General features: G+C 65.1%; 53 protein-coding genes and 1 pseudogene (2 of these 54 cut by a window edge). 33 read left to right on the top strand and 21 right to left on the bottom strand.

Annotated elements, in window-relative coordinates:
- The 3 genes from JF52_RS0105930 to JF52_RS0105920 form a co-directional block, all read left to right on the top strand.
- A protein-coding gene (locus JF52_RS0105930; protein ID WP_052166793.1) for an ArsR/SmtB family transcription factor crosses the window boundary here: on the top strand, positions 1–354 show its 3' portion. 54 nt of this gene lie to the left of the window's left edge; the window shows 354 of its 408 coding nt (coding positions 55–408); its start codon lies off the left edge, out of view; the stop codon is at positions 352–354.
- Entirely contained in the window at positions 351–2,249 is a 1,899-nt protein-coding gene (locus JF52_RS0105925; RefSeq protein WP_052166792.1) for a heavy metal translocating P-type ATPase, read from the top strand. The genes JF52_RS0105930 and JF52_RS0105925 overlap by 4 nt, the downstream gene beginning before the upstream one ends.
- Before the next feature lie 61 nt (positions 2,250–2,310).
- A complete protein-coding gene (locus JF52_RS0105920) occupies positions 2,311–2,754 on the top strand; it encodes a hypothetical protein (RefSeq protein WP_052166791.1) in 444 nt (147 codons plus the stop codon).
- Positions 2,755–2,905: 151 nt separating this feature from the next.
- Here the strand turns inward: JF52_RS0105920 and JF52_RS0105915 are convergent, their stop codons facing one another.
- The 3 genes from JF52_RS0105915 to lgt (JF52_RS0105905) all read right to left on the bottom strand — a co-directional run bounded on the left by JF52_RS0105915 (position 2,906) and on the right by lgt (JF52_RS0105905) (position 5,251).
- Positions 2,906–3,433, bottom strand: coding sequence for a DUF305 domain-containing protein (locus JF52_RS0105915; RefSeq protein WP_033106365.1), 528 nt, complete (start codon positions 3,431–3,433; stop codon positions 2,906–2,908).
- Between the two features lie 378 nt (positions 3,434–3,811).
- Positions 3,812–4,228, bottom strand: coding sequence for a YkvA family protein (locus tag JF52_RS0105910; RefSeq protein WP_033105416.1), 417 nt, complete (start codon positions 4,226–4,228; stop codon positions 3,812–3,814).
- A gap of 9 nt (positions 4,229–4,237) precedes the next feature.
- The gene (gene lgt, locus JF52_RS0105905) at positions 4,238–5,251 is read right to left on the bottom strand and encodes a prolipoprotein diacylglyceryl transferase (RefSeq protein WP_200880953.1); all 1,014 of its coding nucleotides are present in this window, start codon (positions 5,249–5,251) and stop codon (positions 4,238–4,240) included.
- 139 nt (positions 5,252–5,390) lie between these two features.
- Here lgt (JF52_RS0105905) and JF52_RS0105900 point away from each other — a divergent pair, with 139 nt between their 5' ends.
- A complete protein-coding gene (locus JF52_RS0105900; RefSeq protein ID WP_033105415.1) occupies positions 5,391–5,735 on the top strand; it encodes an ArsR/SmtB family transcription factor in 345 nt (114 codons plus the stop codon).
- A complete protein-coding gene (locus tag JF52_RS0105895) occupies positions 5,732–6,940 on the top strand; it encodes an MFS transporter (RefSeq protein ID WP_033105414.1) in 1,209 nt (402 codons plus the stop codon). Before JF52_RS0105900 ends, JF52_RS0105895 begins: the two co-directional genes overlap by 4 nt.
- Before the next feature lie 295 nt (positions 6,941–7,235).
- Here the strand turns inward: JF52_RS0105895 and JF52_RS0105890 are convergent, their stop codons facing one another.
- The 3 genes from JF52_RS0105890 to JF52_RS16475 form a co-directional block, all read right to left on the bottom strand.
- Positions 7,236–8,039: a hypothetical protein gene (locus JF52_RS0105890; protein ID WP_033105413.1), complete on the bottom strand. Its 804-nt coding sequence runs from the start codon at positions 8,037–8,039 to the stop codon at positions 7,236–7,238.
- 74 nt (positions 8,040–8,113) lie between these two features.
- Positions 8,114–8,833, bottom strand: coding sequence for an RES domain-containing protein (locus JF52_RS16845; protein WP_084595612.1), 720 nt, complete (start codon positions 8,831–8,833; stop codon positions 8,114–8,116).
- Positions 8,749–9,522 (bottom strand): hypothetical protein, encoded by a 774-nt coding sequence (locus JF52_RS16475; RefSeq protein WP_052166788.1) that lies wholly within the window; start codon positions 9,520–9,522, stop codon positions 8,749–8,751. Before JF52_RS16475 ends, JF52_RS16845 begins: the two co-directional genes overlap by 85 nt.
- A 612-nt stretch (positions 9,523–10,134) precedes the next feature.
- On the opposite strand from JF52_RS16475, the gene JF52_RS0105875 reads away from it, so the two are divergent.
- The 4 genes from JF52_RS0105875 to JF52_RS0105855 all read left to right on the top strand — a co-directional run bounded on the left by JF52_RS0105875 (position 10,135) and on the right by JF52_RS0105855 (position 16,867).
- Positions 10,135–11,382 carry an IS256 family transposase gene (locus tag JF52_RS0105875; RefSeq protein WP_033105412.1) on the top strand — a complete coding sequence of 416 codons (1,248 nt, stop codon included), beginning with the start codon at positions 10,135–10,137 and terminating at the stop codon, positions 11,380–11,382.
- 204 nt (positions 11,383–11,586) lie between these two features.
- Positions 11,587–14,526, top strand: a complete 2,940-nt coding sequence (locus JF52_RS0105865) for a hypothetical protein (RefSeq protein ID WP_152594827.1) — start codon at positions 11,587–11,589, stop codon at positions 14,524–14,526.
- A gap of 143 nt (positions 14,527–14,669) precedes the next feature.
- Positions 14,670–16,055: a Mu transposase C-terminal domain-containing protein gene (locus JF52_RS0105860; RefSeq protein WP_033105409.1), complete on the top strand. Its 1,386-nt coding sequence runs from the start codon at positions 14,670–14,672 to the stop codon at positions 16,053–16,055.
- Positions 16,055–16,867 carry an AAA family ATPase gene (locus tag JF52_RS0105855; RefSeq protein WP_033105408.1) on the top strand — a complete coding sequence of 271 codons (813 nt, stop codon included), beginning with the start codon at positions 16,055–16,057 and terminating at the stop codon, positions 16,865–16,867. The genes JF52_RS0105860 and JF52_RS0105855 overlap by 1 nt, the downstream gene beginning before the upstream one ends.
- A 180-nt stretch (positions 16,868–17,047) precedes the next feature.
- On the opposite strand, the gene lgt (JF52_RS0105850) is transcribed toward JF52_RS0105855, so the two are convergent.
- Together lgt (JF52_RS0105850) and JF52_RS0105845 are read right to left on the bottom strand one after the other, a co-directional pair.
- Positions 17,048–17,935: a prolipoprotein diacylglyceryl transferase gene (gene lgt, locus JF52_RS0105850; RefSeq protein WP_033106361.1), complete on the bottom strand. Its 888-nt coding sequence runs from the start codon at positions 17,933–17,935 to the stop codon at positions 17,048–17,050.
- Between the two features lie 168 nt (positions 17,936–18,103).
- Positions 18,104–18,397 (bottom strand): metal-sensitive transcriptional regulator, encoded by a 294-nt coding sequence (locus tag JF52_RS0105845; protein ID WP_033105407.1) that lies wholly within the window; start codon positions 18,395–18,397, stop codon positions 18,104–18,106.
- Positions 18,398–18,691: 294 nt separating this feature from the next.
- On the opposite strand from JF52_RS0105845, the gene JF52_RS0105840 reads away from it, so the two are divergent.
- The 7 genes from JF52_RS0105840 (at position 18,692) to JF52_RS0105805 (ending at position 24,342) form a co-directional block, all read left to right on the top strand.
- Positions 18,692–19,057, top strand: a complete 366-nt coding sequence (locus JF52_RS0105840) for a thioredoxin family protein (protein ID WP_033105406.1) — start codon at positions 18,692–18,694, stop codon at positions 19,055–19,057.
- 160 nt (positions 19,058–19,217) lie between these two features.
- Entirely contained in the window at positions 19,218–20,627 is a 1,410-nt protein-coding gene (locus JF52_RS0105830) for an MBL fold metallo-hydrolase (RefSeq protein WP_033105404.1), read from the top strand.
- Positions 20,628–20,644: 17 nt separating this feature from the next.
- The gene (locus JF52_RS0105825; RefSeq protein ID WP_033105403.1) at positions 20,645–21,415 is read left to right on the top strand and encodes a sulfite exporter TauE/SafE family protein; all 771 of its coding nucleotides are present in this window, start codon (positions 20,645–20,647) and stop codon (positions 21,413–21,415) included.
- 20 nt (positions 21,416–21,435) lie between these two features.
- Positions 21,436–21,954: a DUF4395 domain-containing protein gene (locus JF52_RS0105820; protein ID WP_033105402.1), complete on the top strand. Its 519-nt coding sequence runs from the start codon at positions 21,436–21,438 to the stop codon at positions 21,952–21,954.
- 32 nt (positions 21,955–21,986) lie between these two features.
- Entirely contained in the window at positions 21,987–22,352 is a 366-nt protein-coding gene (locus JF52_RS0105815) for a rhodanese-like domain-containing protein (protein ID WP_033105401.1), read from the top strand.
- A gap of 609 nt (positions 22,353–22,961) precedes the next feature.
- The gene (locus tag JF52_RS0105810) at positions 22,962–23,354 is read left to right on the top strand and encodes an ArsR/SmtB family transcription factor (protein WP_033105400.1); all 393 of its coding nucleotides are present in this window, start codon (positions 22,962–22,964) and stop codon (positions 23,352–23,354) included.
- 1 nt (position 23,355) lies between these two features.
- Positions 23,356–24,342, top strand: a complete 987-nt coding sequence (locus tag JF52_RS0105805) for an SRPBCC family protein (protein ID WP_033105399.1) — start codon at positions 23,356–23,358, stop codon at positions 24,340–24,342.
- A gap of 184 nt (positions 24,343–24,526) precedes the next feature.
- Here the strand turns inward: JF52_RS0105805 and JF52_RS0105800 are convergent, their stop codons facing one another.
- Positions 24,527–26,308 (bottom strand): sugar phosphate isomerase/epimerase and 4-hydroxyphenylpyruvate domain-containing protein, encoded by a 1,782-nt coding sequence (locus JF52_RS0105800; RefSeq protein ID WP_033105398.1) that lies wholly within the window; start codon positions 26,306–26,308, stop codon positions 24,527–24,529.
- Positions 26,309–26,419: 111 nt separating this feature from the next.
- Between JF52_RS0105800 and JF52_RS0105795 the strand changes: the two genes are divergently transcribed.
- Genes JF52_RS0105795 through JF52_RS0105770 form a run of 6 tightly spaced genes read left to right on the top strand, consistent with a single transcriptional unit; the run spans position 26,420 to position 31,859 of the window.
- Entirely contained in the window at positions 26,420–26,968 is a 549-nt protein-coding gene (locus JF52_RS0105795; protein WP_052166786.1) for a TRAP transporter small permease, read from the top strand.
- Positions 26,965–28,239: a TRAP transporter large permease gene (locus JF52_RS0105790; protein WP_033105397.1), complete on the top strand. Its 1,275-nt coding sequence runs from the start codon at positions 26,965–26,967 to the stop codon at positions 28,237–28,239. Before JF52_RS0105795 ends, JF52_RS0105790 begins: the two co-directional genes overlap by 4 nt.
- Complete coding sequence (locus JF52_RS0105785) at positions 28,236–29,189, top strand: shikimate dehydrogenase (RefSeq protein ID WP_084595611.1); 954 nt, start codon at positions 28,236–28,238, stop codon at positions 29,187–29,189. Before JF52_RS0105790 ends, JF52_RS0105785 begins: the two co-directional genes overlap by 4 nt.
- Positions 29,186–30,220, top strand: coding sequence for a DctP family TRAP transporter solute-binding subunit (locus JF52_RS0105780; protein WP_033105396.1), 1,035 nt, complete (start codon positions 29,186–29,188; stop codon positions 30,218–30,220). Before JF52_RS0105785 ends, JF52_RS0105780 begins: the two co-directional genes overlap by 4 nt.
- Before the next feature lie 9 nt (positions 30,221–30,229).
- Positions 30,230–31,204, top strand: a complete 975-nt coding sequence (locus tag JF52_RS0105775) for a phosphotriesterase family protein (protein ID WP_033105395.1) — start codon at positions 30,230–30,232, stop codon at positions 31,202–31,204.
- A 7-nt stretch (positions 31,205–31,211) separates the two neighbouring features.
- A complete protein-coding gene (locus tag JF52_RS0105770) occupies positions 31,212–31,859 on the top strand; it encodes a TetR/AcrR family transcriptional regulator (protein ID WP_200880952.1) in 648 nt (215 codons plus the stop codon).
- A 25-nt stretch (positions 31,860–31,884) separates the two neighbouring features.
- On the opposite strand, the gene JF52_RS0105765 is transcribed toward JF52_RS0105770, so the two are convergent.
- The gene (locus tag JF52_RS0105765) at positions 31,885–32,715 is read right to left on the bottom strand and encodes a ribonuclease H family protein (RefSeq protein ID WP_033105394.1); all 831 of its coding nucleotides are present in this window, start codon (positions 32,713–32,715) and stop codon (positions 31,885–31,887) included.
- Between the two features lie 123 nt (positions 32,716–32,838).
- Between JF52_RS0105765 and JF52_RS0105760 the strand changes: the two genes are divergently transcribed.
- Complete coding sequence (locus tag JF52_RS0105760) at positions 32,839–34,023, top strand: FAD-dependent oxidoreductase (protein WP_033105393.1); 1,185 nt, start codon at positions 32,839–32,841, stop codon at positions 34,021–34,023.
- 100 nt (positions 34,024–34,123) lie between these two features.
- Here the strand turns inward: JF52_RS0105760 and JF52_RS0105755 are convergent, their stop codons facing one another.
- Both JF52_RS0105755 and JF52_RS0105750 read right to left on the bottom strand, forming a co-directional pair.
- Positions 34,124–34,339: a hypothetical protein gene (locus JF52_RS0105755; protein ID WP_033105392.1), complete on the bottom strand. Its 216-nt coding sequence runs from the start codon at positions 34,337–34,339 to the stop codon at positions 34,124–34,126.
- A 7-nt stretch (positions 34,340–34,346) separates the two neighbouring features.
- A complete protein-coding gene (locus JF52_RS0105750; protein WP_033105391.1) occupies positions 34,347–35,249 on the bottom strand; it encodes a VOC family protein in 903 nt (300 codons plus the stop codon).
- A gap of 165 nt (positions 35,250–35,414) precedes the next feature.
- On the opposite strand from JF52_RS0105750, the gene JF52_RS0105745 reads away from it, so the two are divergent.
- Positions 35,415–36,500 (top strand): mechanosensitive ion channel family protein, encoded by a 1,086-nt coding sequence (locus JF52_RS0105745; RefSeq protein ID WP_084595610.1) that lies wholly within the window; start codon positions 35,415–35,417, stop codon positions 36,498–36,500.
- A gap of 9 nt (positions 36,501–36,509) precedes the next feature.
- Here the strand turns inward: JF52_RS0105745 and JF52_RS0105740 are convergent, their stop codons facing one another.
- The 4 genes and pseudogenes from JF52_RS0105740 to JF52_RS0105725 form a co-directional block, all read right to left on the bottom strand.
- Positions 36,510–36,848, bottom strand: coding sequence for a protealysin inhibitor emfourin (locus JF52_RS0105740; protein ID WP_052166784.1), 339 nt, complete (start codon positions 36,846–36,848; stop codon positions 36,510–36,512).
- Positions 36,823–37,875 carry a M4 family metallopeptidase gene (locus tag JF52_RS0105735; protein WP_033105390.1) on the bottom strand — a complete coding sequence of 351 codons (1,053 nt, stop codon included), beginning with the start codon at positions 37,873–37,875 and terminating at the stop codon, positions 36,823–36,825. Before JF52_RS0105735 ends, JF52_RS0105740 begins: the two co-directional genes overlap by 26 nt.
- 48 nt (positions 37,876–37,923) lie before the next feature.
- A pseudogene (locus JF52_RS0105730) lies at positions 37,924–38,592 on the bottom strand (IS30 family transposase); the annotation flags it as partial.
- 15 nt (positions 38,593–38,607) lie between these two features.
- Positions 38,608–39,834, bottom strand: a complete 1,227-nt coding sequence (locus tag JF52_RS0105725; RefSeq protein ID WP_033105389.1) for an IS110 family RNA-guided transposase — start codon at positions 39,832–39,834, stop codon at positions 38,608–38,610.
- Between the two features lie 282 nt (positions 39,835–40,116).
- Between JF52_RS0105725 and JF52_RS0105720 the strand changes: the two genes are divergently transcribed.
- The 3 genes from JF52_RS0105720 to JF52_RS0105700 all read left to right on the top strand — a co-directional run bounded on the left by JF52_RS0105720 (position 40,117) and on the right by JF52_RS0105700 (position 44,556).
- Positions 40,117–41,466, top strand: coding sequence for an IS256 family transposase (locus JF52_RS0105720; RefSeq protein WP_033105388.1), 1,350 nt, complete (start codon positions 40,117–40,119; stop codon positions 41,464–41,466).
- Positions 41,467–41,617: 151 nt separating this feature from the next.
- Entirely contained in the window at positions 41,618–41,947 is a 330-nt protein-coding gene (locus JF52_RS0105715) for a helix-turn-helix domain-containing protein (protein ID WP_033105387.1), read from the top strand.
- A gap of 1,158 nt (positions 41,948–43,105) precedes the next feature.
- Positions 43,106–44,556 (top strand): IS3 family transposase gene (locus JF52_RS0105700; RefSeq protein ID WP_235272326.1). Its coding sequence is split into 2 segments (ribosomal slippage): positions 43,106–43,481 and positions 43,481–44,556, totalling 1,452 coding nucleotides; the frame shifts between segments, so codons are not numbered across the junction.
- A gap of 189 nt (positions 44,557–44,745) precedes the next feature.
- Here JF52_RS0105700 and JF52_RS0105695 read toward each other — a convergent pair.
- The 5 genes from JF52_RS0105695 to JF52_RS0105675 all read right to left on the bottom strand — a co-directional run bounded on the left by JF52_RS0105695 (position 44,746) and on the right by JF52_RS0105675 (position 50,747).
- Positions 44,746–46,713, bottom strand: coding sequence for an AMP-binding protein (locus JF52_RS0105695; protein ID WP_052166782.1), 1,968 nt, complete (start codon positions 46,711–46,713; stop codon positions 44,746–44,748).
- Between the two features lie 66 nt (positions 46,714–46,779).
- On the bottom strand, positions 46,780–48,177 hold the full coding sequence (locus JF52_RS0105690) for a VWA domain-containing protein (protein WP_033105385.1): 1,398 nt from the start codon (positions 48,175–48,177) through the stop codon (positions 46,780–46,782).
- The gene (locus tag JF52_RS0105685; RefSeq protein ID WP_033105384.1) at positions 48,174–49,055 is read right to left on the bottom strand and encodes an AAA family ATPase; all 882 of its coding nucleotides are present in this window, start codon (positions 49,053–49,055) and stop codon (positions 48,174–48,176) included. Before JF52_RS0105685 ends, JF52_RS0105690 begins: the two co-directional genes overlap by 4 nt.
- A 112-nt stretch (positions 49,056–49,167) precedes the next feature.
- A complete protein-coding gene (locus tag JF52_RS0105680) occupies positions 49,168–49,587 on the bottom strand; it encodes a Zn-ribbon domain-containing OB-fold protein (RefSeq protein ID WP_033105383.1) in 420 nt (139 codons plus the stop codon).
- Entirely contained in the window at positions 49,584–50,747 is a 1,164-nt protein-coding gene (locus tag JF52_RS0105675) for a thiolase domain-containing protein (RefSeq protein WP_033105382.1), read from the bottom strand. The genes JF52_RS0105680 and JF52_RS0105675 overlap by 4 nt, the downstream gene beginning before the upstream one ends.
- A gap of 400 nt (positions 50,748–51,147) precedes the next feature.
- Between JF52_RS0105675 and JF52_RS0105670 the strand changes: the two genes are divergently transcribed.
- The 6 genes from JF52_RS0105670 to JF52_RS0105645 all read left to right on the top strand — a co-directional run.
- Positions 51,148–51,924, top strand: a complete 777-nt coding sequence (locus JF52_RS0105670; RefSeq protein ID WP_033105381.1) for an electron transfer flavoprotein subunit beta/FixA family protein — start codon at positions 51,148–51,150, stop codon at positions 51,922–51,924.
- A 9-nt stretch (positions 51,925–51,933) separates the two neighbouring features.
- Positions 51,934–52,914: an electron transfer flavoprotein subunit alpha/FixB family protein gene (locus tag JF52_RS0105665; RefSeq protein ID WP_033105380.1), complete on the top strand. Its 981-nt coding sequence runs from the start codon at positions 51,934–51,936 to the stop codon at positions 52,912–52,914.
- A 478-nt stretch (positions 52,915–53,392) separates the two neighbouring features.
- On the top strand, positions 53,393–54,238 hold the full coding sequence (locus JF52_RS0105660) for a cytochrome b/b6 domain-containing protein (protein WP_235272325.1): 846 nt from the start codon (positions 53,393–53,395) through the stop codon (positions 54,236–54,238).
- 152 nt (positions 54,239–54,390) lie between these two features.
- Entirely contained in the window at positions 54,391–55,086 is a 696-nt protein-coding gene (locus tag JF52_RS0105655; RefSeq protein WP_160175034.1) for an enoyl-CoA hydratase/isomerase family protein, read from the top strand.
- 170 nt (positions 55,087–55,256) lie between these two features.
- Positions 55,257–56,498, top strand: coding sequence for a CoA transferase (locus JF52_RS16830; protein ID WP_160175033.1), 1,242 nt, complete (start codon positions 55,257–55,259; stop codon positions 56,496–56,498).
- Positions 56,499–56,522: 24 nt separating this feature from the next.
- Positions 56,523–56,995, top strand: the 5' portion of a protein-coding gene (locus JF52_RS0105645; RefSeq protein WP_052166779.1) for an enoyl-CoA hydratase/isomerase family protein. The gene runs 265 nt beyond the window's last position; 473 of the gene's 738 nt are visible here — the first part of the coding sequence; the start codon lies at positions 56,523–56,525; its stop codon lies off the right edge, out of view.

Genomic DNA, 56,995 nt, shown 5'->3' with positions numbered 1-56,995 from the left:
CTGGCGGTTGAGATCTTCGGGATGCTCGCCGATGCGACCCGCGTGCGCCTCATTCTGGCGTTGCGCGAGGCCGGTGAGCTCTCCGTGAACGAGCTGGCGGAGATCGTGGACAAGGCCCCGCCGTCAGTGTCGCAGCATCTTGCCAAGCTCCGGCTGGCTCGTATCGTCTCAACCCGCCAGAACGGGACCCGGGTGTTCTACCGGCTGGAGAATGAGCACGCGTCGCAGTTGGTGCGGGATGCGATCTTCCAGGCCGAGCACTCCCTGGGCGGCACCCCACGCCACCACCACGCGGAGCCGGCCGCGGTAGAAACGGCGACTGCGGAGGCGCGCCTTCAGAGTGCCGACGTATGAGCATCCTCACAGACCCGGGACTGCGCCCTGGGGGCCGGGCACTGCCGAAGCCGCCATCGATCTTCGTCACCGGGACACGTTTGCCCGAAGTGCGCTGGGCGGCACTCGCTCTGCTGCTGTTCCTGATCGCGTGGCCTCTGCAGATGGCCGGCGCCCCGGAGCCGGTGTGGTGGACACTGTACCTTCTCGGATATGTTGCGGGCGGGTGGGAGCCGGCGTGGGCGGGCCTGACCGCGTTGCGGAACAAGGTTCTCGACGTGGATCTGCTGATGATCGTCGCCGCAATCGCCGCCGCCTCGATCGGGCAGGTGTTCGACGGCGCCCTCCTGATCGTCATCTTCGCGACCAGCGGCGCCCTTGAAGCCCTCGTCACTCAGCGCACCGCAGACTCCGTGAGCAGCCTTCTGTCGCTCACGCCGGAGCAGGCCACTCGTCTGATCCGCGTCGGGGCTCGTGAGGAGCTCGAGGATGTTCCGACATCCGCTCTGCAGGTCGGGGACCTGATCCTGGTGCGCCCCGGTGAACGCATCGGCGCGGACGGCGTCGTGGTCGACGGGATCAGCGAAGTCGACCAGGCGGCGATGACCGGGGAGTCCATGCCAGTCCGCCGCGGGGAGGGTCAGGATGTGCTCTCCGGGACCGTGAACGGCACCGGCGCTCTCACCGTCCGGGTCACCCGCCCCGCCAGCGAGTCCGTCATCGCCCGGGTCGTGGCGATGGTGTCCGAGGCCTCGGAGACGAAGTCGCAACGGCAGATGTTCATCGAGAAGGTCGAGCAACGGTACTCCCTCGGCGTGGTCGCCGCGACCCTGCTGGTGTTCTTCGTCCCTCTGGGGTTCGGTACCGACTTCCGCGAGGCGCTACTGCGCGCGATCACCTTCATGATCGTGGCGTCCCCGTGTGCGGTGGTCCTCTCCACGATGCCGCCGCTGCTCGCCTCGATCGCGAACGCGGGACGACACGGCGTGCTGGTCAAATCCGCGACCGTGATGGAACGCCTCGGCCGCACCTCCCTGGTCGCATTCGATAAGACCGGAACGCTCACCCACGGCGCCCCCGTCGTGAGAGACGTCACCGCACGGCCCGGGCAGACCCGCCAGTCGGTGCTGGCGTTGGCGGCCGCTGTCGAGCAGCACAGCGAGCATCCGATCGGGCGAGCCATCGTCCGCGCCGTCCCGGAGGGCAGCGCCCCTGCCGCGAACTTCCGGGCGATCCCTGGCCACGGGGTCGAAGGGGTCGTCGACGGGCGCTTGGTCCGAGTCGTGCAGACGGCTGATGAATCGGGCACGGTCGGCACGATCGTGGACGTCCTGGTCGATGGTGAACCTGTCGGAACGCTCACCCTCGATGACGCACTCCGCCCGGACGCGGCCTCCTCGGTCGCGCGAACCGAGACCCTCACAGCGTCGCCGGTGCACCTGCTCACCGGGGACAACGACCGCACCGCCGCCGACATCGCCGCACGTACCGGGATTCGTGTCGTCCACGCCCGCCTGCTCCCCGCTGATAAGGCCGAGGCGGTGAAACGACTCGAGGATGACGGCGCCACCGTGATGGTCGTCGGCGACGGGGTCAACGACGCCCCCGCATTGGCCGCGGCCAGTATCGGTGTCGCGATGGGTCGGCACGGCTCCGACCTCGCCCTGGACACCGCGGACGCGGTCATCATCCGCGACGAACTGTCCGCGGTGCCCGCGGTGATCAACCTGTCCCGCAAAGCACACCGGTATGTCGTGGCGAACCTGATCATCGCCGCGACCTTCATCACCGTGCTGGTGACATGGGACCTGGTCGCCACATTGCCGTTGCCGCTCGCGGTGGCCGGCCATGAAGGGTCTACCGTCATCGTCGCCCTCAACGGGCTGCGCCTGCTCCGCAAAAGCGCCTGGACATGAGATCTCGCATGCGGGTGGAACTAGACCTCGGGGGCCGGCCATGACACCGAAACGTCCCGCCATGGCCGCCTCGGTGCTGGAGTCCGAGAACGCGCTGGTCATCGTCTGCCGCGGCGGCGATTGCGGGAGCCGGCGAAAGCACCCCACCCTCGATCACGCCGCGCAACTCGCTGCCATCCGTTCCGGCGTGAGCGGTGCGGCCGAGGTGCTGGTCAGCAAGTGCCTCGACGCGTGCGAGCACTCCAACGTCATCGTCGTCGTTCTCGGCCAGAAAGATCGCTCCCGCGGCGCCGAGCCGGTCTGGCTGGGCGAGGTCAACGACGCTGACGTCACCGCCGACCTGATCGACTGGGTCACCGGCGCTGACCATTGGTCGGTGCAGCCACCCACGCTCGTCGACATCCACACCTTCACCCCCACCCGCCGCAGCCGCCACGAACTGGAGGACCCGGACACCGTGCCTGCAGCGCGGTCCGCACGCCAGAAGCGGAAGAGCAATACCTGATTGTCGTGCCCCAGCCCGACTTCCCAGGCGTCACATCGTGGAGGGCAACGGGGGAGGTCTCGGCCGAGGCGAGCAGCTGCAGTGCCCAACGTTGCTGCTGTCGGCGGTCCGCTGCAGCAATCGGCACAAGTACCCGTCACCATGGTGAACGCTATTCAGCGGGGCATGCACGCTCCGCTGATTCCTCGAAGACCGGAACGGGTCGGGTCTGTGCTTGCTCAGGCGTTGTCGCGACGCCATTGCGTTCGATGTCTCGGATGAGCCAGTCCATTTCGAGGATCTCGCGGCGCTGCGCTTCGCTGATCTCGACCGCGAGCTCGCAGACGCGGACGTCCTGGATCTGGGCGCGTTCGGCACGGGTGATCGCCAGAGAATGGTGCGGGATCATGGCGCGCATGAAGGCCGCGTCGTCAACAGTGATTTGACTGCGGTCAAGGAAGACGCCGCCTCCGATTAGCAGGACACCCACCGTGATGATCGCGATATTGGCTTTGGTGTTCTTATACATGCTCAACATCCAGCCGAGCATGATGAGCACCATCGTGCCCCCCATGGTGAGCGTCATGAACACGCGGCTTTCACTGAAGCGGACGTGACCCCATTCCCATGAGCCCACGAACATTACCCAGTACATCACCACCATCGCGGTGAGGATCATCGCCGCAAATCGGATGTACATGTTCACCTGCTTGCTGCGGGGTCCGTGCTGCTCCTGGTCGGTGCGGGTTTTCTTGTGTGTCTCCATAGGGCACTTCCCTTCGTTTCGGTGTTCGGCGCGTGCCGAGGTGTCGAAGCGCCGTCAGAGCACCTGGAGCAGTTCCGCACACGCCCGCTCACAGTGTCGGCACGCTTGGCCACCGATGCGCCAGCGTTCGTGCATGCCTTCGTGCAGCTCGCATTTGTAGTTGATCGTTCGACGACTACTACGCTTCGCGCGCCTCAGCACAGCCGCAAGGGGGTTGAATGCTGTACCCCCTTGGGGTAGCCGGACAATGCTGACAGCGACGCCGCATCCGCGAAAGGTGTGGGCTTTGGTGCTGAACGCGCCCCTGTGGCGCTACTCGCGCGTTCTGGTGATCGCGACGAGAGCGGCAAGCCCGTCGGCTGTTCCTGGCCAGTTTCGTTCGAGGGCGTCCATGCCGGCGTGCGTGATGGCGAAGCGCAACCCGATCGCGACGAGGATCGCGTCGTCGAGGTATCCGAGTATCGGGATGAAGTCTGGGACCAGGTCGATCGGCAGCAACAGGTAGGCGAGGAGGCCACCCAGCCACCAACGTGTGAGGCGCGGCACCGCCGTGTCGAAGGCCAGACGTGTGATGAGCCTTACTGCGTCGGGTGCGAGCCGGGCGATTTCCCGCCAATCGATGGAGCGGTCAGCTCGTCGGTAGTGAACAATCAGCACAATCATCAGCGCGCCCCACAGGAGCGCGATACTCCCGAGGACGCTGAGAAGAATCTGCAACCAGTACGGCATGCGCGATCCTCAACCGGCCTCGTGTCGCGCGTGACCCGTGGCTCCCGGACCGGGCGCCCCTCCGCGAGGCGAAACCGCACCCGTGTCGTCCGTGTGCTCGTGCGACTGCTCGCGTACGTGATTTTCGCCTCTGGAGTCCTCCCCGGCGGCGGAATCAGCAGGAGGGGGAGTCCTCCCGGGGCGGTAGGGCGAGAGTTCCGGATCGGAGTGGCGGATGCTCTGGATGACGAGCAGGCCGATGCCGACGAGGACGACGGCGAAGGATGCCCAGATGTTGGCGGGGATGCCGAGGGGCGCATCACTGGTGGGATCGATGCGGATCGCTTCCAGCCCGCTGCGACCGAGGCCGTACCAGACCAGGTAGAGCGCGAGGCTGCGCCCCCAGCCCCGAACGAAACGCCGCTCCAGCGCAACGATGAGGGCCGCACCGAGCAGGTTCCAGATCATCTCGTACAAGAACAGTGGATGAAACAGGGTGCCCGCCGGTACACCGTCGGGGAACATCGGTGCGGTCGGCAGGATCTCCAATCCCCAGGGCAGCGTGGTGGGGAGGCCGAAGAGTTCCTGGTTGAAATAGTTCCCGAGCCGGCCGATGGCCTGGGCGACGAGGAGAGCGGGAGCGAGCGCGTCGGCGAAGACCCAGAACCGGAGCCCGGTGCGACGGCACCCGATGTAGACGCCGAGCGCGCCGCCGAGAAGGGCCCCGTAGATCGCGTTGCCGCCGTCCCAGATCGCGAACACGTTCCACAAGTTCGCGCCGGGATAGAAGTAGTCCGTGACATGGGTGAACACATGATAGAAACGCGCGACGATGATCCCCAGCGGCACCGCCCACAACGCGACGTCGATGGCGGTCCACGGAGCAACTCCGCGCGCGCGGAGCCGACGATCGGTGATCAGCACCGCAGCGGTGATCCCGGCGATGATGCACAGCGCATACACATGCACGGTGAGCGGGCCGATCTGGAAGCTCGCCCACGAGGGATCCGGACTTGGGATACTCAGCGGTACGACGGCGATCATGGCGCCTCCTCTAACTCGACTCCGACTAGGAACCCTAGGCGACAGCGTTGCGCCATGGGCGGCCAGCACCGAGCCGATCCGGCATCGGCCTACCGCGACCACGGCACGTGCGAACCATGATCTACCTTAGTCTGTAAGCATGCATGCAGATACTAATATGGATCGACTGCAGCCGGACGGTCCGTTCGTTGAGGTGGCGGTGGAGGTGTTCCGGCTGCTCGCAGATGCGACACGGATTCGCATCATCCTCGCCCTCCAAGAGGGGGAACTGTCGGTGAGTGCTCTCGCCGAACTCGTGGATCGCAGCCCGGCGGCTGTGTCGCAGCATCTGGCGAAGTTGCGGTGGGGGAAGGTCGTGCGGGTTCGCCAGGACGGCAACCGGATGTTCTACCGGCTCACGGACGAGCACGCGCAGCGCCTGGTCACTGAAGCGATCCTGCAAGCGGAGCACGCTGTCGAAGACACTCCCCACCACCACACATGATCCAGGTCCTTCGCAACCGCACATACCGGTCGTTGTTTTCCGCGCAGGTGATCGCACTAGTCGGCACCGGGCTGCTCACCGTCGCACTCGGACTACTGGCGTTCGATCTGGCTGGCGCCGCGGCAGGGTCAGTGCTGGGGACCGCGTTGACGATCAAGATGGTCGCGTACGTCGGAGTCGCACCCCTGATCGCCGCGACCGTGGACCGGCTCCCGAAAAAGGCCGTCCTCGTCAGTTCCGACGTGATCCGGCTGCTGATCGCGATGATGCTGCCGTTCGTGACTGAGACCTGGCAGATCTATGCGCTGGTGTTCGTGCTGCAGTCCGCATCCGCGACATTCACGCCCGCGTTTCAGTCGCTGATCCCCTCCGTGCTCCCTGAGCCACGCGACTACACACGGGCACTGGCACTCTCCCGCCTGGCTTACGACCTTGAAGCGTTGCTGAGTCCTCTCGTTGCCGCGGCTCTTTTGGCCGTGATCAGCTACAACAACCTGTTCCTGGGCACCGTCGTCGGCTTCGCAGCATCAGCCGTGCTCGTGTTGACCACCAGATTCCCGTCGTTGCTGCACGATCAGCCGGCATCCTCGTTCTGGCAGCGGCTGTCGATCGGAATGCGTGTGTTCGCCCGCTCGCCCAGCCTGCGGTTTCTGATGCTCACTAATATCGTCGTCGCCGCCGGCACCGCGCTCGTTCTGGTGAACTCCGTCGTCTATGCCAAGGGCGTGTTCGGCTTCGACGACGCAGCCCTCGCCGTCACGCTCGGCGCTTATGGTGTCGGCTCGCTGGTGGTGGCGTTGAACATTCCCTGGATCGTCGAGCGCATCGGGGTAACCCGCACCATGCTTGCCGGCACGGCCGTGGTCGTCAGCGGACTCATCGCAGCGGTCGGTATCACGATCATCGCGGTGGACACTGGTGCCGGGTGGTGGGCTCTGCTGACCGTTTGGTCGGTACTCGGCGCCGGGACCTCCCTGATCAACACACCCTCCTCGAGGCTGCTCGCGGAAGCCTCCACGCCAGCAAACCGCAACCTTGTCTACACCACCCAATTCGCTCTCTCCCACGCCTGCTTCCTCGTCACCTACCCGCTCGCCGGATGGCTGGGTGCCACGAGCCTTCCCGCCGCCGCCGGAGCCCTCGCCGGCGTCGGCGTCCTCGGAACAACCGCTGCGCTCCTTCTCCGCCGCCGGACAACGACCTGAAGACCTATCGAAACATTGAGTGGCATCGGCGTCGCTCTGACACTCAATTGCACGGCAGCTCTCGCCTGTGTCACCTAAAGCTGGTTTGTGTCACCTCAACGCGGCTCCGACAAAGAATGTCAGAATCGCGATGAAATCGGACTAAGTCCGATGTAAAGCGCTAAGTTCACTGCCTCGCGACGGGGCTGATCCGATCATACGGATCGGGTCAGACATTTCGCCTCAGAGAGTTCTGAATCCCCATGGCACGCATCTCGGCGACCCAGCGTTCCCCGATCGGCGAAGCAGGACAACGCTAGCGTCGAAGCTCGTAACCCTGTTCGTTTAGTAGGTTGATTGCGATCTCGAGCAGCTTCCCAATGAACTTGATGAGGTCTGCAATCAGCTCCTCGTCTGGTTCGTACAGAGCCCCGCCCATCTGAGGCGTAGATGGGGGCGTCTCGATCGCGTGGCGCAGAGTGGTGATGAACTGCCCGTGCGCGTGGGCCGAGGTTATCGCCCAATAGTTGAAGGTCTGCAATGTGGGGCCTGGAACGCGATTCGCTATCTTCCTTGTGATCGAGGAGGGATCGATCAATGGTGCGCTGAGAACGTCCTCCGGATCGTATCCGAGGTTGCTCGCCGTGGTCCTGAGAAAACGTCCGAGTGCTGCTATTCCCTGTTCGGTCTTGTCATCCGGCGTTCGCGCTTTGCGCAGAGCGTTGGTCAGCTTCAGCCCGTGCTTGTACTCGATCCGAGCAATCTCAAGTGCCCTGCGGGCTCTAGAAAGGGAATCGGTGCCGTCCAGAATCCAGATGACCTCCACGAGCCCCTCCAAGACAGGACGGAACAACGTGTAGTCAGCCTGCATATGAAGGAGCAACACGTCCTTCTCGGGGCTAGCGGCAAGCTCCGCCCAGGCGGATACGTGGTCTGCAACGGTGAGGACGAGCCCGGAGACTATGGCATGAGGGATGACGATGTTTGCGGAGAGGGCTTGATCTTCCTCCGCCATCGACCCCTTTCGAACGGTGGGCACTCCACTCTTGATCGCCGCCGCGAAGTCCCGGAATCCTTCGACAGCACCGCCGAGAGTCTGCAAGGTGGAACGCTGTGTCATAGTACTGAGCGTACGGGTGGATCGAGCGTCATCTGATGATGCGAGCAATCGCAGATTGCTGTCCTGGGGTGGTTCTACTTCTTGACGCGGTAGCCGAGTCTTTTCACGGCTTTCGCGAGGTACACGTTCGCACTGGAGGCGTCCAGTCGGGTGTGCACCAACGGCAGCTGCGGGAACGAGTCCTCGGCGGGCGAGAACAGCGTCACCATCGGGCCGAAGTCGATCGATGACACGTGGTAGAGCCCGTCGATGCTCGACCCAAGTTGGTCATGGATCGCATTCGCCCAGTTCCGTGTGTATCGCTTCGGCCCCATCTGGATCGAAGAGGTCGTGCCGTTGATCACGGGCCAGTTGCTGGTGAGGTCCAGCAACTGAAGCTCACGCGTCGGCCGCCAAGCCGCGAGGGTGTTTCCACGAACGCGCCGATTGATTAATCGGCTCTTCTGAAAAACCTCGCCGAGAGCTGTCGTAGATCCAGCAGCTGCGTACATCACGCCATAATCGGCATGATGCTGCTGGGGCTCGGGATGCGGGTCAAAGCGCATGGTTCTGATCGGCCCGAAGTGCCGCAGCTCATCCCACGCCTGTGGGTGAGCACCTCTTGTAGCGAAGACCCTCCAGAGGATCCCATCGAATGATCTCAGGTGCTCGCTAGCGTCGAGTGTGAGCGGCGCCGGGGGTGTTGCGGGGACTTTCGCGTTCGACGGGCTCACGTGATGTCGGCGTCTTCGAGGATGTCCACTACGGGTGCAGGATCCTTCGCGGCAGCCAGCCACTCGATCGGCGTCATCCATTCCTGGGGGTCGACAGACTCATCGCTCGACCGCAAGTCGTCTTGAGGTGTTGTCATGAAGCCTTCGACGTCGGCCGGATCCCAGTCGGACGGGATCGCTCGGACGAGTAGGGGGAGGTGGGGGATCGTCGAGACCTTTTCGCCGGGAATGAACTGCCATCGAGGGTAGAGGCGGATCCTTCCCGCCCGGAAGCCGTACAGGGTGTTCTTGCTCTGGCGGTGACGCACACTGGAGGCATCGATGCCGAGGAGCGCTGCGACTTCGGATGCGGTGTAGGTGTTGGTCAGGGCGCGCACGTGAGTCTCGCGTTCGAGCTTGGCGAGCCCGCCGCTGGTGACGAATGCGGCTGCCTCGGCGAACTCCTCCGGAGTGAAATCGCCGGACTCGATCAGGAAGTTGGCTTCCTGCTCTGTGAGGCCCAGCTCGGTCGATTGACGGTCGGTCATGGCATCGGCGAGCTCGTCGATGAGTGCGTTGAACACGGATACGTCGACGTTTGACGTCTTCGCCACCTGTGCAAGGCGCTCGACACCGGCTTGCACGTCGGTCTTTTCTGGGGCCTTGGTCGCCACGACGAGCTTCGGTTTCCCGTCGAGGAATCGACCTGTCGCGGTGCCGCGGCCCACAGTCGTCTCGCGAGCGGCGACGTGAGCGGAGGCGGCGCGGGCGCGACTTTTCTTCACAGCCATCTTGCCTCCTCGTGTCGGCATCTGGTTAGTGCGTACACGCATTATCTTACGCGAGCTTTTGCGTGTATGCATCCCCGCGTGGTGCCGAAGGTGAGAGCGGTCAAGCGCTCCCTGGGCCGGGAGCAGCGGCGTTGTGGGAGGCATGTCGTGCGCGCGTTCAAGGCGGCTCCCAACTCTTGGCCACCTTCCTGCCCGGCGCGACGTATTCATCGCGTAGCAATCAACGAGGATGTCGTTGGCCTACGCTTGAATGCTTGCGTGGGGAAGAGCAAGAAAACTCGGAGAAGCAAGCGGTCTCGATCTCAACGGCCGGCGGTGAGCGCCGCGCGACGGGAGCCAGACGCACTCGAACTGGCCTTGTCAGCGTACGATCCGGATGAGCTCTGGACGTTGATTTTCGCCGCCGCCACGTCCCCGGGCAACAGGCATCGGTCGGTGACATTGGGAAGCAGTTTCGCGGCTGCGCTACGAGCCTCCGCCGCTCCGGCGAGTTGAGTCCCGCATAGTGGTGTAGCGCACGGTGGTCTGGCACGTCGTTCACGACGTAAACGCGGTCACCGTGTGATCCTTCGAGAAAGCTCTCTACTTCTCACTCGAAAAGGAATCATCACGATGACCGCTCCTCATATTGTCGACCCTGCCGGCGTTCTTTCCGAAGCGCTCTCTGACGCGTCGCCGGATTTGATGCGCAACCTGTTGCAGACCATGATCAACGCACTGCTGTCCGCGGATGCCGATGCTGTTGTCGGCGCGGAATGGGGCACGTCGAGCCCCGAACGCATCGCACAGCGCAACGGTTACCGACACCGAGACCTGGACACCCGCGTCGGGACGATCGATGTCGCTGTCCCGAAGCTGCGCCAGGGCACCTACTTCCCCGAATGGCTCATGGAACGCCGCAAGAGGTCCGAGGCCGCGATGATCACCGTGATCGCGGACTGCTACCTCGCCGGAGTCTCCACCCGCCGGATGGACAAGCTCGTCAAGACACTCGGGATCCACTCCCTGTCGAAGTCGCAGGTCTCCAGGATGGCCGCGGACTTGGATGAGAACGTCGACCAGTTCCGCCACCGCCCCCTCGGCGATGCGGGCCCGTTCACGTTCGTCGCCGCCGACGCTCTCACGATGAAGGTCCGCGAAGGCGGCCGCGTCATCAACGCGGTCGTCCTCGTCGCGACGGGCGTGAACGCCGACGGGCGCCGTGAGGTTCTCGGCGTCCGCGTCGCAACGAGCGAGACAGGGGCGGCCTGGTCCAGCTTCTTCGCCGACCTCGTCGCCCGCGGACTCACTGGCGTCCGCCTCGTCACTAGTGACGCCCACGCAGGGCTGGTCGAAGCGATCGCTGCGAACCTGCCAGGCGCGTCCTGGCAACGCTGCCGCACCCACTACGCCGCGAACCTGATGTCCGTCTGCCCGAAGAGCATGTGGCCGGCGGTGAAAGCGATGCTGCACTCCGTTTACGACCAACCCGACGCGGCCAGCGTGAACGCGCAGTTCGACCGGCTCCTGGACTACGTCGAAGACAAACTCCCCGCCGCACACGCCCACCTCGACGCCGCCAGAGCCGACATCCTCGCGTTCCCCGAGTTCCCGGACGGGCTCTGGGCACAGATCTGGTCCAACAACCCGAACGAGCGGTTGAACCGGGAGATTCGTCGCCGCACCGACAGCGTCGGCATCTTCCCCAACCGCGACGCGATCATCCGCCTCGTCGGCGCAGTCCTCGCCGAGCAAACCGACGAATGGGCCGAAGGACGCCGCTACCTCGGCCTCGATATCCTCGCCAAAAGCCGCCTCACCCTCGTCCCCGACAGCGGAGCGGAGGAGGTCACCGACACCGTTCTCGAGCTCAGCGCCTAACCCTCACACCGAAGGACAGCGCTACACCACTACCCGGGACTTGACCCTCCGGCGCCGGACGGGTACCAACCGCTGCCATCGATCCAAGCACTATCCGATCTAGCGGCTACCACCTATGGGATCGGCCTGGAGCGTGAAGATTTCATCGCCACAGACCCCACCCGACCAGCCTTCCTCGCCGTCGGCTCGGAGCCGCTGCGCGCGGTGCCTGGCCTCACCGAACGGCCGGTCGCCGACCTCACGCGTGCGCTCAGAATGGCGGAAGCGGTAGACGGTCGCCTCCACCGGCGATTTCGATTCGGTATCGCGAACGTGGTGAACGTGGCGATGAGGTACGGCGATTTCTGCGTGCGCCACCTTGCGGACGCATGGGTGCCAGCCCCGGACCTGGAGCTCAACGATGAGGTCTCATTGCCGGACGTTGAGGTCGAAGCGACGCGGGCCTTCCTCAACCTGGACCCCCTCGACCACATCGAACTCGGTGAGGCTGACAAGAGGGCGTTGGAATGGATGACGAACTCCGCAGGTAGGGCCGCGTTCGACGTGGAGAGTCTCTCCAGTCCGTTCGAAAGGTTCCTTCGCTTTGCTGACTCGGCGGGTGGACACCGATGGGTGCCGCCACTCTTCATTCCGGAGATTATGGCTCATGCCGCCCGAGAGCTGGTGTCTGCGCTCGACCGAGACGGCCAAGCACGAAAGGCCCTCCGGAGCTCTTGCCTGAACCAGATCCGTCAGGCCCTGTGGCGTTTTTCCCACCGTTTGATCGAACCCCCGCCCTCCAGCGAAGGCGCCGCCAGCCCGCTTCGAGGGATTGACGTTCAGTGGTTGGTACCGGTGAATCCGTCTACTTTCATCGCCGTCTCGGTCATCTACGTCCCCGACCTGGGGGCCGCGCCGCCGCCATACATCGGCTCAGTGGAGCTGGCGAAACAGGTGAGGTCGCAATCAGGCCCTGTGCCGGTGCGGATGGCGGGCGGGCGACGAGGAACCATCAAGTCGGGCGCGGAGGTCATCCCGTTGACGGTGTTCGCTGCGCCCGGTCACATCGCTGTGCCGCAGGCGGTCGGCGAGGCAAGACTCGCGCTCGAAGACCTGACCTGGATCGCGGAAACGGCCACGTCCGACGATGATCTCTACGCATTCGCGCGGGATCTGAGCGCTCCCGATTTCCCTGAGAGTTTCGGGTGGGAGGCGATCAACTACTGGGAGCCATGGAAAGCCAATGGCAAGTCGTTTTTCAAGGGTGGCGTGGTACCCAATGGCGTCTACTTTGAAGCGCACGCGGGCGAGGCCGAGTGGGATCGAGCGGTAGAGCTATCGGATCTCGAAGTGGCGCTCCTCAGGGTTGGGCTTCCCCCGATTCGAGACCTCCGAGCGGCAGAAGTCGCCCCGGGGCCCGTCGCAAACGTCGCGATGATCGCAGGTGACCCCAGGTACGACGCCATCCGCGGTGTCAACATCGCGCCGGGTGTTGACGGGTGGTCCCTCGCTCTCACCGAACCTCCCGTTGCCGTGGCGCGGGCGGGCCTGGAGGAAGCATCTGCCGACCACCGACGGTTCGTCTTCGACTTATGCGGCGGGCTAATCTACGGCTTCGCTGCGCTTGGTGGCCGATGGCGTTTCGCGCACCAGGGGATCGATGTGCCCGGATATGTCCTCTACCTCCACGCGTCGGAAACGGTCTCGGGTGAACCGTCCGGTGTGGTCACGCCGTATCTCGACCCGCACGTGCGTGCCATCGACGAACCGGTCAACTTCTTGTGGCGCATCGATGTCGAGGGCTTCGCCGACTCAGCGAATGGAGATCCGCAGGCGGCGAATCTCCTAACAGCGGACGCAGTGTTCGATCTGCTCCGCGCGGGAGGCATGGATGTCGACACCGCAGCGGCGCTCCGCGACCAGTGGCGCACAGCGAAACCCTTTCTCGTCTTGGAGATGAAGCAGGCCCGGACCACTCTCAATCACCTGCCTGATCCGTGGCGTCTACGACCCTCTGACGAAAGCCGTATGGTTGCGGCGTTGGGGCGACGACTCCACGATGCCGGCGTTCAACCTGGCGAGTACCGAGCGGATGATGCGAATCGACTTATCCGCGAACATCTTGCGCCCCTTGCTCTCGAAACCCTGACTGAAGGAATCAAGAGCCACGATGGGAGCGAGGTGGTGCTGACGGGTATGGAGCAACTGGCGAGGGTGATGGACAGCGCCATTCATCAGCAAGACGATCTATCCCGAGTCGCAGCGAATCTCTCGACCGAATGGGATCCGCTCACCCGCACGGCCGAACTCTCGGCGGAGACACTTCAGCTTCGTCAATGTAACGAGATCGTGGTGGAAGCCGCCCTGCGCATCCTGGACAAGCCGGCGGCGACGAAGCCGATCACTCCTCAGGCATGGAGCGGTCTCCTTGCCGCCGCAGATGCGTACCTCACCGCGACCACATTGAGCGAGCGGATGTATCACCAAGTCGCGCCCGCAGTCATCACCCTCAGCCCGATGTACGAGCTGACCGTGGACGACGATCCGCATCCCGACGCGTCGGCGTGGGGCCTACGAAACGACGAACTAACCCGTGCAGCTGCGGGCATTCGGCTGCACGGCACGCAAGACGACGACTCGCTGCAACAGGCGAACGAAGAAGACGACGTCGAAGATGCGTTCCAGCAGGCATGGGGAGCGACGTCGCAGGACATGTTCTCCACCCTCGCCGCGCTCGCGAAGTGGGAGACGTTTGAGCCAGGCAGGACGACTGCCCACGTCACCGTGGCCGAGGCCACCGTGTGGGTCTGTGATGCGCTGGGCCCGGGCGCGGATGAGTCGCAAAGAACGCGTGTCGAAGCTGCAATCGAGATGCTCACGAGCACGGCCGTCCAGATGCAAGCCGTGGAGTGGAAGCCCTGGCAAACGCGCACTCGGCGTCATCGGCTCCTCGTGCAACCGCTGGCGCAAGACTCGGATGGACGACTCATTGTCAGCCCGCAGTACTTATTGACATCCTTTCAGGTCTACTACCGCCACCTCCTTCAAGGAGTTCTTCCCTGGGCAGGAGATGTTCCTCAGCCTGTCAGCAACGCGCTTGCGAACCGCCGTGCGCGCCGCAACATTCGGTTCGAACGACTCCTTCAAGACCGGCTAGAGCGCTGACAAACTCAAGCTCGTCACCGAGGCCAGGGCCAAGGGCCGGACCGCGGCAGATGCCGCGAAACTCGTCGGCTGGAGCCGAGCCACCCTCTACCGCCACCAGCAGGCCTTCGCGGCCCGCGAGAGCACCACCGTGTAAGTGACTCATGGACGCGGCCGAACGGTGGCGTGTTCTTCGGCTTCATGTCGAAGACCAGATCCCGCTCGCCGTCCTCGCCCGGGAGACCGGGATCTCCGCCCGCACCCTCCAACGCTGGCACCAGCTCTACCGCGCAGGCGGCATCGCAGCCCTCGAACCTCATGACCGCAACGACAAGGGGGGCCGCCGAACATCAGCGGAGACTGTCGCGTTCATCGAACGATTGGCGCTGACCCGGCCACGCCCAAGCATCGCCACCTTGCACCGGCTCGCCTCCGCGGAGGCGGAAGCTCACGAACTGCCGGTGCCGAGTTACGCGACCGTCCGCCAGATCGTCCAGGCACTCGATCCGGCCCTTGTCACGCTGGCACTTGAGGGACCGGTCTCGTACCGGGACAAGCACGAGCTCGTCTTTCGGCGCCGGGCGGAACACCCCAACCAGACGTGGCAGTCCGACCACACCGAGCTCGACATCCTCATCGTCGGCGCGGACGGGAAACCCGACCGGCCCTGGCTCACCACGGTCATGGACGACTACTCCCGCGCCATCTGCGGATACATGGTCTTCACCGGCGCACCCTCAGCCATCAACACCGCCCTCGCTCTCCGACAGGCGATCTGGCGGAAGACCGACCCGGCGTGGGCAATGTGCGGCATCCCCGAAATCCTCCACGTCGACCACGGCTCCGACTTCATCAGCCATCACCTCGAGCAGACCGCACTCGCCCTGCACATCAGGATCGTCCACTCCGCCGTCGGGCGACCCCAAGGCCGCGGGAAGATCGAACGGTTCTTCGGAACCATCAACACCGAACTCCTAGCCACGCTCCCCGGCCACCTCGGACCCGGCAGCCGAACACCAATGCCTATGCTCGACCTCGCAGGCCTCGACCGTGCCATCGGCGACTTCATCGGCACCTACAACGACCGGCCCCACAGCGAGCTGGGGATCTCACCCCGGGATGCGTGGGTCGCGGACGGCTGGCTTCCGCGGATGCCCGAGAGCCTTCAAGAGCTCGACGGGCTGCTCCTTACTGTTCCGAAGAACCGGGTCGTGCAACGCGACGGCATCCACTTCCAAGGCCAGCGCTACCTCGCCCCAACCCTGGCGCCGTTCGTCGGTCACACCATCACGATCCGGTACGACCCCCGGGACATCTCCGAGATCCGCGTCTACGACCGCGACACGTTCATCTGCACCGCCATCGACGAGGCCCACCCCAACCTCCGCCTCAGCCTCCGCGACATCGAAACCGCCCGCCGCGCCCGCCGCAAGCAGCTGCGTCGTGCAATCCACGATCGCATTCCGACCGTTGCCACCCGCCAGGAACCTCGCACCCCCGAACCGATCAAGCGGCGGCCACGGCTTCGCACCTACGAAGAGGACGAGTGATGAACCAGGCATTCATCGTCACCAAAGAACACCGACGCTTCACCGAGTTCGCCAACGCCGTCCGAAAGGAGAAAACCATCGGGATCTGCCACGGCGCCGCCGGCGTCGGGAAAACCAACTCCGCCCGCCGCTACGCGAACTGGGACGCCCTCGAGCCCTACATCAACGCGTGGGGACCGAGAGGCGATCACGACGCAAAGCACTATGCCCTGGCGAACCGATCCCGCACCGTCTTCTACACACCCGAAGTCCTCTGCCGGCCCAAGGACCTCATGCACGACATCGACCACTGGCAGATCAAAGTCGGACTCTGCGCCGACGAGCACCTCCGCTCCCTCATGCCCGACGGTGAAGTGGTCAGGCAGAACGACGTCACCCGCCTGGTCGAGCTCCTCATCATCGACGAAGCCGAACGGCTCACCCCGACCGCCTTGGAGCTTCTCCGCGACCGTCACGACCGCGCGCATCTCGCGATGATCCTGATCGGCATGCCCGGTATCGACGAACGCTTCCGTCACTACCCCCAGCTCTACAGCCGCCTCGGCTTCTCACACCACTACCGCGCCCTTGGCCGGGAAGAGCTCCTCTTCGTTGTCGAACGCCACTGGAAGCGACTCGGCAGGACTCTCGACCCTGACGACTTCACCGACGCTCAAGCCATCGCCGCCATCGAACGCATCACCCGCGGCAACTTCCGCCTGCTCGAACGGCTCTTCCCCCAGATCAATCGCGTGCTGAAGATCAACCAGCTCGACACCATTACCGACGATGTCATTGAAGCCGCCGCGAGCATTCTCGTCATCGGCAACTAGCGACACGAAGCGATCACAGAACACCGCCAAAGAGCGGCAAACTCCACATCCTTATGAGGCGCCGCAAACGATCGCCGGAATCCCCTTTCGGCAGGGATTTTCGGCGCACCACGTCAAGAGACGTTTTGTCTGTGATCGCTCAGACAGAACTAGCTGACAGCTGGAGGGGTCGGGTGGTGTTCAGGTCGCGTCTGCGCTGCTGGGCTGATGTTCCACCGCTGGCGCGCGTCCTTCTTGGTACACGGAGGGTTCCGGTTCGGGGTGGCGCCGGCCCTGGACGATGAACAGGACGATGCCGAGGGCGACGACGACGAAGGATGCCCAGACGTTCGCGGGGATGCCGAACAGGGCGTCGCTGGTGGGGTCGATTCTGATGGCCTCGAGCCAGCTGCGTCCGAGGCCGTACCAGATGAGGTAGAGGGCGAAGGTGCGTCCCCACCGGAACCGGTATCTGCGCTCGAGGAGGAGGATGATCGCGACGCCGATCAAGTTCCAGATGATCTCGTACAGGAACAGCGGGTGGAACAGCGTTCCGGCCGGGAGGCCGTCCGGGAACATGGTGTCCGTCGGCAGGATCTCGAGCCCCCACGGCAGCGTGGTGGGCAGCCCGAAGAGTTCGTGGTTGAAGTAGTTGCCGATCCGACCCATGGACTGCGCGATGAGCATCGCGGGCGCGAGAGCGTCGGCGAAGGACCAAAGCCGGATGCCGGTTCGTCGGCAGCCGATGTACGCACCGACAGCGCCGCCCAGGAGGGACCCGTAGAGGGCGTTGCCGCCGTCCCAGATGGCGAAGATGTTCCCGAGGTTCGCGCCGGGATAGAAGTAGTCCCCGACGTGGGTGAACACGTGATAGAACCGGGCTCCGATGATGCCGATCGGGACAGCCCAGATGACGATGTCGACAACCACGCCGTCCTCCGCGCCTCGTGCCGACAGGCGTCGTTGGGTGATGATCACGGCGGCGATGATCCCGGCGATGATGCACAGCGCGTAGGTGTGGATTGTGAGCGGCCCGAGGGTGAACTGTGCCCACGACGGTGGGGGGCTGGGAAGACTCGTCAAAAGCACGAAGCACCGCTCCTCATCTGGCATCGCTGTGAATGCCTCAACACATCATTGTTCAGCGCCGGTCCCCTGTGAACAGCGCCCTGGGAAGATTAACGGTGTTCGACACGGGAATCGTCGAACTCCTCCCAGGTCACCAGGCGAGGGCCCCGAGGAGCGGGCCTGACCGGTTTAGGCCAGGGAGAGGAAGAGCTTCTCCAACTCGGCGGGGGAGGTGACGTCGTCGGCGTCCGGATCGGTGAGGCATTCCCGCAGCGCGGTCGAGATCACGAGGAATCCGGCCCGGTCGAGGGCCTTCGAGACGGCGGAGAGCTGCTGCACGACGTCGCGGCAGTGCGCGTCGTCCTCGACGGCCGTAATGACCGCCGCCAGCTGGCCCTGAGCTCGCTTGAGGCGGTTGACGACTTTGCGCTTGGCCTTGGGGTCGTGGACGAGCGGGTCGCCGGGGACGAGGGTGTCGGTCATGGGTGGTCCTTCCGTCGAGTTGACAACCACTATACCCCCCGGGGTATCGTATTCACATGAACTGATACTCCCCGGGGTATCGCCGAGCAAGGAGATCAGCGTATGTGCAGAGCAACGAAGTGCCACACCTGTGGAAAGACGACCTGGACCGGGTGCGGTCAGCACGTCGCATCCGTGCGGAAATCCGTGCCCGCATCCGACTGGTGCAATGGCAGCCATACCCGTGCCGAAGTCCAGGCCGCCCAGTCTCAGCGGGGTGGCTTCTTCGCCCGCCTGTTCGGACGGTGATCGGCGATGGCGACCGTTGAACTGACCACCGGGAACTTCGAACAGCTCACCCACGCCGAGGGCATCGCGCTGATCGACTTCTGGGCTGAGTGGTGTGGACCCTGCCGGGCCTTCGCCCCGGTATTCGATGCCGCATCCGACAGGCACCCCGACATCATCTTCGGGAAGGTCGACACCGAGGCCGAGACCGCTCTGGCCTCCGCCCACCGCATCACCTCGATTCCGACCCTGATGGTCTTCCGCGACGGCGTCCTGGTCTACCGGCAGCCGGGAGCTCTTGCCGAGCCGCAGCTCGAGCTGCTCATCGAGAAGGCCCGCGGACTGGACATGGACGATGTCCGCCGCCAGCTCGCCAACACCGCTACCCCCTGAAAGGACCTGGCACCATGTGCGCACGAATCACCTGCTCCTCCTGCGGCAAGCCCACCTGGGACGGCTGCGGCCAGCACATCGAACAAGCCCTCGCGGGCGTCCCCGAATCCCAGCGCTGCACTTGCACGCACTGACCCAGAAGAAAGCGACGGAGACCCTTATGCTCCTCGAACGCCTCTACGACGACGATCTCGCCCACGCCAGCTACATCATCGGCTGCCAGCGCACCGGTGAAGCGATCGTCGTCGACCCGCGCCGCGACATCCAGGTCTACCTCGACCTCGCCGCGAAGAACAGCATGACCATCACCGCGGTCACCGAGACCCACATCCACGCCGACTACCTCTCCGGCACCCGCGAGCTCGCAGCCCGTACCGGGGCGACGATGTGCGTCTCCGGCGAGGGCGGCCCGGACTGGCAGTACGGTGTCGGGTTCCAAGACGGCACCCGGATGATGCACGGTCACCGCATCACGGTCGGCAACATCACGGTCGAGGCGGTCCACACTCCCGGGCACACCCCCGAGCACCTGTCCTTCCTCGTCATCGACGGCGCCACGACCTCCGAGCCGGGCTATGTCCTCACCGGTGACTTCGTGTTCGTCGGGGACGTCGGACGCCCGGACCTGCTGGACGAGGCCGCAGGCGGCATCGACACCCGCTTCGACGGCGCACGGGATCTTTTCGCGAGCCTCCGCGACTACTTCCTCACCCTGCCCGACTACGTGCAGGTACTCCCCGCGCACGGGTCGGGGTCCGCCTGCGGCAAGGCGCTCGGCGCCGTCCCGAGCTCGACAGTCGGATACGAGCGGCGCTTCGCCTGGTGGGCTCCCTACCTCGAGGCCGGCGATGAGCAGGGATTCATCGACACGCTGCTGAACGATCAGCCCGACGCACACGCCTACTTCGCACGAATGAAGCGGCAGAACCGCGTCGGACCGGCCGTGCTGGGCGAACTTTCTCCGCTCCTCGAGCGCAGCGTCTTCGATCTTGACGCCGACATCGACGCCGACCGGGTCATCATGGTCGACACCCGCCACCACTCCCTCGTGCACGAGGGCACTGTTCAGGGCGCGCTGAACGTGCCCGGAGTCGCGAGAGCAGCCAGCTACGGTGCCTGGGTCTACGACCCCGACACCGAGACGCGGCCGCTCGTCCTCCTCATCGACTCGGGGGACGCCGCGGCCCGGTTCCGAGATCATCTGCTGCGGGTCGGCATCGATCAGGTCGACGGGTTCATCACCACCCTCGATGGCCTCCCCACGGTGCAGCCCAAGACGATCGCCCCCACCGACCTGGACCAGGTCGACGCGGCGCTCCTCCTCGACGTGCGAAACCGTACCGAGTACAACGCCGGGCACATCCCCGGCGCCGCGCAGCTCTCCGGTGGTCGGGCCCTCTGGCACACCGACGAACTGCCCGCCGGCAAGATCCTCACCTACTGCCAGAGCGGCGTCCGCAATAGCGTTGTCGCCAGCGCCCTGCGCCGGGCCGGGCACGACGTCATCGAGATCGAAGGCAGCTACAACGCCTGGCTCGCCGCGACGCCGTCTCGGCCGACGGCCGCCTGAGCGGCCGAGGAGCTCGAGTGGACACCTCCATCATCCTCGCGATGACTCTCGCGGCCCTTGTCGGTGTCGCACTCGGGCTCCTCGGCGGCGGGGGCTCCATCCTCACCTTCCCCATCTTCTCCCTCGTCCTGGGCATCGGAACGAGGGAGACGATCGTCTCCTCTCTCTTCGTCGTCGCCATCACCAGCGCCGTCTCCGCCGCCTTCCGTGTGCGCCGACACGAGGTGCGCTGGAAAGTCGCCGGCGTCTTCGCGGCGACCGGCTTGATCGGGGGAATCGGTGGCGGGATGGCTGGTCAGCTGCTACCAGAAACCGTGCTCACCGTTCTGTTCGCGGCGATCATGATCGTCACAGCGATCGCCATGATGCGGCCGCGACGAGAACGCGCGGGGCGCCCTCCGACGCGGCCGGTCGTCCGTGGGATCCGAACGACAGGTACGGGACTCGGCGTGGGAGTCCTCACAGGGGCACTGGGAGCAGGCGGTGGGTTCCTCATCGTCCCCGCCCTCACCTTCCTCGGCCAGCCCATCGCCGCTGCAGTGGGGACATCGCTACTAGTCATCGCCGTGAACTCGTCCGCCGGCTTCCTCACCCAGATCACGACCGTGGCCATCCACTGGCCCATCGTCCTCACCTTCACCGCGCTCGCCGTCGCCGGATCCTTCATCGGTCTGGCACTGTCGCATCGCCTCCCGGCTGCCGGCATCCGCACCGGGTTCGGGGTTCTGGTGCTGGCCGTGGGGCTGACCATGCTCGCCACCCTCATCATTCAGACGCTCTCCGCCTGACCACCACCAGAAAGAAGCCGATGCCTCACGCGACCGACACCGCGCCCCGCGCCGGGGAACACGTCGACGGATACGAGGTGCCCGTCCTCGACGAGCACGCCGTCCGCATCGCCGCCGGCATCCTCCTCGCCATAGGCATCACCGCTCTTACCATCACGCTCGCCTCCGACAGCATCAGGCCGCTGCAGATGTTCGGCATGTTCTTCCTCCTCGACATGACGACGCGCGTACTCATCAGCGACCGGCTGTCCCTCACTCTCGCCCTCGGCCGTGCTCTGACACGCCGCCGCCGTCGGCACTGGGTAGGCGCGCCGCAGAAGGTCTTCGCCTGGTGGCTCGCCCTCGGTCTCGCTGCTATCTCGTGCGTGACGATGCGCGCTGGAATGGTCCCGCTACCCGTGACTCTCGGGCTCTGCGGACCCTGCTTCACAGTCCTGCTCCTAGAAGCCACCCTCGGGTGGTGCGCGGGATGTGCCCTGCACCAACGCTTCAGTAGGCAGCCCACCCGCCACTGCGCCAACGGCGCCTGCGACCGCTGACACCCTCGCTCCCTCACAACGAAAGGACGCACATGCGCCGCCTCACCCTCACCACCCTCGCCGTCATCACCGCACTCACGCTCACCTCCTGCGCCAGCACACCCACACCACAGGCCGACCTCGACCCCGACGCGGTCATCATCGACGTGCGCACCCCCGCCGAGCACGCGACCGGCCACCTCGACGGCGCCCTCCTGCTCGACGTCACGGGCGGCGACCTCCAAGCTGCGCTGCCGGACCTCGACCCCGAAGCCACCTACCTCGTCTACTGCCGTTCAGGTAACCGGGCAGGAGTCGCCATCGACCTGATGAAGCAGGCCGGCTTCACCGACCTCCTCAACCTCGGCTCCCTGGAAGACGCCGCCGCCACGACAGGCCTCCCCGTCGTGCAGCCCTGAGACGTACGTGCTCGCCCCCACGAGCACGTACCTGCGTGCACAGCACGCCACCGCATCGCTCGAGCACTGCCTCGCGATGCACAGGCGGGGCGGGGTCCCCAGATACCCGCCCCGACTGTTCAAGCCTGCTCGCCTTAGCCCACCGAAAACGATCGTTTGCGGCCGGGGATCCTCGGTGCTGGTGGGAAGCGCGACACGCCGTGCCTCGCTCCGCCGTAACCCCCTGCCGAAACCGTAGGGCACCGAAACAGGTGATGTGTGGGTTTCGGCGCAGGCTCTGTCAGCAAGAAAGCACCCGTAATCGAGGTCTAGAGGTTCACTCGTCAAACCGTCGTCGCTCATGGGCCAGTCTGAAGATCTGACTCGTCTGCGTGACCTCAGCTGGCTGCATTGCCATCCCGAGGGCGGAGCGTCAGGTTCGTCACGCGTTGTGGCTTGCCCGCAGGATCAGCGCCGCACACCGCTGTCAATCTCCCGACACTTGCTTTAGCCCGGACTACGTCCGATCGAGCGGCGGGTAATCCGATGTAAAGCGGTTAGTCCGATCTAAAGACGTAACTCACAAGAACCTCTTGACACGGCATCCGCTTTGTCGTAACGTACAACCAAATGGTTGCACAACGAGAACTGAGCGAAGCGGAGACCGACCGTGTGTTCCACGCACTGGCGACGGCGACGAGGCGCGACATCCTGCGCCGCACGATCAATGAAGAGCAGTCGGTGTCGACCCTTGCGGGCGACTACGACATGTCTTTCGCCGCGGTGCAGAAGCACGTCGCGGTCCTCGAGGCCGCCGGCCTCATCATCAAACGCGCCGAGGGACGCGAGCGGCTCGTCCGCGCGAATCCTGAGATGATCGCGCGCGCTCGGGCGCTGCTGGCCCGATACGAAGAGCTGTGGCGGGCCCGCGTCTCCCGCCTCGACGACCTCCTGTCATCCGACGCACCGCGTCGAGAATCACCGAACAATCCACCGAAGAATTCACCGAAGAGAGGGAACTGAAATGCCTGTCACCGACATCAGCACGGATGCTGAGAACCGCACGATGACCGTCACCGCCGACTTCGCCGCTCCGATCGAGCGCCTCTGGCACGCGTTCACCGACCCTGCGCAGCTCGAGCGGTTCTGGGGCCCTCCCGGATGGCCGGCAACCTTCACCGAGTTCGACTTCACGGTCGGCGGCAAGGCGCTCTATTACATGACCAGCCCGCAGGGCGAGCGCTCGGGCGGCTCGTGGGAGTTCCTGAACATCCTCGAACCGCACGGCTTCGATGTCATCGACTCGTTCGCGGACGCCGACGGCAACCCGATCGAGGGCATGCCGGCGATGCGGATGACGTTCGGCTTCGAGTCGACGGACGCCGGCAGCCGCATGATCAACACCAGCCACTTCGATTCGGCCGAGGCTCTCGAGCAGGTCGTCGCGATGGGTGCCGTCGAAGGAACGCGCATGGCGATGGCACAGTTGGATGCCGTGCTGCAGGACCTCCGCGAGTACGCGCAGGGCAAGGGCACGCAGGTCGAGCTGCTCGACGACACGCACGTGCGAATCACCCGCCTCGTGAACGGTCCGCGCGAGCTGGTCTGGCGCGCGCACCACGATGCCGAACTTGTGAAGAAGTGGATGCTGGGACCGGACGGCTGGGAGATGACGGAGTCCGTCGTCGGCACAGAGGTCGGCCAGTCGTACCGCAACTCCTGGGCTCCGGTCGGGGACACCGAGGGAGAGCCGTTCGGCTTCGAGGGCGAGGTGCTGCTCATCGACGCTCCGCGCCGTGCCGTCACCACCGAGCGGATGCAGGGAATGCCGACCCAGACGCTCAACGACCTCAACCTCTATGAAGAGGACGGCGCCACCCTCGTCACGGTGCTCATCGAGTACCCCGACAAGGAGACGCGCGACATGATCCTCGCCACCGGCATGGCCGACGGCATGGAGGAGTCGTTCGCACGGCTCGAGCGCGAGGTGCTGGAGCCCACGCGTTCATAACTCCTCAGAAGTAGACCTGAACGGCCCGGATCCGATGCGTTCCGGGCCCTGCGGCTGTGGTCTCGAGGAGTTGTGCGCGGGTGGTCGCCGCACAACTCAGGACAAACTGCAGTTGAGGCCCATCCCGGCGCCGCGAAACCGCGGATCCGGCGAAAAGCTCCGGAGTTGTGCGGGCGGGCCGACCTCAGCGCCCCATCGCCCGCTGCGCGGCGAGGCGGATCGGCGCGTTCGCGCCGCCGTAGCCGTCGTACCCGCCGCGCCGCTCGACCACTTCGAAGAATACGTCGCCGATCGTGCGCGTGTAGAAGTGGATGAACTCGCCCTCCGCGTCGCGGTCGTAGAGCAGGTCGAGCTCGCGCAGCGACGCCAGCAGATCTTCGGGCAGGCCGAACCGCGCCGACAGATCGTCGTAGTAGTTCGCGGGGATGCGCAGGTGATCGATGCCGCGCTGCTTCGCCCGCCGCGCGACGGCGAACACGTCATCCGTCCGCACGGCGATGTGCCGAGCCGGGGGCGCCGCCGTCGGAGGTGCGAGGTTGATCGGCACGCGCACGATGCCGTCAGGGGTGCGCATCACCTGACTGCGGATCAGCCCCTGAGGGCCAGGCACATCCGCGGGTGGCTCCGCATGCAGCGACAGCGCGCTCGACATGAACAGCACGGCCTCGTCGAAGTCCTGCCACGCGTACGCGAGGTTGATGTGATCGACCTCGCCGACCAGACCGTCATCGGCGTCGGTGCCACCCTCGAACTCCTGCAGCCAGGATTCCTCGGCGGGCAGCGAGCTCCAGAAGACCTGCGTCCCGTCCGGCGCCGGGACGCCACGGAGGTTCTGCTCGCCTTCATACGTGCGACGGAATATGCTCTGCGAACCCAGTGCGATCGCGCGGTCGACGGCGGCCGCGGCATCCGGAACCTGCAGGCCGATCCCCGAAAGCCGTGGCTCGTCATGGCGCACCTGCTCGTTAAGGATCACGCGCGCGGAGCCCGCGCTCCACAGCCGCACCGGCTTGCTGCGGTGGCGTCCCTCGAAGGCGAACCCCAACTGGGCGAGCAGCTCATCGACCTCGGCGAGGTCTGCGCCGGCGACCTCGACGAAGTCGAGCGCCGTCGCCGGCTGCGCAGACCCGAGCCGCCCGTCGTCCCAGCCGTTCGCCGTGGCCGTCCGGTCGGCCAGCCACACCAGTGACCGCTGGGCGTGCGCCGCCGTGCGCACCGTATCGGTCTGGCGGAACGTGTCGTTGAACACCTCCAGCGACCAGGGGCCGGTGTACCCGGCGCGCACCACATGTGTCATGAAGTCCACCAGATCGAACGATCCCTCACCGGGGAACAGCCGGTGATGACGGCTCCACGACAGCACGTCCATGTCGAGCGCCGGCGCGTCGGCCAGCTGCAGGAAGAAGATCTTCTCGGCCGGGATCTCCTCGATGCCAGCTGGGTCGTGGCCGCGCGAGAGGATGTGGAAGCTGTCGAGGCAGATGCCGAGGTTCGGCCGATCCGCGCGCTGCACGATCGACCACGTGCGACGGTAATCGTCCACGAAGCGCCCCCAGGCGAGTGCCTCGTAGGCGAGGCGGATGCCGTGCACCGCGGCCCTGTCCGCAAGCTCACCCAACTGCCGTGCGGCCACCTCGTCGTCGTCGATCGTCGCGGTGCCGACGTTGCTGCACACCAGCATCAGATCGGTGCCGAGCCGGTTCATGATCTCGAACTTCGCCTCTGCGCGGCGCAGAGTGTCCTCGAACACGTCTTCCGTGACGCCTTCGGCATCGCGGAAGGGCTGGAACATGTCGATCCGCAGTCCGAGCCGCTCGCACAGGGCGCGGATCTCCTCGGGGGATTCCGGCGCGGCGATGAGATCGGCGTCCATGATCTCGACGCCGTCGAACCCTGCTTCAGCGCAGGCGTGGAGTTTGTCGAGCAGTCCTCCGGACAGGCAGACGGAAGCGATTGAGGTGTGCATGGCAGTGAACGTACCAGTTTGTACATTAATTTCCCAGAGGTGTTGCCGAATCAATGTACCAACCAGTACATTCGTCTTCAGTACCCGATCCACCGAGCACAAAGGCGTCTCGTGACCCCACAAGAGCAACCTCCCGCCACCGGCATCCTGCGCCGGCTGGCCCGCATCATCACCGTGATCGAGGTCACCATCGGCGCGGTCGCCGTGATGATGATCCTCGTCCTGGTCTTCTACCAGGCGCTGCAGCGCTACCTGCCGTTCGAGAGCCTCGCGTGGACCGGCGAACTCGCCCGCTTCGCGCTGCTCTGGGCGACCTTCGCCGCGATGGGCATCCTCGTCACGAGCAACGGGCACATCGCCCTCGAGCTCGCCGACTCGATCCGCAACCCGATGATCGTGCGCATCATCCAGGTGTTCGCGCTGCTGGTGGTCGCCGCTGCAGGCATCGGCCTGTCGCTCGAAGCCTGGGCGCTCATCTCCACGCAGGGGATCGTGAAGTCTCCCGTGCTGCGTCTGCCGATGTCATGGGTCTACATCCCGGTGTTGATCGGCACCGTGAGCACGACGATCCGCGCTCTGCTGTCCGCCGCAGACGTCGCGCTGCACGGCCCGAGAGCCGCCGACATCGAAGAAGACCAGGTCGAGGTGGCAGGACTGTGACTCTGATACTCCTCGCTCTTGCGATCGCCCTCCTGCTGGCACTGCGTGTGCCGGTGCCGTTCGCCTTCCTCGGACCGTCGCTGGTGTACATGGCCATGGAGGGTCAGTCCCTCGGCATGGCCCTGCGCACGGTGACCAACGCCGCCAGCAGCTTCCCGCTGCTCGCCGTGCCGCTGTTCATCTTCCTCGGTGCGCTCGCCAACCACGCCGGGATCGCCGACCGGCTGTTCCGATTCGCCCAGGCCGGGCTCGCGAACATCCGCGGCAACCTCGGCTACGTGACCATCGGCACCAGCGTCGGTTTCGCCTGGATGAGCGGGTCGGCCGTCGCCGATGCCGCAGCACTCGGCAAGGTGCAGATCCCCGCCATGATCCGCGCCGGCTACGGCCGCCGCTTCGCCACCGGGATCTCCGCGACCTCCGCGCTCATCGCGCCCGTCATGCCGCCGAGCATTCCCGCCGTGATCTATGCCGGACTCGCCGCTGTCTCCACCGGAGCGCTGTTCGCAGCATCCGTCATCCCCGCCCTGCTCATGGCCCTCGGCCTGTGCATCGTGGTGTGGGTGCTCGTGAAGCGCATGCCCAACGTGAAGAAGGGGCGATTCGATCGCGCGGAACTGGTGGCGTCGACCAAGGGCGTATTGCTGCCGCTCATCGCACCGATCATCATCCTCGGCGGAATCCTCGGTGGATTCTTCACTCCCACCGAAGCCGCAGCGGTCGGAGTCGTCTACATCATCCTCGTCGGGCTGCTGCAGCGCTCGCTGAGCATGAAGAGCTTCATCAAGGCGCTCACCGAGACCGTGACGACGACAGCGTCGATCATGATCATCGTCGCCTCGGCATCGCTGCTGGGCTACATCCTCGCCAAGGAGCGTCTGCCGCAGATGCTCACCGAGCTGGTGTTCGCGATCAGCGATAGCCCGACCGTCTTCCTGATCCTCGTCGCCGTGCTCATGCTGATCCTCGGGACCGTGATCGACGCGACCGCGATCCTCGTGCTGACCGTGCCGATCATCCTTCCGATCGGGAACACGATCGGCGTCGACCCGATCGTGCTCGGCGTGCTCATGATCCTCTCGCTCATGATCGGCCTCCTCACGCCACCGGTGGGAACCGTGCTGTTTGTGACGGCGGCGGTGTCGAAGACCCGCATCGGAGAGGTGTTCCGCGGTTCGCTGCCGTTCATCATCCCGCTGCTCGTGATCTGCGTGCTCATTATCGCGTTCCCGAGCGCCGTGATGTGGCTGCCGGGGGTGCTGGGACTGTGACGCTCGCCACTGCGCTCGTACGCCGGCCGGCCGTGCTGATCGGCCTGATCGGCGAGGGTGTCACGCCATCGCTCACGCCGCCGATGCACGAATTCGAGGGTGCCAGGCACGGGATGCACTACGTGTACCGCACGATCGATCTCGCCCCGGAAGAAGGCACGACCGCTTCGCTGCGCACCCTGCTCGCCTCCGCACGTCGGCTGGGATTCAACGGCTTGAACATCACACATCCCGTCAAGCAGGCGATCATCCCGCTGCTCGACGGGCTCAGTGACAGCGCGCGTGCCGTGGGCGCGGTGAACACGGTCGTGTTCACGGATGCCGGTGCCATCGGCCACAACACCGACGTCACAGGCTTCGCGGCCGCTCTGAAAGACGCCTTCGGCGACGAGCGACTGCGACGGGTCGTGCTGTTCGGCACGGGAGGCGCGGGCTCTGCCGTCGCCACGGCGCTGGCGCAGCATCCGATCGCGGAGCTCGTGCTCATCGACCAGGTGCGAGAGCGCGCCGACCTGCTCGCCGGTCAGGTGCGCGAGCTGACCACCGCGGAAGTGCGCGCGGCCGACATCGACGAGCTGCCAGGCCTCATCGCCGACACCGACCTGATCGTCAACGCGACACCGGTGGGCATGGCCGCGCACCCCGGCACCCCGTTCGAGAGCGCGATGCTGCCCGACGGCATCCGCGTCGCCGACATCGTCTACCGACCGGCGGACACCGCATTGCTGCAGGCGGCTCGCGCCCGCGGCATCCGCACCATGTCGGGACTCGGCATGGCGATGCACCAGGCCGCCGACGCCTTCGAGATCTTCACGGGGCAGCGCGCCGACCGCAGAGCGATGCTCGACGATCTCGACGATCTTGTCGCCGCGGAGGCGACCACGACGCCCCACCCGACATCACCAGACGCAACACCCGAAACAGCACCAGAAAGAGGAGAGAATCGATGAACGCACGACGCACGCGGCGAACGATGTGGATCGCCCTTGCCGCCGCACCAGCGATGATGCTGGTCGCCTGCTCCGGCGCCGGAGGCGACGCCACCACCGGCGACAGCGGAGACGCCGGGGCGACGCAGAAGCTCACGCTCGCCCACAGCTACAACGAAGACCAGCCGCAGCACCGCTGCGGTGCGCAGGTGATCGCCGACGAGGTCGCCGCCGCCGATGTCGGACTGGAGATCGAGATCTTCCCGTCCAGTCAGCTCGGAGGCGACGCCGATCGCATCGCTTCCGTCGCCTCGGGCGACATCGACATCGACATCCAGGGCGCGTCCGCGCTCGGTGCCGTCTACGAGCCGATCAGCGTGCTCGATGCGGCCTATGCGTTCGACGACGCCGATCACCTCGCAGCCTTCATGGCCAGCGATGCCTCAGACACGGTCACCGAGGCGTTCGAAGAGGAGTCCGGCGTGCACACCCTCGGTGCCTGGTCGGCCGGGGCCCGCCAGTTCACCGCGAACACCGCCATCCGCACGCCGGAGGATCTCGAGGGACTGCGCATGCGCTTCCCCGGATCCCCGCAGTTCCTCATGAACGCCAAGGCCCTCGGCGCGACCGCGACCGAGGTCGCATACGAGGAGCTCTACCTCGCCCTGCAGCAGGGCACGGTCGACGGTCAGGAGAACCCGATCACCAACATCGTGGCCTCGAACCTCAAAGAGGTGCAGGACTACGTCAGCCTGAGCTCGCACCAACTGAACACCAACCTCGTCATCATGGGCCCGATCTGGAACGAGCTCAGTGACGAGCAGCAGGAGACCCTGACCGCCGCGACGGAGGAGGCCGTCACCGAGGTCACCGCGTGTGTCATCGAAGAAGAGGAAGCGGTGCTCGAGGAGTGGCGCAGCGGCGGCGAGTGGGAGGTCATCGAGGACGTCGACCGCGACGCCTTCAGCGAGAAGGCGGAGGAGTACCTCTCCAGCACGTTCACGGGCGACTCGCTCGCGGTGTACGAGGCCATCCGCTCGACCTCGAAGTGAGCTGACTGCATGGCGCGTTCGGTTCCGACGTTCTCGGGTCCGGTCGACGGCGACGAGCTCGGGATCACCCTGATCCACGAGCACGTCTTCGTCACCGACCCTGAGCTCGACGTCAATATGCCTCATCCGGAATGGGATGAGCAGGCGTGCATCGAACGCGCCGTGCAGACCCTCTCTTCGCTGCACGAGCGCGGTGTTCGTACCGTGGTCGACCTCACAGTGATCGGCCTCGGCCGGGACGTGCGACGGGTCGCCGAGGTGGCGGCCCGGGTGCCGGTGCAGATCGTCGCGGCGACCGGATGCTACGCGGCATCCGTGCTGCCGCCGTACTTCCGGCTCAACGGGCCGGGGCTCGTCGTCGACGGCCCCGACCCGCTCGTCGACCTCTTCATCGGAGACATCGAGCGCGGGATCGCCGGCACACAGGTGCGCGCGGGGATGATCAAGATCGCCTCGGACGGCTCGGGGCTGACCCCCGATGTCGAGCGCGTGTTCACGGCGGCCGCCACGGCGCACCTGCGCACGGATGTGCCGATCACGACGCATTCGGATGCCGCGGCCCGCGGCGGCATCGCCCAGCAGGACGAACTCGAGCGGCTGGGCGTGCCGCTCGATCGCGTCGTGATCGGGCACAGCGGTGACTCGCTCGACCTGTCGTATCTCCGCGGGCTCGCGGACCGAGGTTCCTACCTGGGCTTCGATCGTTTCGGCATGGACCACGTCGGCCGTGATGCCGATCGCATCCGGATGCTGCTCGCCCTGCTCGACGCCGGCTACGTGGATCGCCTCGTGCTGTCGCATGACGCTGCTGTGTTCAGCCGGGTCACGCCGCCCTCGTGGCGAGCCGCTCACGTGCCGAACTGGCACATGGGCCACCTGTTCGACAGCGTGCTGCCGCAGCTGCGCGCAGCCGGCCTGGACGATGCCACTGCGCATCAGCTGATGGTGGTGAATCCGCGGCGAGTGCTGGCGGGTGGGGCATGATGTGTGGGTGGACAGAGTGAGCGAACCGGTCGTGCGAAAGCGCGATGCAGAGCGGACCCGCGCCGAGTTGCTCGAAGTCGCCACCGGGGCCTTCGCCGAATCCGGCTACGCCGGTACGCGCGTCGACGAGATCGCCGAGCGCACCAAGACGACGAAGCGGATGATCTATTACTACTTCGGCGGCAAGGAGCAGCTCTACCTCGCGGTGCTCGAGAACGCCTACCGAGGCATCCGCGAGAAGGAGCAGTCGATCCACGCGGGCGACCTCGCACCGGTGGAGGCGCTTCGGCAGATCGCCGAGCTCACCTACGACCACCACCGCAACCACTCCGACTTCATCCGTCTGGTGTCGATCGAGAACATCCACCACGGCGAGTTCATCAAGCGACTCGATGGCCTGCGCACAGTGAATCAGCCGGCGGTCGCCGTGCTCGAGACCGTGCTCGAGAGAGGTCGGGCTGAGGGGAGCGTGCGGGCAGACGTCGACGCGCTCGACGTGCACCTGCTGATCAGCTCGTACTGCTTCTTCCAGGTCGCCAACCAGCACACCTTCGGGTACCTCTTCGATCGCGACCTGCTCGCAGAGGATCGACGCGGGCACTTTCGATCGATGATCGGCGACGTCGTGGTCGCGTGGCTGACGGCTGAGATCTGATCCGATCCCTGAGCCTGTCGAAGGGTCAGATCAGGCGCCGCAGGGCGTCTTCCAGCGAGATGCCCTGTGCCTCGGCTCGGGAGCGGAGGCGCGACAGCTCGGCGGATGACAGCGTGACGTGCAACTCGACCGGAGCGACATCGGCCGCGTCGTCGAGACCATCGAGCAGATCGGATGCCTCGGCCCACAACGGCAGCGTCATCGGGGTGCCGGGCCCTTCGACGGGCTCAGGGACCGACGGGTGTGCGGTCGGGGTGCCGGGCCCTTCGACGGGCTCAGGGACCGACGGGTGTGCGGTCGGGGTGCCGGGCCCTTCGACGGGCTCAGGGACCGGCTGGTGTGCCCCTGCAGCCACGGCGGCGGACGCGGCGACGGCGGCTCCGGCATCCGTCGCCATCGTGAACCCGGGCCCGCGTCGCGGCTCCTGCTTCGCCTGATACGCCCTCGCCGCGCCGTTCGCGCGCTCGTCGGCGGCCTCGTTGAGGTCGTGGCCTGCGTGGCCCTTGACCCATTCGAACCTCACGTCGCGGCCGTGCATCGCGTCATCCAGCGACTCCATCAGCTCGCGGTTGAGCACAGGGGCGCCGTCGGCCTTGCGCCATCCGCGGCGCTTCCATCCCGGCATCCACTTGGTGATCGAGTCGATGACGTACTTGCTGTCGCACATGATCAGCAGCGGCTCGTCGGTGCCGGCCGTCGCCCGAAGCAGCTCGAGCACGGCCTGCAGCTCGCCCTGGTTGTTGGTGCCGTGCGGCGAACCGCCGGCCGCCCAGTTCGCGTCGTCGATGTACCAGGCCCAGCCATTCGGTCCTGGGTTGCCCAGGGCGGAGCCGTCTGCGGCGGCGATGATCGTCATCCTTCAACCGTAACGGCGATGACTACTGCCATTCGATCGCCACCACCGCACCGTGATTCACGACACGAAAACAGGTGCGAAGTGGTGATTGACCAGCTGGCACGCACCAGGGATCGTTGACCCATGACCACCCACATCGACACAGACTGCGTGATCGTCGGCGGTGGCCCCGCCGGGCTCATGATGGCGCTCCTGCTACTGCGCCAGGGTCTCGAGGTCACCGTCGCCGAGAAGCACGCCGACTTCCTCCGTGACTTCCGCGGCGACACCATCCACCCCTCCACCCAGGACCTGCTCGCAGAACTCGGCCTGCTCGACGAGTTCCTCGCCCGACCGCACGACGACATGCCCCGCGTGCGCCTGAGCTGGCAAGGCACCGAGCTCACCCTCGCCGACTTCACCCGACTGCCCACTCGCCGCAAGGTCATGACGTTCATGCCGCAGTGGGACTTCCTCGACCTGCTCGCAGACACAGCGGCGCAGCATCCGGGATTCCGCCTGCTCCGCTCGACGCGGATCGACGGGCTCATCCGTGAAAGCACCCGCATCACGGGCGTCACCGGATCCGGCCCAGACGGCGACGTCACCATCCGCGCACGCCTCGTCGTCGACGCATCCGGCCGCGACTCCGACATCCGCGCGGCCGCGGGTCTGACTCCGACCGGCAGCGCCGCCGCCATGGACGTGCTGTGGTTCCGGCTGACCAGGCGCGACGGCGAGGTCTACCCGTTCATCCAGGCGGGCGACGGCATGATCATCACGATAGACCGAGGCGACTTCTTCCAGATCGCGCACGTGATCCCCGCCGGCACCTGGACCGGATCCGACGGCGACGTGGTCAAGATGCGCGAACGCATCGCACGCATCTCGCCTCGCATGGCGGATGCTGTCGCCACCGTCACGGCCGACGACGTGCACCTGCTGCGGGTGCGGCTCGAGCGGCTGTGCCGCTGGTACGCCGAGGGGATGCTGTGCATCGGCGACTCCGCGCACGCGATGTCGCCGGCGGGAGGCGTCGGCATCAATCTCGCGATTCAGGATGCTGTCGCCGCTGCTCGCATCCTCGGCCCGGTGCTGCGCGCGCGCCCGCCACGGGCGAAGGACCTGCGCCGCGTGCAGCGCCGCCGCACCTGGCCGGTGCGGCTCACCCAGTTCGTGCAGCGACGGCTGCAGGGCCCGCTGATCGCGTCGCGTGCACCGGGTGCATCGTTGCCGTTCCCGCTGCGGATGCTGCGTGATCACCCGCGACTCACGTACCTCACCGGAAGGTTCGTCGGGCTGGGAGCGCGGCCGGAGTCGATCGACTGAGCATCGTTTCGACTCGCTCCGCTCGCTCAACGCGTTTCGTCTCGCTGGCGCTCGCTCAACGTCCCGCGGGGTGTGCTCGCTCAACGTCCCGCGGGGACGGTCAGTCCGCCGGCTCGGCGTCGGTCGGCTCGGCGCCCTCTTCCAGAACCGGAGCGACGGGGAAGACGATCGACGTGGTCTGCGCGCCCAATCCGATCTCGAGCGGATCGACGGTGGCCGCGCCGTCGAGCCTGTCGACGGCATCCTGATCCAGCGGTTCTCCCGGCAGCGATGCCCAGGGGCCCGGATCGTCGGGTTTCTGCGTGAAAAGTCCCATGTGGTCCTCAGAAGTCGGCGATGATGAGCTTCTTCATCTGCATCATCTTCTCGTACGCACCAGGGCGTTGCATGAGTTCGCCCATGTTCTCCGGAACGATCTGCCAGCTGAGGCCGTACTTGTCGGCGAGCCAGCCGCAGACCTCCGCCTCGGGCGCGGTGGTCAGCGCGTCCCAGTAGCGGTCCAGCTCCGTCTGATCGACGACGCGCACCTCGAGCGAGACCCCGCAGTCGAATGTGACGTCCTGCTCGACGGCCGAATCCATCATCGAGAACCACTGCCCGGCAAGCAGGAACTCGCCGAACATCACGCTGCCGGCATCCGCCGGACCGGTCTGCGTCGGGTACTCGGCGATGAAGCCGACCTCGCCGTCCGGGAACAATGAGGTGTAGAACTCCGCCGCCTCGCGCGCCTTGTTCTGCACCGGGCCGCAGAACATCAGCTGCGGGATCAGGAACGGTCGCGGCTCTCCCTCGGGGTTCGCCAGCAGCAGTTGCCAGTTCACGCCATAGCGATCCTCGACCCAGCCGTAGCGCGGGCTGAACGGGTACTCGCCGAGTTCCATCCGCACGGCACCGCCGTCGGACAGCTTCGCCCAGGTCTCATCGAGGCTGGCGCGCGCGGCATTGCGGTCGCCGTCGAAGCGCAGCGGATCGAAGTTCAGCATGAACGACACCGACGCGTTCGGGCGGAACTCGTCTCCGGCATTGATCAACGTGAGCAGGTATTCGTCGATGACGAGGTCGACCGTCAGGGTCTTGCCGCTGAAGTCCGCCTGCCAGTCGGGCACGTCATCGGGGTACCGTGCGCCGATGATCGCCGTGGCACCGGGGAACACGTCGGTGTAGAACGCGCCGGCTTCGTCGGCGTTCTGGTTGAACCAGAGGTTCGGGATGATCTTCTGCGACATGACAGCTCCTTTGCTGCGGACGGTTCACCTGTCTGATGCGGCGCGCCCTCATCGAATCCAGCACCCTCATCGAATCCAGCACCCTCATCGAATAAAGAGTGCGCCGCAGGTGCCGCGGAAGCAAGGGGGTTCTCACTGCCCGACGACCTTGTCTAGGGTGGGACGATGCCTTCTTTCTTCGGCGTTACTGCGTCCGTCAGTTCGAACCTGGACTGGGCCGCGTGGGTGGAGACGATCGTCGCCCTGCTCATCGCTGTCGCGATCGTGGCGGTGGTCGTCATCGGAGTACGGTTCGTGGCGGCGCGCGCCCGCGGGCGCTCGGCCTGGATCGGCGAACTCGAACGCCGCATCCGCACGCCGGGGATGATCCTGGCGTTCCTGATCGCGGTGTGGATCACGTGCGCCGTCACCGCTCCGTCTGCGCTGTCGTGGTGGCCGGTACTGCAGCGCGTCCTGCTGATCGCCGTCGTGCTCGTCGGCGCATGGCTGCTGTCGACGGTCGTCACATTCGGCATGGAACGACTCATGCAGTACGACAGCAGGCGCGACGCGACCAGCCCTGAGGCGCGACGGCGCCAGACCCAGTTGACTGTGCTGAACCGTCTCGTGGTCGTCCTGATCTCGATCATCGCGATCGGAGCGGTGCTGTTCTCGTTCCCCGAAGTCAGGGCTGTGGGCACCAGCATCCTCGCCTCTGCCGGCGTCGTCAGCATCATCGCCGGCCTCGCGGCGCAGTCGACGCTCGGCAACCTCATCGCCGGTGTGCAGATCGCCTTCACCGACGCGATCCGTGTCGGAGACGTCGTCGTGATCGAGGGGGAGTGGGGGCGCATCGGCGAGATCAACCTGTCGTACGTGGTCGTCTACATCTGGGACGAGCGGCGACTCATCCTGCCCTGCACGTACTTCACGTCGAAGCCGGTTGAGAGCTGGACGCGCAGATCCGACAAGATCCTCGGCACCGTCTACATGGACCTCGACTGGCGGGTGCCTGTGGATGCTGTGCGCGAGAAGTTCATGGAGATCATCGAGGCCTCAGACGCCTGGGACCGGCGCTCGGCGAACGTGCTCGTGACCGGATCCGAAGGCGGCCATGTCACGCTGCGCTTCAAGATCTCGGCCGCGAACTCTGACGACCAGTGGGATCTGCGCTGCCTCGTGCGGGAGAAGATCATGACGTGGCTGCAGCAGGAGCATCCGGAGTCTCTGCCCGTCACCCGAGTGATGCTGGAGCCGCGCCCCGCACCTTGAGCGGCCGTGTCAGTCTGCCGCAGCGGCGCGCACGGCATCGACGAGCTGGCGCCATGGTCCGTCGAGCGCCGACTCCGGCAGATCGCGTTCGCGTCGCATCTCGGGGGTGCGGGCCCGGATGCTCCAGACATACCGGTCCGCACCGGGCGGCGTGGGGGCCGGGGCCTCCCACGGACAGCGATCGATCAATTCGATCCAGCGCGACTCCTCGTCGCGTGGCGGTTCTACATGCCAGCGCCGACGGATGCCGGCGACACCACCTGTGCGGATCACGACGATGCGGAAGCCGGGCTCCGCGTCCGGATCACTCGGAGGGGCTGCGTCACTCGGAGGGGCTGCGTCGCGCATCATCCAAGACTCCCACGGTGGTCCATGCTGCGCGAGTGGCTGTTGCGACTTCGTCGTCGACGGCGGCGGCGATCGTGGCATCGGCGAAATCCCGGAAGCTCGCCGTGCTCGCCAGCGTGCCGGTCAGGGCGTTGTACCAGGTGAGGCCGGCACGCTCCCATGCGTTGCCGCCGAGAGCCGTCGCAGTGAGCGCGAACGCGCGGTTCGGGATGCCGGAGTTGATGTGCACGCCGCCGTTGTCCTCCGTCGTCTGCACGAAGTCGCTCATGTGCGCCGACTGCGGATCCTTGCCGAGCTCGTCGTCGTCGTATGCGGTGCCGGGTTCGAGCATCGACCGCAGAGCTTTGCCTTGAACCTCGTCGGTGAAGATGCCTGCGCCGATCAGCCAGGTCGCCTGGTCTGCGGTCTGTCCTTCGCCGTACTGCTCGGTGAGAGCGCCGAACACGTCGGCGATCGACTCGTTCAGCGCGCCGGGCTGGCCCTGGTACTCGAGGTTCGCCGTGTGCTGGATGACGCCGTGCGCGAGTTCGTGGCCGATGACGGTGATCGAACCGGTGAAGCCGCGGAACACCTCGCCGTCACCGTCGCCGAAGACCATGCGCTCGCCGTCCCAGAAGGCGTTGTCGTAGTCGGTGCCGTAGTGCACGGACGCATCCAGTGGAGCTCCGTTGCCGTCGAGGGAGTTGCGCCGGAACGCGCTGAGCAGCATCTCGAAGGTCGCCCCGAGTCCGTCGAACGCCTGGTTCACGCTGACGTCGTCGACGGCCGGATCATCTTCGGCGCGCACGATGACACCCGGCAGCGTCTCGGTGTTCTGCGCGTCGCTGATCGTGCGGTTCGGCGCATCCGACAGTTCGGCGACGAGATCGCCCTGTTCGTCGATGGACAGGTCGATGCGGGCGCGGAAAGTCGGACGCCCGGCGAGCAGGGTCTGGCGCGCAGCATCCGCCGCCCGGGGAAAGCGCCCAGACTCGGCAAGGCGGGCGAGAAGGTATGACGGGATGATGCCGTATGCGCTGTCGTTCATACCGGCGACGATACGCCGGGGTTGAGACACTGTCACGAGGCCCGGGTTCTAGTTCGAGGTGCAACGTGGTGTGGCTTGGCTTGAGCATAGTTCGTTGAAGATCTCGGCGGGGGTTGCCCAGCCGAGGACTCGGCGGGGTCGGTTGTTGATCTCGGTGACGATCTCGTCGAGGTCTGTTTGGGTGAGGTCTTCGAAGCTGGTGCCTTTCGGGAGGTATTTGCGGATGCGGCCGTTGAAGTGCTCGTTCGTGCCCCGCTGCCATGCCGAGTACGGGTCGGCGAAGTAGGTCGGGATGGCGAGGGCGTCGGCGAGTTGGTAGTGGAACGCGAACTCGGACCCATTGTCCGCCGTCACGGAGCGGACGGCGTGGGCGGGTAGCGGCGAGTACACGCTCAGCTGTGCGTCGATGGTGGGCGCGGCGGCGATGGCGGGGATCTTCACGGCCTGCAGGTACCGGGCGCGGCGTTCCACGGTGGTGTGCAGCCCACCGGTGCCGCGCAGACCGAGGACGCTGTCGGATTCCCAGTGCCCGAACTCGATACGGTCCTCGACCAGGGCGGGGCGCTCGTGGATCGAGGTGCGCCACTTGATCCGCTCGGAATGCACCCGCCGGCCCTGTCGGCGGCGGCGCTTGCGCTGCCCGCGAGGCAGGTACTGCCAGAGCTGTCGGTGCTTCTGCTCGGGGGCGTAGATCCATGCGTAGAGCGTCGAGCCTGATGCTCCTATTGTTTGTCAAGCCGCGAGTTGGAGCTCGGGTGTGGCCGTGAGCCAGGCACGATAGTGCCGGAGGAATCGGACGTCGCGGATGGTGCCGCGTTCGAGTTGAGAGATCTTCATGATGCTGCAGCCGAGGGCGTCGGCAACGTTCGCGAGTGTGAGCCCGAGTGCCTGACGGGCCGGTCGCAGATCGTCGCTGTGTTCGATCACCGGTGGGTTGGTGATGAGGTGGAACACCTGTCGGGCGATGGCGCGTTTGAGACAGCGCAGGATGTCCTTCTTACTCTTGCCTGCTGCGGTGAGCCTGGCCGCGTAGGCGCGCGTGTCAGGATCGGTGCCCAGCCGGACTTTCGCGATCTGGTGCAGCGCGGAGTTGGCGTGCCGGTCGCCGCCGCGATTGAGGCGGTGCCGACTAGTCTTGCCCGATGATGCCGGGATCGGCGCGGCGCCGCAGAGCATCGCGAAGGCGGCTTCCGAGCCGATCCGGTCGGGGTTGTCTCCGGCGGTGATCAGTAGTTGCGCAGCCGTGGTGGCAGCGATGCCGTGGACCTGGAGGATGCCAGGGTTGACCTGCGAGACGAGGTCGTGGAGATCGGTGTCGTGACTGTCGATCTCGGCGTCCAGTTGCCGGCACCGGGTCGCGAGCCGTTTGAGCGCGACGCGGGTGCGTGCGGCGACTTCGTCGTCACCGACGCGGGGGCGTGAGTTCGCCAGCATGCTGATCAGCCGCCCGGTGGCCAGGTGTCGGTATTCGGCGCGGACAGGCTCCGGAGCGGTCACCAGTAACGACTTGATCTGAGTGATCACCTCAGAGTGGGCCTTAATCGCGCTGCGACGGGCGGCGAAAGTCACCCGGATCGCTTCGACGGTCCCGGCGCTGGTCTTCGCGGTTACGGTGTCCACGTCGGCCAGCGCAATCTGCGCGGCCGCGTAGGCGTCGATCTGATCAGACTTGCCGCGCATCCGCCGCAGCTGCCGAGCCGGACGCAGCACCTCCACGACCGGCACGCCGACCTCGCGAAGGTGACGCGAGAGGCCAGCGCCGTAGGCGTTGGTGCCCTCGACCCCCGCGCGCAGCAGCGGCCCGTGGCAGGTGATGAACTCGGTCAACGCCCGGTAGCCTGACTCGGTGGCGGGGAACTCGGCAGCCCCCACTTGCTGACCTGTGACGGTGATCACCGCCGCGAAGTGGGTGTCCTTGTGCGTGTCCACCCCCGCGACGACGTGCGATCCAGCATGCATCGTGTACTTCCCTTCGAATGTGTTTCACAATGGGAAGTGTCGGCCGGGCAGGGCAGACAAGACGTTGATGAGACCGGTCCGAGGTCACGCTCCTATGAGGTCATGCCCGGCCGACCGACACTTCAACTGGCGCGCGGCAGACAGATCACGCTAAAGGCAGACCCCAGGGAGCCGCCAGTCAAATGGTGGGTCATGCCCCGCGCCAGCTGTTCCCAGTATCAACGTCAAATGGTCTGTGTAAGGGGGTGAGGTTCACCCCCCTGAAGGAGAAACACTGTGACTATGGATGCGATCAGCCCGGAGCGCGAGGAGCGTCGTCGGAGGCAGAAGGAGCTTGCTGATCAGTTGAAGGCGTCGGGAGCGATGGATGAGATCTTCGCGAAGATCGACGCGGGCGAGCCCTTGACGGGCGAGCACGGGATGCTGGGCGGGATGTTGAAGGCGGCGCTGGAGCGGGGGCTGGATGCGGAGCTGACGGAGCATGTCGGCTACGACCGCGGCGATGCCGAGGCGTCGCTGTATCCGAACTCCCGCAATGGGTCGACGCCGAAGACGGTGTCGACCGAGATCGGTGATATCGAGCTTGCGGTCCCGCGCGACCGGAACGGGTCGTTCACGCCGATGCTGGTCCCGAAGGGGCAGCGGCGGCTGGACGGGCTGGATGGGATGATCATCTCGCTTTACGCGGGCGGGATGACGATCCGCGACATTCAGCACCATCTCGCGAACACGATCGGCACCGAGCTCAGCCATGAGACGATCTCGAAGATCACCGACCAGGTCGCCGACGAGGTCCTCGCCTGGCAGACGAGGCCGCTCGAGTCGCTGTATCCGGTGATCTATCTGGACGCGATCATCGTGAAGATCCGCGATGGCGGGCATGTCCGCAACAAGGCCGCTCATATCGCTGTCGGGGTCGACATGGACGGGATCAAGCACGTCCTGGGGATCTGGGTGCAGGCCACCGAGGGTGCGAAGTTCTGGGCGTCGGTGTGCGCCGAACTCGCCAACCGCGGCGTCCGCGACGTGCTGATCGTCTGCTGCGACGGGCTGACCGGGTTCCCCGAGGCGATCGCGGCGACGTGGCCGGAAGCGACCGTGCAGACCTGCGTCGTGCATCTCATCCGGGCTGCGATGCGGTTCGTGAACTACAAGGACCGCAAGGCCGTCGCCGCCGCGCTGAAACCGATCTACCAGGCTGCGAACGAGGACACCGCCCTCGAGGCGCTCGAGGAGTTCAGCGCGTCCGAGCTCGGGAAGCGATACCCGTCGGCGGTGAAATCGTTCCAGGACGCCTGGGACAAGTTCACCCCGTTCCTCGCGTTCCCGCCCGAGCTGCGGCGGGTGATCTACACGACGAACGCGATTGAATCGCTGAACTACCAGCTGCGGAAGATCACCAAGAACCGTGGCCATTTCCCCAACGACGCTGCTGCGGTCAAGCTGCTCTGGCTCGCGATCTGCGACATCGAGGACAAACGAGCCCGCGAACGAGAGAAGGAACGCGGCCTGCCCGCGAGCAAGCGCAAAGCCAGCGGCCGACTCATCGAGGGCAACGTCACGACGAACTGGAAACAAGCCCTTGAGCAACTCGCCCTGGCTTACCCCGAGCGAATCAACCCCTACCTCTGACCACCAATTCCGAACCGCTTACACAGAAAACTTGACAAGCCCTCTCATCGACAACCGCGATCTATGTGGGCGTTTCCAATGAGTATCGGAATCGTCTACTCACCCAGGCCATCCACACGCGGTACGGCCTCGACCTTCAGGAGGAACCGCGATGAAGGAAATGGACTACGTCTGGCACCTGCGCGCCAAGATGGCCGAGCAGGGCATGTTTGCTACGACGGATCTGCAGCCACGCCTCGCTGAGCGCGGTGTCTCGCTCTCCCGGGAGCAGACCTACCGACTCGTCACCGGACATCCTCAACGGCTGAGCATGTCGATACTCATCGCACTGTGCGACATCCTGGGATGCACGCCCAATGACCTCATCGAGCCTCGCATCGTGGAGGCCTCGAACCAGAAGGTGGCGGGGGAGACCCTGTCGCCGAAGAGTCGGGTGACGGCGCGGCGCACGACGATCAACCGCCCCGGAACTACGCCGTGAAAGCACTCCCGGAGCATCCATGCTCCGAATGCGGCACGACCGCACCGCGCTCGAAAAGGCTCCCTGAGGGAGGTGGGCTATGCCGCCCGTGCTACAACGCCAGCAGGCGCGAGGAATGCTCCAACTGCCACCGATCACGAACACCCAGCGCCCGAACAAGCGACGGCGCCGCTCTGTGCGGTCACTGCGCCCGACCCAAGCGAGACTGCGCAGGCTGCGGTCGCGTCGACCACGTCACCGCGGTCGTCGACGGCGACGACTACTGCAAACGCTGCCACAAGGCGCCCGTCCGGGCGTGCGGGCACTGCGGACAAGAACGCCCAATCGCCGCACGCAGCCAAAACGGCAGTACCGATCTCTGCAAGTCCTGCTATCAGACCACCGATGCTGAGTGCGTTGTTTGCCATCTCGCGCGGCCCGTTCACACGACGACGTGGCCGATCGGCCCTGTCTGCACCGGCTGCTACCGGCGCGTGCTCCGCACCCCGAACACATGCCCCACCTGCGACCAGGTCAAAGCCCTCATCGGGTTTTCCGAGACGGGGGAGCGGATCTGCGGGCCATGCGCCGGAGCAACACGAGACTACGTGTGTGCTACCTGCGGTGCGGCCGGCGATCAACACTTCGAGCGGACGTGCATACGCTGCTCCGTCACCCTGAGCGTCCGACAGCTACTCTCCTCGGCAACAGGCACCATCCCCGTCCCGCTCACAGAACTCCCGCCGCGCTTGCACAGCGGGGCCGGCCCGACTCGACCATGCGGTGGCTGCTCAAGCCCATCCCGAAAGCCCTCCTGCAGACCATCGGCGCGGAGACCTCGATCACCCATGCCAGCCTCGATGCTTGCCCACCGGGGCAGGCCAGACATCACCTCAGGTCGCTCCTGATCGACGCGGGCATCTTGCCCCTCCGAGACGAACACACCGAGCGACTCGGAACATGGGTAGACGAACTAATCGCGACCCTCCCGCCGTCAAACGTGTCCTGATCGGTAAACGGCGAGGTTGCAGAGAGAACGACCGGCGGGCGCTGTTCCGCTCCCACTACTGCTTCGACCGGTTCTGCTACATCCCCGGCACCCTACGTGTCAGGGTTGAGTGAGTCCACCGGTTTATAGCAAGTCCGCCTCGTGGGGCGAGTTGAAGGATCACCAATCTGATGAGTTTGAGTTCCCCGGTCGCGGTCGTCGCGGCCGATGATGGAGTCGTGAGCGCACCCTCGATCCCGGACGGGCCGACGCGTCGGCGTTCGTTCTCGCCGGGCCAGAAGTTGCAGTACCTGTCCGAGTACGAGGTCGCGTGCGAGACGGGTGAGGGCGCGGGATACCTGCGCCGACATGGCCTGTACTCGTCGCTGATCTCGGAGTGGCGCAAGCAGCGCGACGCGGGTCTGCTGGAGGGCAAGAACCCCGGCGAAGCGGTCGGTCGTCCCAGCGCCGCGCAGGCCGAGAACGCCCGGTTGAAGGCGCAACTGCGGAAGGCCGAGGTGGAGTTGTCGATGACGCGGACGGCGTTGGAGATCATGGGAAAAGCGCACGCGCTCTTGGGGCAGATCTCCAAGAGCGCGGACACCGACCCGCGGCGCGGGAAGCGCTCATGAACACCTACGTCGAACTGGCCGCCGCGGACGTGCCGACCCGGCAGGCGGCAGCCCTGACCGGCGTGGCGCGTGCGACCGCGACCCGCGCCGCCTCCCGCGCACGCCGACCGGACCCCGAGCCGCCGTCGGCTCGTCCTGCCCCAGCGAACAAGCTCTCGAGCGTCGAGCGGTCGCTGGTGCTGTCCACGCTCAACAGTGACGAGTTCGTCGACAAGCCGCCGTTGCAGATCTATCCCATCCTGCTCGAGCGCGGCGAATACGTGGGCTCGGTCTCGACCATGTATCGGGTGCTGCGCGAGCACACGCAGGTACGGGAGCGGCGCCGGCTCGCGACCCATCCGCCGCGGAAGGTGCCGGAGCTGATCGCGACCGCCGTCGGGCAGGTCTATACCTGGGACATCACGAAACTCGCCGGCCCTGTCAAAGGCACGTACTACGACGCGTACGTGATGATCGACATCTTCTCCCGCTACATCGTCGGCGCCATCGTGCACGCCTGCGAGGACGGCCTACTCGCCAAGGAGATGATGACCGACGCGTTCGGGATCCACGGCACCCCCGAGGTCGTGCACTCCGACGGCGGCCCCTCGATGACGTCGAAGACCGTCCGCACCCTGCTCGCCGATCTCGGCGTGACCGCGTCCCGCTCCCGACCGCACGTGTCCAATGACAACCCCTACTCCGAAGCGCTGTTCAAGACGATGAAGTACCTGCCCGTCTTCCCCGACCGGTTCGTCTCCCTCGCCCACGCACGGCAGTTCCTGGACGAATTCGTGCACGCCTACAACCACCACCACCGGCACACCGGCATCGGCATGCACACGCCCGCCGACGTGCACTACGGGCACGCCGACGCCATCGACCGCGACCGAGACGCCACACTCGAGGCCGCCCGCCGCGCCCACCCCGAACGGTTCACGACGCGACAGACGCGACCGAAGATCCTCGACCGAGACCCGGCCGCGTGGATCAACCAGCCACCAACCGACGAGATCCAACTCGCCGCCTAACACCCACCGGCCTCACTCGCCTTGACAAATTCCGGCATCGACGGCGCCCACAAACGAGGGGACGTCGGCAGGTTCGAGGAATTTAGACACGCCGGATGCACCTGGCTCGGGCAGCCAGCACTGCGGCGAGCACCTCTGCTCCTGCCCGGCACGCGACTCAGCGCTACATGAATGTTCAGTCTTCGTCGCTCAGCCAGCACTCGGCCCACTAAGCATGGCACTCGGTTCGGATGCGCGCCGCGGCGACGCCTTCAAAGCGACTATCAGCCCGTCCAGGACAGTAGGGTCCTCGATCGTCGCCGGAACTTTGTATGTCTCGCCATCGGCAATCTGGCGCATTGTCTTGCGCAAAATCTTGCCAGTGCGGGTTTTTGGGAGCCGGTCGAGGATGGTCACGTCGCGGAACGCGGCGATCGGCCCGACGTGCTCTCGAACTAGAGATACCAGTTCGCGCTGAAGTCGCTCTTGCGAGATCGCGACGTGGGCTTTGAGAGTTACGAAGCCGGCGGCTCTCTGCCCCTTAATTTCGTCATAAATCCCGATGACCGCGCACTCGGCCACTGCTGGATGCATCGTGAGGACTTCTTCGAGAGAGCCGGTTGAGAGGCGGTGTCCGGCGACGTTGATGACGTCGTCCGTTCGGCCCATAACGAAGACGTATCCGTCTTCATCGATATATCCGGCGTCTCCCGTCGAGTAGTAGCCGGGGAAGGCAGTCAGGTAAGAGTGGCGGTACCTCTCCGCGCTTCCCCACACCCCAGTTAGAGCGCCGGGCGGTAGTGGGGTTCGTAGCACAATGTTGCCCTCGGGGCTGGAGCCGCGCGGACCGGTGCCGGTTAGGTCGTCTCCCCCGGTGCCGAGGATTCGAATGTCATAGCCCGGCATCGGCACCGCGGTTGATCCTGGTTTCGGTTGGAGCGCCTCCACTCCGACGGGGATCGCGCAGATCGGCCACCCAGTCTCTGTCTGCCACCAGTGATCCACGATGCGGACGCGTAGGCCGTCGTTTGCCCACCGCCATGTTTCGGGGTCCAACCGCTCGCCTGCGAGGAACAAGGTCTCCAGCGATGCGACAGCTCCTTTCGACAGCTGCCTGAGTTCCGGGTCGACGCGCCGTATGGCGCGCAACGCTGTCGGTGCTGCGAACATTGCCTTGACGCGGTAGTCGTGCACCACACGCCAGAACTCACCGGCGTCTGGGGTTCCAACCGGTTTGCCCTCGAAGAGCACGGTCGTGGCGCCAGCCAGAAGCGGCCCGTAGACGATGAATGAGTGCCCCACGACCCAACCCACGTCCGATGCGGTGAACATCGTGTCGCCGGCACCGATGTCGTAAACGTTACGCATCGCCCACGATAACGCGACGGCATATCCGCCCGTATCGCGGACGACACCCTTCGGGCTACCGGTCGTTCCCGAGGTGTACAGAATGTAAAGGGGGGCGGAGGAGGCAACCGGAACTGGTGGGGCTGGTTCGGCCGTCGCGACGAGTCTGTCCCAGTCCAACCAGGCGACGCCTGGCACAGTCCCTGCCATCTCGTCCGCCGAGCCGGGAATGCCTTCGCGGTCGCAGACGACGACTGTTGAGACGATGCCTTCCGCCGCTTCTAGCGCCTTCCGTACTAGCGGAAGGTATTCGACTACGCGTCCCGGCTCCATACCGCCTGATGCTGTGACGACGACACTGGGTCGGGCATCTGTAATCCTGACGGCAAGCTCTGTTGCTGCAAACCCACCGAACACGACGGAGTGAATTGCGCCCAGGCGGGCGCATGCGAGCATCGCTATGACGGCCTCGGGTGTCATCGGCAAGTAGAGCAGAACACGGTCTCCTGTCGTCACGCCAGACGACCGCAGCGCGCCAGCGAAATGGGCAACGCGCTCGCGAAGTTCTGCGTAGGTGTAGTCCTCCTTGGTTCCATTCATAGCTGAGTGGTACCTCAGGGCGATGTGGTCTCCATGACCAGACTCCACATGACGGTCGAGGCAGTTGAAGCTCATGTTCAGCGTGCCATCGGGAAACCAGGACCACTCGTCTCCGCGCGGCACCAGGGCGTGACGCGGAGCGGTGGTCCAATTGATCGCTCCCGCTGCCTCGAGCCAAAACCCCTCGGGATCCTCCAGGCTTCTCCGCCACACATCTCGATATGCCGTCATGGTTATCTCCTTCTCATGACTTGATTCCCCGAACCAGTCGCCATCGGCCGCCGCGTTTGAGGTTGACTACGTCGACGGAAGCATCGCGCTGACGAACTCGCCAAGTTGTGCGATCGAACTACACTCGTGCATTTCGACTACGTTGGCGTAGTCGAATGCCGCGGAGTCACCCGTTCCCCACATCTTCTCTCGTTCGGGATTGAGCCAGAACGTTCGATTCGACCGCGCCCGGATCTCGCTGAGCGGGCCGAGGCCTGGATCGCGGTGGTTAGTGCGTGCATCGCCGAGGATGAGCACCGAACTACGCGTACCAACCGACTCCAGGTCGCGAGCTACGAACTCAGCAAAGGCGGCACCATAGTCGCTGCTCGAGGCTGCGCTCTGCACGCGCGCACTCCCAACAATTCGCGCGTGCAGTTGCTCACCGTCCTCGTCGCCGTCGACGGAGATGAGGTCGGTTACGTCCGCCATCGCATTGATGAAGGCGTATACCTTTATCTTCTTGAATTGGTTCTTCATCGCCTGTACAAGGAGCATCGTGAAGCCGGAGAAGCCCGACACGGAGCTGGAGACGTCGCACAGCAGAACCAGGTCCGGTCGACGCGGGTGCGGCTTCGAGTAGACAAGGTCGATGGGAGTCCCGCCGGTTGACATGGACTTGCGCATCGTCTGCCGGATGTCGATCGTGTTTCGATACCTGTGTCGCCGCTTCGCCGCGAGCCGAGTCGCCAGCCGGCGAGCAAGCGGTCGCACGCTGCGGCGCATCTCGTCGACCTGCTCGGCGCTGGCGCTCAGAAAGTCGATCCGTTCGATCTGCGCCTGCACCGCGGAAAGAACCATGCGCTCACGCCCGCGCGTCTCGGTAGTGCGTCGCCTGGACTCCCCATCTACGTGCTGCCGGAAGCGTTCTATGAGGTATCGCACGTGGTCGCGGGGTGAGGCACCGCCCAATTCGATGACGGCGTCGTCGTCGCCGCGCATGTCCATGATGCGCGCGAGGAGGTTCTGGGGTTGCACCTTGTCGAGCGTCTGCTTCGAGGACCACCCAGGACGATCACCGGCGATCAGCCCGAATCGATCGACGGCTATCTCGGCGAGTTCGTCCAGTGCGTAGAGATCCGCGGCCGCGAGTGCTTCGACCAGCATGTCACGCAATGTGCCGACGCCTAAGTCAGCGGGGACCTGCTCGGTGGAACGGGACCGACCGACGCGTCGCGGGAAGTAGATGTCGAAGACTTCGTCGAAGGTCTGTCGCTCGCTGTGCTTTCGCGTCAGAGTGCCCGCGAGCCCTTCGCGCAGGATGCTTCGATCGGTGACGCCCACCCGGGTGATCGCATACGCCGCATCGATCGTATCGCCCGTACCAGCCATTATCCCCTTGGTCCGCAGTGCATTGACGAAGTCGACGAGTCGTTGCTGCAGGCCATAAGCGTCGTCCGTGACGGCGTGTCCGCCCTCTGTCATGGCGCGAGAACGCTTTCCATACCCACTAGTCTCTGTGCCTTCTCGTGGTCCGAGCGGTGCTTGAGAATCACCCCAAGTGAGTTTCGCATCATGTGTTCGTCGAGCGCGACGGCGCCCAACGCGAGCAGGGTGTGGGCCCAGTCGATCGTTTCCGAGACGGAAGGAGCTTTGCGCAGCGGCAACCCGCGCAGGGCATTGACGACCCGCACGATCGACGTCGTGAGCGAGTCCTCGAGATCGGGAACCTTCGCCCGGATGATGCGTTCCTCAAGGTCGCTGTCCGGATAGTCAATGTGCAGGAAGACGCACCGCCTGCGCAGCGCCTCCGACAACTCGCGACTGGCGTTGGACGTCAGCACCACGAAAGGCCGTTGGCGTGCCCGCACCGTCCCCATCTCGGGAATCGTGATCTGGAATTCTCCCAGGACTTCCAGCAGAAGGCCCTCAATCTCGATGTCGGCCTTATCAGTCTCATCGATCAGCAGTACCGTCGGCACTTCGTTGCGGATGGCGGTCAACAGGGGCCGGGCCAGCAGGAACTCCTCGCTGAAGATATCGGCACTGGTCTCGTCCCAGCTCTCATCCTTCGAAGCTGTGATGCGCAACAACTGCTTCGCGTGGTTCCATTCGTAAAGTGCTCGCGCCTCATCCACCCCTTCGTAGCATTGCAGCCGGACGAGTGGCGATCCGGTCGCGTCAGAAACCGCTTGCGCGAGCGCCGTCTTGCCAACTCCTGCGGGGCCCTCGACCAGCAGGGGCTTGCCCAACTCGCTCGCAAGGAACACGGTAGTCGCGACCGCCTGGGAAGGTAGGTAGCCTACCGAGGCCAGACGCTCGTGCACATCGGCGACAGAGACGAAGGACGCAGTGCGGATCATGTTTGGTCTCCTAGGTGGACGCCGCGCTGGCGGGCGACCCGTGGCTCGCGTCTGCGCGTCGACCGGTCTCCCGTCGCCGCGCAGGGTCGCGCGACGACGCGAGAACTTGACGTTATCGCGCGACGGGGCGGAACCGAGGAAGTGCCGCCTCGGCGTTGGTCTTGTGGAACACAACCTCCACTCGGTCCCCTATCTGCACATCATCTACGTCGCATTCGATGATGTTGGTGAGCATCGAGGGACCCTCGTCAAGAGTGACAAAAGCGAGCACGTATGGGCCGACGCCGCTATAGTGGCCGAGGCCCTTGCGGGTGATCGCGAATGTGTAAATCTCGCCCTGACCTGCCGTCTCAAGCCACTCGGTATCGAACGATCCGCAGAACGGGCATAGTGTACGCGGGTACCAATGTGCCTCGCCGCACGCATTGCAGCGCCGGATCAGCAGCTTGCCCCGGAGGGTGGCATCCCAGTACGGCTTGGTCTCCGGGTCGATCGTGGGCGCCGGGCTGGGCAGCACTGTTGTCTCGGTCATGAGTCTTCCCTTCCAAGAATGACGGTCGCCGCACCCATCCGGGTCGGTAGGCTGCCACCGGTGCCGTGCGCGATTGCCAGCTGGGCGTTAGGTACCTGAACCGCGGGATGGGCCTCGTCGCGGAGTTGACGCACCGCCTCCAGTACCTTAGTCATCCCTCCACGGTTCGCCGGATGGTTGTTCGCCAGACCCCCACCGTCGGTATTGAACGGAAGCTTGCCAAATGGCGCCTGAAGGGTGCCGTCGAGCACGAACTCGCCGCCTTTGCCCTTCTCGCAGAAGCCGAGGTCCTCGATGGTCTCGAGCACCGTGATGGTGAAGGAGTCATAGATCGACGCGTAGTCGATGTCCTGCGGCGTGACTCCCGCCTCCGCGAACGCGGTCGGGCCGGACCAGCGCGCACCAGTGAACGTGACATTCACCTTGCCGCCGTTGGTGTGCTTGGGAGCCTCGCCGTGCCCGAGAACCTTGACCACTGAGCGTTCGAGATCGCGGGCCACCTCGGGAGAGACGACGATGAGCGCCCCCCCGCCGTCGGTGACGACGCAGCAGTCGAGGCGATGCAGCGGATCGCTGACCATTGGCGAGTTGACCACCTCTTCGACGGTCACAGGCGTGGACAGCAACGCGTTCGGGTTGTGTTGCGCGTGAATCGACGCGGCCACCTTGATCTCGGCGAGTTGCTCGCTCGTGGTGCCAAACTCATACATGTGTCGCCGGGCGGCAAGCGCGTACAGGCCGTGAACCGTCGGTCCGAAAGGCGCTTCGAAGGCATCCTCCGAGGCTCCGAAACCATCCATCACGAGATTGCCCATCATCTGCCGGGGCAAGCCTGCCAGCGAGATGAGCGCGATCGAGGCCTTGCCTGCCTTAATCGCTGCGGCCGCATGGCCGATGTGGGCAATATAGGACGAGCCGCCGGTCTCGGTCGAGTCGGTGTAGCGCAGCTTCAAACCCATGTAGTCCGCCATAGAAATTCCGCCGAGACCAGGCGCGTCCCCCGCGCAGAAGTATGCGTCGACGTCGGAGAAGCTCAGTCCCGCGTCCCGGAGGGCGCCTGCGGCGACCTCCGCGTGCACCTGGCCGAGAGACTTGTCAGGTATGACGCGTTGTGGATGCTCGTACGCACCTGCGATGAACGCGGCTCCGCGAATACTCATTGCTTACCTTTCATGGTTCTTCGGGACTTGCGTGCACGCTCTGTCGGAACACATCCCATCTAGCGGGACGCCGGCGACCGCACAACAGGGAGCCCGACCGATTCGGGTTGAACCCGGCGGTTCAACTGTATGCCACACTTCCCTCCATGGGAAGCCGCTCGTTGTTCATATCTTGGTCGATCACCTCGCCGTAGCAGGTCGACTCGCGCACGTCGGGGTCGGCGAGACTTGCCTGGCGCGATGTGGAAGGGACCCCCCTCTGGACCTGATTATTTTGGTCGAGTGTGGACCACTACGCTGAACTACCCGGTAAGGTCATCTTCAGAGTTGCCCTCCCTGCAAAGCGATAACGGTTGCCACCCCTGGGCACCGATGACTTCGACACAGATCAGGAGCCCCCATGAAGATTGCGGTGCTGGTAAAGGTGGTGCCAGACACATACGGAGATCGACTACTCGATCTGGAGACAGGTCTCGCCGATCGAGCTGCTTCGGAGAAAGTGCTCGATGAAGTGTGCGAACGCGCAATCGAGGTCGCGCTGAAGATCGCGGACGCTCAGCCTGATACGGAGGTCACGTTGATTTCGATGGTTCCTGACCAGGCCACGTCAACGCTCCGCAAGGGTTTGGCTATGGGGGCGACATCCGCTGTGCAAGTGGTCGACGACGCGCTCGTCGGGGCCGATCTGAGCCTCACCGCTGAGGTTCTCGCCGCTGTGCTCAGACGTTCAGATTTTGATCTGATCGTCGCAGGCAATCAGTCTACCGACGGGGTGGGCGGAGTAGTTCCCGCCATGCTAGGCGAGCTGCTCGACATGGCAGTCATTACGTCGCTCAACACTGTTCGGATTACCTCCGATTCCGTAGCCGGTGATCGCACTTTGGAGGGGGGCACCATGGCCGCTTCAGCGTCACTTCCTGCGGTGATCTCAATCACTGAGCAATTGCCTGACGCGCGTTTCCCGAATTTCAAGGGGATATCGGCAGCCAAGAAGAAGCCGCTTGAAACTCTGTCGCTCGCGGATCTGGAGGTAGATCCGTTGGATGCGAACGCTGCGCGGTCGATCATGATCGCGGTCGCCGCAGCTCCGCCGAGGTCGGCCGGAGTGAAGATTATAGATGAAGGCGACGCGGGATCGCGGCTCGCTGATTTCCTGATACAGAAGCGTCTGGCCTAAGGAGCGGGCATGTCGCGATTCAATTCCGATTCGATTCTGGTTCTGCTGGATATCACACCGTCGGGGGAGTTGGCGAAGTCCTCGGCCGGGCTTCTCGGCGCTGCCTCCGCCTTGGGGACACCTGTCGCGCTCGTCGTTGCAGCCGAACATGCTGCGCCAACTCTCGCTAAGGCCGCCGCCGACGCGGGCGCTGCCGCGGTACTGCTTGCCGCCACCAGAGATCCTGAGTTGTCGGCGCCCGTCGTGGACGCGCTGGCGGCGGCAGCCGAACTCGTGCACCCGCAGGCGGTCCTCATCTCTCATTCCATCGACGGGCGCGCCGTCGCTGGCGCCTTCGCGGCTCGCACACGTTCCGCGCTCTGCATCGATGCCGTCGAGGTGAGCAGGGATCCCGAGGGCATTGTCGCCAGCCACTCGGTCTACGGTGGCTCCTATAACGTAACGAGTGCCGCTACCTTCGGTGCTCCAGTCATCACCATCCGCCAGGGTTCGATAGAGGCACGCGCCGAGTCAAGGCCTCTCGAGCGTGTGCGGCTGGACGTACGGTCTTCCGGCAAGGTCGTTGCGAAGATCGATGCACAGGAGGCAGTTGTCTCCCGCTCCGCCAGGCCGGAGCTGCGAGGTGCCCCGAAGGTCGTGGCTGGCGGCCGAGGCCTCGGCTCCGCCGAGAAGTTTGCACTTGTCGAGGAGCTCGCCGATGCGCTGGGTGCCGCAATCGGAGCGTCGCGTGCCGCCGTCGACGCCGGATACGTACCGCAGACGTCTCAGGTGGGCCAGACCGGTGTCTCGGTCTCGCCGCAACTTTACGTCGCGTTGGGAATATCCGGCGCGATCCAGCACCGCGCGGGAATGCAGACCGCGAAGACGATCGTCGCGATCAACAAAGACGCAGATGCGCCCATCTTCGACATCGCGGACTTCGGAGTCGTCGGTGATGTGTTCACTGTGGTTCCCCAGCTGATCGAGGCGATCCGGGCGAAGAAGGGCTAGCGCGGTGTCGACACCCACCTCAATCTGGCGACGCGGTCTACCTAGAGAACACGGTGGTCAGCCGTGGCCTCCGGCTGGCCTCGGACCCGACATCCACGTTTGGCCTTCGCCTTCGGCCGCGGCGCTCGAGCCCAAAGAACCTCAGGGCTCCGTCCTCGATGAACGCACGACCACGGCGCGTCGGGGGTTGCCTCGGAGGGCCGGGGGGGAAGCGTGGCCGCCCGCGGATTTCACACCCGCCTTGAGAGCTGGGAGCGACGAGACCGCAACCGATCTCGAGGACCCGCCTCATTCCTACGCACGGGAATCGGCTTCTTCCGACGAGCAGGGACCTCTTGTCCCTCCGCCTGCCGAAGATGGCCGCCTCAACCCAATACACCAACCGAAGCCCGAACCGAAGCGTTACGGCCCGTTCACAATGCGGCAATGGGTCGGTGCTGGCGTTCTCGCGGGCGTCGCGTTGCTCGTATTGGCAACCATGGTCGTGCTCTTTACCCGCTGGCTGGTCTCGGTCCCGTTCATGCGGGATTTTCTCGCGACGTATCCGGGCGAATATGAGCTACCAGAGGGCGCCCCGATCGGATTCCCCGCATGGCTAAACTGGCAACATTTCTTGAACGTGTTCCTCCTGGTCCTAATCATCCGGTCGGGCTTGGAGGTGAGGTTTCAGAAGCGTCCGAACGCGTTCTGGACGCCGCGGTGGAACAAGGAACGCAAGATTAGTCTTGCAGTATGGTTCCACCAGTCGATTGACGTTCTCTGGCTCGTCAACGGTGTGATCTTCGTCTTCCTTCTCTTTGTGTCCGGGCAATGGATGCGGATCGTTCCGACGAGCTGGGAGGTGTTTCCGAACGCGCTCTCCGCGGTACTCCAGTACTTGTCACTGGACTGGCCGATCGAGAACGGCTGGGTCAACTACAACTCGATCCAGCAGCTAACGTATTTCCTGGTGGTATTCGTGGCCTCTCCGCTCGCGGCTGCGACAGGCGTGCGGATGTCGGGAATCTGGCCCACGAATGCTCAGCGGCTCAATGTGCTCTACCCGATCGAGTGGGCGCGGGCCGTGCATTTTCCGACGATGGTCTTCTTCGTACTGTTCATCGCGGTTCACGTGACTCTGGTTATCGCCACTGGAGCGCTCCGAAACCTCAATCACATGTACGCGGCACAAGGCTCAACCGATCCTTTGGCACTCGCAGAAAATTGGACGGGGTTCTGGATATTCAGTGCGTCGCTGTTACTCATCGTTGCGGCCTGGGTCGCCGCTCGACCGCTGCTTCTGGCGCCGATCGCTCGGCTGTTCGGCTCGGTGAGTTCCCGCTGAGGTGCCATTAGACCTCACGACGATCACTGTTCTCGCGGAGCTGGTTCGATCGCCGGGCCTGAAAGGACTACTGATATCGTGCGAAGCTAACCGGGAACGGAAGAGGAAGTGTGATGCGCAGGGAGCGAGTACGGACTAGTTTGCGCGACGGTGTGCTCGACATTGCACTTCTCGATGCAATCATGAGCTCAGGACAGAGCGCTGAGTTGACCGATGTGCTGTCAGAGCACGCCGAGGATAGAGATGTGCGCGCTGTGCTACTCCGGTCCGAGTCTGAGGACTTCTGCGTCGGCGTCGACGACGTGCGAATCGTGAAGCGGATCTACGGTCCCACGCCGGCGGATGCACTTGCGGCGATCCGTGTGCCGGTCGTTGCTGTCCTGACCGGCCGTGTCGAGTCCGTAGGTCTGGAGTTGGCGCTGGCGGCTGATGTCAGGCTATCGGCATCCGATGCATTCTTTCGTCTCTCTGAAGTCTCTGAGGGGAGGTTGCCGTCGTGGGGTGGCACCCAACGGCTGCCTCGTGTGATTGGTCAAGCGGCCGCCCTTCGCATGATCTTGTTCGGCGAGCGAATGGAGGCGATGGAGGCTCTCCATCAAGGTCTTGTGCATGAGGTCGTTGCCGCCCCACTCGAACGGGCCGCTGAGTACACATCTATGTGGAAGGCTCGCGCTCCACTCGCTTTGGAGTACGCCAAGGAAGCGGTTCGGGATGGCGGGGAGCTCCGTTTGAGAGAGGGCCTTGCTCTCGAAGCCGACCTGAATACACTGTTGCAGACGTCGCGAGATCGCGCGGAAGGCATCGCCGCCTTTCTTGCTAAGCGGACGGCGAACTTCCGGAACGCCTGATGGGACCACTCACGGGAGTGGAGGTCTGCATCGACGGGGACCGAGGTGTCGCCTCTGAGGCGGGCGATCTGCTCTCGCGGTACGGCGCCTCAGTTCGTGCCTCCGGCGAGTTTTCTCGGTGTGCAAGCGTGACAGTATTCGGCCGCGGCTGCAGTCCGGGGCGTGCGCGGATGAGTGGACCCGTGGCGCCCTGCCAGGGGCTGCCCGCGGCGGCGCCCACTCGCGCCGCCGCGGGCCTTCTGGCGGTGGGTGCGCTCGCGGCAGCCCGTGTTGGTGGAGAGGTCGTGGTCGATGCTGACTCAGCCGCCATTCTTCTGCTGCAGCCACTCGTGCTGGCGCACTGGTACTCGGCACCGACGCCGGTACGGGTGACTCCATTGCGTATCGGTGCAGGGTGGGTGGCGACAGAGCTCGGGGCTCCCGGAGACGATGATCTGTTCGCACTCCTCCGCCGGACGACCCTATTTGACGATCCTGAAGAACTCAGCACGGCCGCGCAGGAATGGCGATTACCGGTTGTTCCGTATCGCAGGGAGCTCACCAGTCGTCATCTGAGCCGGGCTCGACTCGATCACCACGAACTGTTGAGCCCTGGTGATCGACTTCCGCCAGAGGTGTCTTCGATTGCCGCGCCTCCGCTGGCCGGCGTCAAGGTGATGGAAGTCACGGCGATGTGGGCGGGTCCTCTCTGCACATGGCTGCTCGCGCAGATGGGGGCGTCAGTGCTCTCGATCGAATCCGATGCCCGGCCGGACGGGATGCGAGCGCCGAACGGGGGAGGTATCTACCCTGGCGGTCTGCTGATACCGGGCACGAACGATCGGTCGGCGATGTTTTTGGCCCTGGCTGAGGGCAAACAGCGCGTGAACCTCGACCTTCGTGTCCGGGATGACCGCAAAGCGTTTGACGATGCCTGTGCAGAAGTGGACTTGCGTGTGGATAGCCTCTCCCGGCGTGCTCGCGATAACCTCGGGATCGACTATTGGGGCCAGAGCCGAAGAGGACCGGCCATCGTTCACCTGCCGGCGTACTCGTACGGCCCCACGCGTGATTGGGTGTCGTACGGCACGCAGATTCACGCCATGAGCGGGTTGGCATGGCCTCGTGGAACCGACGAGCCGATCCCCGCGGCTACGGCCTATGTCGATGCGCTCGGAGGTATTGCCGGAGCCCTGGCATCCGTCGCAGCGCTGTATGCGGCCACGCAGCAGCACGAGCCGCCCAGGCTGACAGCAAGCCTCATGGATGCAGTCGAGACCTTATCGGCCGATAGTGACCGCGGTACTTTGCTCCGGGGCGACCCGATGCCTCGGGTGAGCGAGCTAGTGGAGTCGCACGCGGCCCGCGCAGCGGAAGTGACCGTGGCCGGTCGTCGCGTGCGCCATCCCGCTTCCCCCTTCATCTGGGCGTGACGCGATTGTCGCTATGCTCCCCACATGAATAACATAGACGACGTGGTCCGGGTTCAATTCGGCGTGGACGGGGTGGCCGAGGTCGTGCTAACTCGGCCAACGAAGCTCAACGTGGTGAACCTGCGCATGCGTGACGCGCTGATCGAGGCGTTCGCCGCGGTGCGGGACTTCCCAGATCTCGGTGCGCTCGTATTACGCGCGGAAGGGGCTCATTTCTCCGCCGGGGCGGATATCAGCGAGTTTGGCAATGCGGAGTCCGTCTTTGAGGCGCGCCGTATTCGGTGGGATCGCGACCCGTGGTACCTCCTGTGGAGTCTGCCGATACCGAAGGTCGTCGCTCTACACGGTTATGCGCTCGGCTCCGGCTTAGAGATGGCACTGCTCTGTGATCTGCGGATCGCCGCCTACGGTACGAAGGTCGGACTACCGGAGACAAAGCTCGGTATGCTGCCAGCCGCGGGGGGTACGCGTTCTATAACTGCGTGGGTGCCTCCATC

This window comes from Microbacterium profundi (assembly GCF_000763375.1).
GTDB lineage: Bacteria > Actinomycetota > Actinomycetes > Actinomycetales > Microbacteriaceae > Microbacterium > Microbacterium profundi.
The sequence above is the reverse complement of the archived record's forward strand: the minus strand, read 5'-3'. Positions and strand labels throughout refer to the sequence as shown.

Bases quoted from the DNA above. Each gene is read 5' to 3' on its own strand.
- lgt (WP_200880953.1), bottom strand. From the start codon at position 5,251: ATGATCGCCGTCGTACCGCTGAGTATCCCAAGTCCGGATCCCTCGTGG.
- JF52_RS0105805 (WP_033105399.1), top strand. From the start codon at position 23,356: ATGCCTGTCACCGACATCAGCACGGATGCTGAGAACCGCACGATGACC.
- JF52_RS0105690 (WP_033105385.1), bottom strand. From the start codon at position 48,177: ATGACAGAGGGCGGACACGCCGTCACGGACGACGCTTATGGCCTGCAG.
- JF52_RS0105780 (WP_033105396.1), top strand. From the start codon at position 29,186: ATGAACGCACGACGCACGCGGCGAACGATGTGGATCGCCCTTGCCGCC.
- JF52_RS0105660 (WP_235272325.1), top strand. From the start codon at position 53,393: ATGGTCGTGCTCTTTACCCGCTGGCTGGTCTCGGTCCCGTTCATGCGG.
- JF52_RS0105915 (WP_033106365.1), bottom strand. From the start codon at position 3,433: ATGTACATCCGATTTGCGGCGATGATCCTCACCGCGATGGTGGTGATG.
- JF52_RS16830 (WP_160175033.1), top strand. From the start codon at position 55,257: ATGAGTGGACCCGTGGCGCCCTGCCAGGGGCTGCCCGCGGCGGCGCCC.
- JF52_RS0105845 (WP_033105407.1), bottom strand. From the start codon at position 18,397: ATGACCGACACCCTCGTCCCCGGCGACCCGCTCGTCCACGACCCCAAG.
- JF52_RS0105875 (WP_033105412.1), top strand. From the start codon at position 10,135: ATGACCGCTCCTCATATTGTCGACCCTGCCGGCGTTCTTTCCGAAGCG.
- JF52_RS0105715 (WP_033105387.1), top strand. From the start codon at position 41,618: ATGAAGGAAATGGACTACGTCTGGCACCTGCGCGCCAAGATGGCCGAG.
- JF52_RS16475 (WP_052166788.1), bottom strand. From the start codon at position 9,522: ATGGCTGTGAAGAAAAGTCGCGCCCGCGCCGCCTCCGCTCACGTCGCC.
- JF52_RS0105760 (WP_033105393.1), top strand. From the start codon at position 32,839: ATGACCACCCACATCGACACAGACTGCGTGATCGTCGGCGGTGGCCCC.
- JF52_RS0105815 (WP_033105401.1), top strand. From the start codon at position 21,987: ATGCGCCGCCTCACCCTCACCACCCTCGCCGTCATCACCGCACTCACG.
- JF52_RS0105745 (WP_084595610.1), top strand. From the start codon at position 35,415: ATGCCTTCTTTCTTCGGCGTTACTGCGTCCGTCAGTTCGAACCTGGAC.
- JF52_RS0105810 (WP_033105400.1), top strand. From the start codon at position 22,962: ATGGTTGCACAACGAGAACTGAGCGAAGCGGAGACCGACCGTGTGTTC.
- JF52_RS0105840 (WP_033105406.1), top strand. From the start codon at position 18,692: ATGGCGACCGTTGAACTGACCACCGGGAACTTCGAACAGCTCACCCAC.
- JF52_RS16845 (WP_084595612.1), bottom strand. From the start codon at position 8,833: ATGGATGACGCCGATCGAGTGGCTGGCTGCCGCGAAGGATCCTGCACC.
- JF52_RS0105725 (WP_033105389.1), bottom strand. From the start codon at position 39,834: ATGCATGCTGGATCGCACGTCGTCGCGGGGGTGGACACGCACAAGGAC.
- JF52_RS0105820 (WP_033105402.1), top strand. From the start codon at position 21,436: ATGCCTCACGCGACCGACACCGCGCCCCGCGCCGGGGAACACGTCGAC.
- JF52_RS0105680 (WP_033105383.1), bottom strand. From the start codon at position 49,587: ATGACCGAGACAACAGTGCTGCCCAGCCCGGCGCCCACGATCGACCCG.
- JF52_RS0105720 (WP_033105388.1), top strand. From the start codon at position 40,117: ATGGATGCGATCAGCCCGGAGCGCGAGGAGCGTCGTCGGAGGCAGAAG.
- JF52_RS0105765 (WP_033105394.1), bottom strand. From the start codon at position 32,715: ATGACGATCATCGCCGCCGCAGACGGCTCCGCCCTGGGCAACCCAGGA.
- JF52_RS0105735 (WP_033105390.1), bottom strand. From the start codon at position 37,875: ATGAACGACAGCGCATACGGCATCATCCCGTCATACCTTCTCGCCCGC.
- JF52_RS0105895 (WP_033105414.1), top strand. From the start codon at position 5,732: ATGATCCAGGTCCTTCGCAACCGCACATACCGGTCGTTGTTTTCCGCG.
- JF52_RS0105900 (WP_033105415.1), top strand. From the start codon at position 5,391: ATGCATGCAGATACTAATATGGATCGACTGCAGCCGGACGGTCCGTTC.
- JF52_RS0105685 (WP_033105384.1), bottom strand. From the start codon at position 49,055: ATGATCCGCACTGCGTCCTTCGTCTCTGTCGCCGATGTGCACGAGCGT.
- JF52_RS0105775 (WP_033105395.1), top strand. From the start codon at position 30,230: ATGGCGCGTTCGGTTCCGACGTTCTCGGGTCCGGTCGACGGCGACGAG.
- JF52_RS0105670 (WP_033105381.1), top strand. From the start codon at position 51,148: ATGAAGATTGCGGTGCTGGTAAAGGTGGTGCCAGACACATACGGAGAT.
- JF52_RS0105665 (WP_033105380.1), top strand. From the start codon at position 51,934: ATGTCGCGATTCAATTCCGATTCGATTCTGGTTCTGCTGGATATCACA.
- JF52_RS0105830 (WP_033105404.1), top strand. From the start codon at position 19,218: ATGCTCCTCGAACGCCTCTACGACGACGATCTCGCCCACGCCAGCTAC.
- JF52_RS0105910 (WP_033105416.1), bottom strand. From the start codon at position 4,228: ATGCCGTACTGGTTGCAGATTCTTCTCAGCGTCCTCGGGAGTATCGCG.
- JF52_RS0105675 (WP_033105382.1), bottom strand. From the start codon at position 50,747: ATGAGTATTCGCGGAGCCGCGTTCATCGCAGGTGCGTACGAGCATCCA.
- JF52_RS0105750 (WP_033105391.1), bottom strand. From the start codon at position 35,249: ATGTCGCAGAAGATCATCCCGAACCTCTGGTTCAACCAGAACGCCGAC.
- JF52_RS0105755 (WP_033105392.1), bottom strand. From the start codon at position 34,339: ATGGGACTTTTCACGCAGAAACCCGACGATCCGGGCCCCTGGGCATCG.
- JF52_RS0105855 (WP_033105408.1), top strand. From the start codon at position 16,055: ATGAACCAGGCATTCATCGTCACCAAAGAACACCGACGCTTCACCGAG.
- JF52_RS0105925 (WP_052166792.1), top strand. From the start codon at position 351: ATGAGCATCCTCACAGACCCGGGACTGCGCCCTGGGGGCCGGGCACTG.
- JF52_RS0105860 (WP_033105409.1), top strand. From the start codon at position 14,670: ATGGACGCGGCCGAACGGTGGCGTGTTCTTCGGCTTCATGTCGAAGAC.
- JF52_RS0105740 (WP_052166784.1), bottom strand. From the start codon at position 36,848: ATGCGCGACGCAGCCCCTCCGAGTGACGCAGCCCCTCCGAGTGATCCG.
- JF52_RS0105695 (WP_052166782.1), bottom strand. From the start codon at position 46,713: ATGACGGCATATCGAGATGTGTGGCGGAGAAGCCTGGAGGATCCCGAG.
- JF52_RS0105890 (WP_033105413.1), bottom strand. From the start codon at position 8,039: ATGACACAGCGTTCCACCTTGCAGACTCTCGGCGGTGCTGTCGAAGGA.
- JF52_RS0105920 (WP_052166791.1), top strand. From the start codon at position 2,311: ATGGCCGCCTCGGTGCTGGAGTCCGAGAACGCGCTGGTCATCGTCTGC.
- JF52_RS0105800 (WP_033105398.1), bottom strand. From the start codon at position 26,308: ATGCACACCTCAATCGCTTCCGTCTGCCTGTCCGGAGGACTGCTCGAC.